Source organism: Paraburkholderia gardini, assembly GCF_907164575.1.
Lineage (GTDB): Bacteria > Pseudomonadota > Gammaproteobacteria > Burkholderiales > Burkholderiaceae > Paraburkholderia > Paraburkholderia gardini.
Map to the genome: position 1 here is coordinate 1 of NZ_CAJQYY010000028.1, position 56354 is coordinate 56354.

The 56354-nt window shown below is 64.3% G+C and carries 53 protein-coding genes and 1 pseudogene (1 of these 54 running past the window's edge); 30 read left to right on the forward strand and 24 right to left on the reverse strand.

Features of this window, described 5'->3' with window-relative positions; all coding sequences use genetic code 11:
- Nucleotides 1–357 (reverse strand): annotated as a pseudogene (locus LPA34_RS21175) (hypothetical protein); the annotation flags it as partial.
- Nucleotides 358–478: 121 nt separating this feature from the next.
- On the opposite strand from LPA34_RS21175, the gene purT reads away from it, so the two are divergent.
- From purT to LPA34_RS21205, 6 genes are all read left to right on the forward strand, one after another.
- The gene (gene purT / locus LPA34_RS21180) at nucleotides 479–1693 is read left to right on the forward strand and encodes a formate-dependent phosphoribosylglycinamide formyltransferase (RefSeq protein WP_228981862.1); all 1215 of its coding nucleotides are present in this window, start codon (nucleotides 479–481) and stop codon (nucleotides 1691–1693) included.
- A gap of 165 nt (nucleotides 1694–1858) precedes the next feature.
- The gene (locus LPA34_RS27005; protein WP_324251765.1) at nucleotides 1859–2026 is read left to right on the forward strand and encodes a DUF6726 family protein; all 168 of its coding nucleotides are present in this window, start codon (nucleotides 1859–1861) and stop codon (nucleotides 2024–2026) included.
- A 101-nt stretch (nucleotides 2027–2127) separates the two neighbouring features.
- Nucleotides 2128–2448, forward strand: a complete 321-nt coding sequence (locus LPA34_RS21190; protein WP_228982081.1) for an MliC family protein — start codon at nucleotides 2128–2130, stop codon at nucleotides 2446–2448.
- A 269-nt stretch (nucleotides 2449–2717) separates the two neighbouring features.
- Complete coding sequence (locus LPA34_RS21195; protein ID WP_228981863.1) at nucleotides 2718–4370, forward strand: acetolactate synthase large subunit; 1653 nt, start codon at nucleotides 2718–2720, stop codon at nucleotides 4368–4370.
- Between the two features lie 49 nt (nucleotides 4371–4419).
- Nucleotides 4420–5856 carry an aldehyde dehydrogenase family protein gene (locus LPA34_RS21200; RefSeq protein ID WP_228981877.1) on the forward strand — a complete coding sequence of 479 codons (1437 nt, stop codon included), beginning with the start codon at nucleotides 4420–4422 and terminating at the stop codon, nucleotides 5854–5856.
- A gap of 367 nt (nucleotides 5857–6223) precedes the next feature.
- Nucleotides 6224–7678 carry a DEAD/DEAH box helicase gene (locus LPA34_RS21205; RefSeq protein WP_228981879.1) on the forward strand — a complete coding sequence of 485 codons (1455 nt, stop codon included), beginning with the start codon at nucleotides 6224–6226 and terminating at the stop codon, nucleotides 7676–7678.
- Nucleotides 7679–7802: 124 nt separating this feature from the next.
- On the opposite strand, the gene gluQRS is transcribed toward LPA34_RS21205, so the two are convergent.
- Both gluQRS and LPA34_RS21215 read right to left on the reverse strand, forming a co-directional pair.
- Entirely contained in the window at nucleotides 7803–8750 is a 948-nt protein-coding gene (gene gluQRS, locus LPA34_RS21210; RefSeq protein WP_228981881.1) for a tRNA glutamyl-Q(34) synthetase GluQRS, read from the reverse strand.
- Nucleotides 8751–8758: 8 nt separating this feature from the next.
- Nucleotides 8759–9622: a sulfurtransferase gene (locus LPA34_RS21215; protein ID WP_228981883.1), complete on the reverse strand. Its 864-nt coding sequence runs from the start codon at nucleotides 9620–9622 to the stop codon at nucleotides 8759–8761.
- A gap of 323 nt (nucleotides 9623–9945) precedes the next feature.
- On the opposite strand from LPA34_RS21215, the gene dnaE reads away from it, so the two are divergent.
- Nucleotides 9946–13515: a DNA polymerase III subunit alpha gene (dnaE, locus tag LPA34_RS21220; protein ID WP_228981886.1), complete on the forward strand. Its 3570-nt coding sequence runs from the start codon at nucleotides 9946–9948 to the stop codon at nucleotides 13513–13515.
- Complete coding sequence (locus LPA34_RS21225; RefSeq protein WP_267478876.1) at nucleotides 13515–14648, forward strand: glycosyltransferase family 4 protein; 1134 nt, start codon at nucleotides 13515–13517, stop codon at nucleotides 14646–14648. Before dnaE ends, LPA34_RS21225 begins: the two co-directional genes overlap by 1 nt.
- Before the next feature lie 12 nt (nucleotides 14649–14660).
- Here the strand turns inward: LPA34_RS21225 and LPA34_RS21230 are convergent, their stop codons facing one another.
- Together LPA34_RS21230 and LPA34_RS21235 are read right to left on the reverse strand one after the other, a co-directional pair.
- Entirely contained in the window at nucleotides 14661–15425 is a 765-nt protein-coding gene (locus LPA34_RS21230) for a glycosyltransferase family 2 protein (protein ID WP_228981892.1), read from the reverse strand.
- A 107-nt stretch (nucleotides 15426–15532) separates the two neighbouring features.
- The gene (locus LPA34_RS21235) at nucleotides 15533–16528 is read right to left on the reverse strand and encodes a glycosyltransferase family 2 protein (protein ID WP_228981895.1); all 996 of its coding nucleotides are present in this window, start codon (nucleotides 16526–16528) and stop codon (nucleotides 15533–15535) included.
- Between the two features lie 148 nt (nucleotides 16529–16676).
- Between LPA34_RS21235 and LPA34_RS21240 the strand changes: the two genes are divergently transcribed.
- Together LPA34_RS21240 and msbA are read left to right on the forward strand one after the other, a co-directional pair.
- A complete protein-coding gene (locus LPA34_RS21240; protein WP_228981897.1) occupies nucleotides 16677–17957 on the forward strand; it encodes an O-antigen ligase family protein in 1281 nt (426 codons plus the stop codon).
- A gap of 72 nt (nucleotides 17958–18029) precedes the next feature.
- Nucleotides 18030–19814 carry a lipid A export permease/ATP-binding protein MsbA gene (msbA, locus tag LPA34_RS21245; protein WP_228981899.1) on the forward strand — a complete coding sequence of 595 codons (1785 nt, stop codon included), beginning with the start codon at nucleotides 18030–18032 and terminating at the stop codon, nucleotides 19812–19814.
- Between the two features lie 114 nt (nucleotides 19815–19928).
- Here the strand turns inward: msbA and LPA34_RS21250 are convergent, their stop codons facing one another.
- The 11 genes from LPA34_RS21250 to LPA34_RS21300 all read right to left on the reverse strand — a co-directional run bounded on the left by LPA34_RS21250 (nucleotide 19929) and on the right by LPA34_RS21300 (nucleotide 28526).
- The gene (locus LPA34_RS21250) at nucleotides 19929–20243 is read right to left on the reverse strand and encodes a hypothetical protein (protein WP_228981901.1); all 315 of its coding nucleotides are present in this window, start codon (nucleotides 20241–20243) and stop codon (nucleotides 19929–19931) included.
- A gap of 79 nt (nucleotides 20244–20322) precedes the next feature.
- Nucleotides 20323–20493 (reverse strand): hypothetical protein, encoded by a 171-nt coding sequence (locus tag LPA34_RS21255; protein ID WP_228981903.1) that lies wholly within the window; start codon nucleotides 20491–20493, stop codon nucleotides 20323–20325.
- A gap of 161 nt (nucleotides 20494–20654) precedes the next feature.
- Complete coding sequence (locus tag LPA34_RS21260; RefSeq protein ID WP_228981905.1) at nucleotides 20655–20939, reverse strand: hypothetical protein; 285 nt, start codon at nucleotides 20937–20939, stop codon at nucleotides 20655–20657.
- A 302-nt stretch (nucleotides 20940–21241) separates the two neighbouring features.
- Nucleotides 21242–22711 (reverse strand): ribonuclease G, encoded by a 1470-nt coding sequence (rng, locus tag LPA34_RS21265; RefSeq protein ID WP_228981907.1) that lies wholly within the window; start codon nucleotides 22709–22711, stop codon nucleotides 21242–21244.
- A 9-nt stretch (nucleotides 22712–22720) separates the two neighbouring features.
- A complete protein-coding gene (locus LPA34_RS21270; RefSeq protein ID WP_228981911.1) occupies nucleotides 22721–23350 on the reverse strand; it encodes a Maf family protein in 630 nt (209 codons plus the stop codon).
- 116 nt (nucleotides 23351–23466) lie between these two features.
- Nucleotides 23467–23937 carry a 23S rRNA (pseudouridine(1915)-N(3))-methyltransferase RlmH gene (rlmH, locus tag LPA34_RS21275; RefSeq protein WP_228981914.1) on the reverse strand — a complete coding sequence of 157 codons (471 nt, stop codon included), beginning with the start codon at nucleotides 23935–23937 and terminating at the stop codon, nucleotides 23467–23469.
- Between the two features lie 19 nt (nucleotides 23938–23956).
- A complete protein-coding gene (gene rsfS, locus LPA34_RS21280) occupies nucleotides 23957–24409 on the reverse strand; it encodes a ribosome silencing factor (protein WP_228981916.1) in 453 nt (150 codons plus the stop codon).
- 3 nt (nucleotides 24410–24412) lie between these two features.
- Nucleotides 24413–25126, reverse strand: coding sequence for a nicotinate-nucleotide adenylyltransferase (locus LPA34_RS21285; RefSeq protein WP_228981918.1), 714 nt, complete (start codon nucleotides 25124–25126; stop codon nucleotides 24413–24415).
- 49 nt (nucleotides 25127–25175) lie between these two features.
- Nucleotides 25176–26099, reverse strand: coding sequence for an oxygen-dependent coproporphyrinogen oxidase (gene hemF, locus LPA34_RS21290; protein WP_228981920.1), 924 nt, complete (start codon nucleotides 26097–26099; stop codon nucleotides 25176–25178).
- A 159-nt stretch (nucleotides 26100–26258) separates the two neighbouring features.
- The gene (gene purD, locus LPA34_RS21295) at nucleotides 26259–27533 is read right to left on the reverse strand and encodes a phosphoribosylamine--glycine ligase (RefSeq protein WP_228981921.1); all 1275 of its coding nucleotides are present in this window, start codon (nucleotides 27531–27533) and stop codon (nucleotides 26259–26261) included.
- 264 nt (nucleotides 27534–27797) lie between these two features.
- A complete protein-coding gene (locus LPA34_RS21300; protein WP_228981922.1) occupies nucleotides 27798–28526 on the reverse strand; it encodes a YebC/PmpR family DNA-binding transcriptional regulator in 729 nt (242 codons plus the stop codon).
- A gap of 534 nt (nucleotides 28527–29060) precedes the next feature.
- Here LPA34_RS21300 and LPA34_RS21310 point away from each other — a divergent pair.
- On the forward strand, nucleotides 29061–29483 hold the full coding sequence (locus tag LPA34_RS21310) for a type II toxin-antitoxin system HicB family antitoxin (protein WP_228981929.1): 423 nt from the start codon (nucleotides 29061–29063) through the stop codon (nucleotides 29481–29483).
- An 18-nt stretch (nucleotides 29484–29501) separates the two neighbouring features.
- On the opposite strand, the gene upp is transcribed toward LPA34_RS21310, so the two are convergent.
- The gene (gene upp, locus LPA34_RS21315) at nucleotides 29502–30152 is read right to left on the reverse strand and encodes a uracil phosphoribosyltransferase (RefSeq protein WP_228981931.1); all 651 of its coding nucleotides are present in this window, start codon (nucleotides 30150–30152) and stop codon (nucleotides 29502–29504) included.
- Between the two features lie 294 nt (nucleotides 30153–30446).
- On the opposite strand from upp, the gene LPA34_RS21320 reads away from it, so the two are divergent.
- The 15 genes from LPA34_RS21320 (at nucleotide 30447) to LPA34_RS21390 (ending at nucleotide 46639) form a co-directional block, all read left to right on the forward strand.
- Nucleotides 30447–31226, forward strand: coding sequence for an SDR family oxidoreductase (locus LPA34_RS21320; RefSeq protein ID WP_228981933.1), 780 nt, complete (start codon nucleotides 30447–30449; stop codon nucleotides 31224–31226).
- 80 nt (nucleotides 31227–31306) lie between these two features.
- Entirely contained in the window at nucleotides 31307–31696 is a 390-nt protein-coding gene (locus LPA34_RS21325) for a methylglyoxal synthase (protein ID WP_228981935.1), read from the forward strand.
- A 53-nt stretch (nucleotides 31697–31749) separates the two neighbouring features.
- The gene (locus LPA34_RS21330; RefSeq protein ID WP_228981937.1) at nucleotides 31750–32724 is read left to right on the forward strand and encodes a quinone oxidoreductase family protein; all 975 of its coding nucleotides are present in this window, start codon (nucleotides 31750–31752) and stop codon (nucleotides 32722–32724) included.
- A gap of 181 nt (nucleotides 32725–32905) precedes the next feature.
- Nucleotides 32906–33019, forward strand: a complete 114-nt coding sequence (locus LPA34_RS21335) for a potassium ABC transporter ATPase (RefSeq protein ID WP_228981939.1) — start codon at nucleotides 32906–32908, stop codon at nucleotides 33017–33019.
- Nucleotides 33016–33108, forward strand: a complete 93-nt coding sequence (gene kdpF, locus LPA34_RS21340) for a K(+)-transporting ATPase subunit F (protein WP_228981944.1) — start codon at nucleotides 33016–33018, stop codon at nucleotides 33106–33108. Before LPA34_RS21335 ends, kdpF begins: the two co-directional genes overlap by 4 nt.
- Complete coding sequence (gene kdpA / locus LPA34_RS21345; RefSeq protein ID WP_228981946.1) at nucleotides 33105–34910, forward strand: potassium-transporting ATPase subunit KdpA; 1806 nt, start codon at nucleotides 33105–33107, stop codon at nucleotides 34908–34910. The genes kdpF and kdpA overlap by 4 nt, the downstream gene beginning before the upstream one ends.
- A 33-nt stretch (nucleotides 34911–34943) precedes the next feature.
- A complete protein-coding gene (gene kdpB, locus LPA34_RS21350; protein WP_228981949.1) occupies nucleotides 34944–37055 on the forward strand; it encodes a potassium-transporting ATPase subunit KdpB in 2112 nt (703 codons plus the stop codon).
- 39 nt (nucleotides 37056–37094) lie between these two features.
- Nucleotides 37095–37673, forward strand: coding sequence for a potassium-transporting ATPase subunit KdpC (kdpC, locus tag LPA34_RS21355; RefSeq protein ID WP_228981950.1), 579 nt, complete (start codon nucleotides 37095–37097; stop codon nucleotides 37671–37673).
- 167 nt (nucleotides 37674–37840) lie between these two features.
- Complete coding sequence (locus LPA34_RS21360) at nucleotides 37841–40666, forward strand: DUF4118 domain-containing protein (RefSeq protein WP_228981952.1); 2826 nt, start codon at nucleotides 37841–37843, stop codon at nucleotides 40664–40666.
- On the forward strand, nucleotides 40659–41357 hold the full coding sequence (gene kdpE, locus LPA34_RS21365; RefSeq protein WP_228981953.1) for a two-component system response regulator KdpE: 699 nt from the start codon (nucleotides 40659–40661) through the stop codon (nucleotides 41355–41357). The genes LPA34_RS21360 and kdpE overlap by 8 nt, the downstream gene beginning before the upstream one ends.
- Nucleotides 41358–41486: 129 nt before the next feature.
- Nucleotides 41487–41807: a quaternary ammonium compound efflux SMR transporter SugE gene (sugE, locus tag LPA34_RS21370; RefSeq protein WP_228981954.1), complete on the forward strand. Its 321-nt coding sequence runs from the start codon at nucleotides 41487–41489 to the stop codon at nucleotides 41805–41807.
- Between the two features lie 287 nt (nucleotides 41808–42094).
- Nucleotides 42095–42706, forward strand: a complete 612-nt coding sequence (locus tag LPA34_RS21375) for a DUF4126 domain-containing protein (RefSeq protein WP_228981956.1) — start codon at nucleotides 42095–42097, stop codon at nucleotides 42704–42706.
- Nucleotides 42707–42798: 92 nt separating this feature from the next.
- Nucleotides 42799–45288, forward strand: a complete 2490-nt coding sequence (locus LPA34_RS21380) for an ABC transporter permease (protein ID WP_407672552.1) — start codon at nucleotides 42799–42801, stop codon at nucleotides 45286–45288.
- Between the two features lie 37 nt (nucleotides 45289–45325).
- Nucleotides 45326–45736: a group II truncated hemoglobin gene (locus tag LPA34_RS21385; protein WP_228981960.1), complete on the forward strand. Its 411-nt coding sequence runs from the start codon at nucleotides 45326–45328 to the stop codon at nucleotides 45734–45736.
- A 171-nt stretch (nucleotides 45737–45907) separates the two neighbouring features.
- On the forward strand, nucleotides 45908–46639 hold the full coding sequence (locus tag LPA34_RS21390; protein WP_228981962.1) for an alanyl-tRNA editing protein: 732 nt from the start codon (nucleotides 45908–45910) through the stop codon (nucleotides 46637–46639).
- A gap of 56 nt (nucleotides 46640–46695) precedes the next feature.
- Here LPA34_RS21390 and LPA34_RS21395 read toward each other — a convergent pair whose 3' ends face one another.
- From LPA34_RS21395 to LPA34_RS21425, 7 genes are all read right to left on the reverse strand, one after another.
- Nucleotides 46696–47442 carry an SDR family oxidoreductase gene (locus tag LPA34_RS21395; RefSeq protein WP_228981964.1) on the reverse strand — a complete coding sequence of 249 codons (747 nt, stop codon included), beginning with the start codon at nucleotides 47440–47442 and terminating at the stop codon, nucleotides 46696–46698.
- A gap of 45 nt (nucleotides 47443–47487) precedes the next feature.
- Nucleotides 47488–48072, reverse strand: a complete 585-nt coding sequence (locus LPA34_RS21400) for an LOG family protein (protein ID WP_228981966.1) — start codon at nucleotides 48070–48072, stop codon at nucleotides 47488–47490.
- A 2-nt stretch (nucleotides 48073–48074) separates the two neighbouring features.
- Nucleotides 48075–48800 carry a TetR/AcrR family transcriptional regulator gene (locus LPA34_RS21405; protein ID WP_228981968.1) on the reverse strand — a complete coding sequence of 242 codons (726 nt, stop codon included), beginning with the start codon at nucleotides 48798–48800 and terminating at the stop codon, nucleotides 48075–48077.
- A 178-nt stretch (nucleotides 48801–48978) separates the two neighbouring features.
- Nucleotides 48979–49626: a diacylglycerol kinase gene (locus LPA34_RS21410; protein WP_228981969.1), complete on the reverse strand. Its 648-nt coding sequence runs from the start codon at nucleotides 49624–49626 to the stop codon at nucleotides 48979–48981.
- The gene (locus tag LPA34_RS21415; protein ID WP_228981973.1) at nucleotides 49623–50654 is read right to left on the reverse strand and encodes a glycosyltransferase family 4 protein; all 1032 of its coding nucleotides are present in this window, start codon (nucleotides 50652–50654) and stop codon (nucleotides 49623–49625) included. Before LPA34_RS21415 ends, LPA34_RS21410 begins: the two co-directional genes overlap by 4 nt.
- 69 nt (nucleotides 50655–50723) lie before the next feature.
- The gene (locus LPA34_RS21420; RefSeq protein WP_228981975.1) at nucleotides 50724–51668 is read right to left on the reverse strand and encodes a UDP-2,3-diacylglucosamine diphosphatase; all 945 of its coding nucleotides are present in this window, start codon (nucleotides 51666–51668) and stop codon (nucleotides 50724–50726) included.
- Between the two features lie 78 nt (nucleotides 51669–51746).
- On the reverse strand, nucleotides 51747–51956 hold the full coding sequence (locus LPA34_RS21425) for a hypothetical protein (RefSeq protein WP_228981977.1): 210 nt from the start codon (nucleotides 51954–51956) through the stop codon (nucleotides 51747–51749).
- 16 nt (nucleotides 51957–51972) lie between these two features.
- Between LPA34_RS21425 and LPA34_RS21430 the strand changes: the two genes are divergently transcribed.
- The 4 genes from LPA34_RS21430 to LPA34_RS21445 all read left to right on the forward strand — a co-directional run.
- Nucleotides 51973–53019, forward strand: a complete 1047-nt coding sequence (locus LPA34_RS21430; protein ID WP_228981979.1) for a LacI family DNA-binding transcriptional regulator — start codon at nucleotides 51973–51975, stop codon at nucleotides 53017–53019.
- A gap of 109 nt (nucleotides 53020–53128) precedes the next feature.
- Nucleotides 53129–54085 carry a substrate-binding domain-containing protein gene (locus LPA34_RS21435; RefSeq protein ID WP_228981981.1) on the forward strand — a complete coding sequence of 319 codons (957 nt, stop codon included), beginning with the start codon at nucleotides 53129–53131 and terminating at the stop codon, nucleotides 54083–54085.
- Nucleotides 54086–54188: 103 nt separating this feature from the next.
- Nucleotides 54189–55772 carry a sugar ABC transporter ATP-binding protein gene (locus tag LPA34_RS21440; protein ID WP_228981985.1) on the forward strand — a complete coding sequence of 528 codons (1584 nt, stop codon included), beginning with the start codon at nucleotides 54189–54191 and terminating at the stop codon, nucleotides 55770–55772.
- A 19-nt stretch (nucleotides 55773–55791) separates the two neighbouring features.
- Nucleotides 55792–56354, forward strand: partial view of an ABC transporter permease gene (locus LPA34_RS21445; protein ID WP_228981988.1) — the start only. 790 nt of this gene lie beyond the right edge of the window; 563 of the gene's 1353 nt are visible here — the first part of the coding sequence; the start codon lies at nucleotides 55792–55794; its stop codon lies off the right edge, out of view.

Consider the following 56354-nt stretch of genomic DNA (forward strand, 5'->3'; position numbering starts at 1 on the left):
TCGGGGGCGGGTGCGGGGCCCGGGGGTGGCGCGGGGCGCCAGGGGGCCAACGGCGCCGTCCGCCTGCTTCCAGCTGGTCAGCTCCCACGTGGTGTCGTCGAGCAGCTGGGTGGCGGCCGGATTGAACGGATCGGGCGCTTCGGCGGAGGCGTCGGTATGCACGGGAAGCGAGCAGGCGGTGACAAGGCCGGTGAGGCAGAGGGCGGCCAGTGGCGCGCGCCACGGCGAACCGGACGCGGCGCGGGCGATGGCGCCGAAAACACGGAGACCGCGAAGGCCACGAAAGGAAGCACGAACGCGGGCATGCAGCGGGGCGACGGAAAGCGCGGGATGTCGCGTGAAGGACCGGAGGGCCATGACGTCGTTCCTCTTCAAAACTGACGAAGGCGTAAGGGTAACGCACTCGGCAGGCCGCGCGCGAGCGCATGTTAACATCGCTCGTTCTCTTTTCATCCACCGATTTCTCTCTGGAGACCTCATGCAGATCGGTCAACGGATCGGCACACCGCTGTCGACATCCGCAACGCGCGTCATGCTGCTCGGCGCAGGCGAACTGGGCAAGGAAGTGATCATCGCGCTGCAGCGCCTGGGCGTCGAAGTGATCGCCGTCGACCGTTACGCCGATGCGCCCGGACATCAGGTCGCGCACCGCGCGCACGTGATCGACATGACGGACGGCGCCGCGTTGCGCGCGCTCGTCGAGCAGGAAAAACCGCATCTGATCGTGCCGGAAATCGAGGCCATCGCCACCGATGCGCTCGCCACGATCGAAACCGACGGCCTCGCCGTCGTGATTCCGACCGCGCGTGCAACGCAACTGACCATGAACCGCGAAGGCATCCGTCGTCTCGCCGCTGAAGAACTCGGCCTTGCCACCTCGCCCTATGCCTTCGCCGATTCGCTCGACGAACTGAAGGCGGGCATCGCCAAGGTCGGTTACCCGTGCGTCGTGAAGCCGGTGATGTCGTCGTCGGGCAAGGGACAGTCGGTGCTCAGAAGCGACGCCGACGTCGAACCGGCCTGGCAGTATGCGCAGGCGGGCGGCCGGGTGAAGGGCGGGCGCGTGATCGTCGAGGGCTTCATCAACTTCGATTACGAGATCACGTTGCTGACCGTGCGCGCGACCGATCCGGCGACGAGCGAAACCAGCACGTACTTCTGCGATCCGATCGGCCACGTGCAGGTGGCGGGCGACTACGTCGAATCGTGGCAGCCGCAGCCGATGAGCCCGGTCGCGCTGCGGCGCTCGCGCGAAATCGCGCACGAAGTGACGACGGCGCTGGGCGGGCGCGGCCTCTTCGGCGTGGAACTTTTTGTCGCTGGCGACGACGTATGGTTTTCGGAAGTGAGTCCGCGTCCGCACGACACGGGTCTCGTCACGCTGTGCTCGCAACGCTTTTCCGAGTTCGAACTGCACGCGCGTGCGATTCTCGGTTTGCCGGTGGATACGTCGCTGCGGGAGCCGGGCGCGTCGGCGGTGATTTACGGCGGCCTCGAGGAAACGGGCATCGCGTTCGAAGGCGTCGCAGAAGCGCTGACCGTGCCGAACGCGGATCTGCGTCTGTTCGGCAAGCCGGAGAGTTTCACGAAGCGCCGCATGGGCGTGGCGCTCGCGACCGGCGCCACGACCGACGAAGCGCGTGTGCGCGCAAAGCAGGCCGCGGCGGCCGTGCGGCCGGTGTCGGCGAAATAGTTGCACATACGGCGCGGACGCCCGCGCCAGCAGGTGAATCGGGAGAGACCGGTAATGAAGCGCTCGACTCTGTTGCATGCCGCGAAGGCCGATGGTCACGCGGCGCGTCGAACGGATGACGTGGCGGGTGCGGACATCGACTTTCATCCGCGGCGAGGGCGAGGCATGCTGATGCGCTCGTGCGTGCTGATGGCGCTGTGCGCGGGGCTCACCGGCTGCGGCCTCGCCGCTGCGCCGTGCCGGATCGCATCGGCGGGCCTGAAGATCGTGCCGGTGGTCGGTCACGTCGCCGCCGCGCCCACCGACGCATGCGCCGACGTGATCGATCCATGACGCGCGCATGCGGCACCGTGGATCGCAATCTGGCATCTGACCTGAGGCATTCGATGAAAACAGGATTCGTGGTTGCGTCGGCGATATCCGGCGCGATCGTCATGTGCAATGCCGCGTCGGCTGAACCGTTTCGTCTCCCGGACACCCAGGCGAAGAGCCGTCATACGAGTCAATACACCTGCGCGACCGGCAGGATCCTGCAGGTCACGTACTGGAACGCTGTCAACGGCCAGAGCTTCGCGCTGGTGCCTGTCAAGGGGCAACAGATGTTGTTCGTCAACACCCTGTCCGCCTCGGGCGTGAAGTACCAGGCGGGCAGCTATACATGGTGGACCAGGGGGCCGCGCGCCGAACTCTACGACGCAACGAACGGCGAGAATGCGCCGCCCATCCTGTCCGACTGCGTGACGATCGTCCGCTAGTGCTGGCGTCGTTTCGTCCGCCTGGCCGCGCTTCGCGCTGCCTTGCTGCATCCATTTCGCGCGGATCCTTCCAGCGTCATCGTTTCATTCTGGATGGCGCTACCCGCCCGCGCGCATCTTTCGTCCGCCGGGAGTAAGCTGTCTGACTCGCGCCCGAACCTGCTGCCGGTCTTCACGGCGCGTGACATCGTTTTCGGCCTGAACCGTCCGTTCCGGATCACATCGCGCAGGCCGTGTGCCCGCGCCCGTTCGTCAAGCGAGACTCTCAAATGAAAGCTTCGGATCTGTTCGTCAAGTCGCTGGAAGCTGAAGGTGTCGAGTACGTGTTCGGCATCCCCGGCGAGGAAAACCTCGATCTCCTCGAATCGCTGCGTCGCTCGAAAATCCGTCTGATCCTCACGCGCCACGAGCAGGCTGCTGGCTTCATGGCGGCGACCTATGGGCGCCTCACCGGCCGCACCGGCGTCTGTCTCGCGACGCTCGGCCCGGGCGCGACCAACTTCGTGACGGCGGCGGCCTACGCGCAGCTGGGCGGCATGCCGATGCTGATGGTCACCGGACAGAAGCCGATCAAGTCGAGCAAGCAGGGCCATTTCCAGATCGTCGACGTCGTGCGGATGATGGAGCCGCTCACCAAGTACACGCGGCAGATCGTGTCGATCGCGAATATTCCGGCGTCGGTGCGCGAGGCGTTCCGTCAGGCCGAGGAAGAGCGGCCAGGCGCCACGCATCTGGAGTTGCCCGAGGACGTCGCGCACGAAGAGGGCGACGGCAAGCCGATTCCAAAGAGTTTCAGCCGCCGGCCCGTCGCCGAGGAAAAGGCGGTCGCGCGTGCGGTCGAGGCGATCACGAAGGCGCAGCATCCGTTGCTGATGATCGGCGCCGGCGGCAACCGCAAGACCACGACGAAGATGCTGCGTGAATTCGTCGACCAGATCGGCATTCCGTTCTTCACGACGCAGATGGGCAAGGGCGTGATCGACGAATCGCATCCAATGTGGCTCGGCAACGCGACGCTCTCCGACGGCGACTTCGTCCACCGTGCGATCGATCACGCCGACTGCATCATCAACGTCGGCCACGATGTGATCGAGAAGCCGCCCTTCTTCATGCGCAGCGGCGAAGCCGGCGAGAAGACCGTGATTCACGTGAATTTTCTCGGTGCCGAGGTCGATACCGTGTATTTCCCGCAGATCGAAGTGGTGGGCGATATCGCGAACGCCGTGTGGCAACTGAAGGAAAGCCTGAAGTCGCGTCAGGAGCACTGGGACTTCACGCGCTTCAAGGAGATCAAGCAACATTTCGAGGCGCATCTCGTGAAAGGGCAGCTCGACGACCGCTTTCCGATGTATCCGGTGCGCATCGTCAACGACGTGTACGAGACCACGCCTGTCGACGGCATCGTGTGTCTGGATAACGGCATGTACAAGATCTGGTTCGCGCGCTACTACCGTGCGCACGAACCGAATTCGCTGCTGCTCGACAACGCGCTCGCCTCGATGGGCGCGGGGCTGCCGTCCGCCATCGCGACGAAAATCGTGCATCCGGACCGCAAGGTAATGGCCGTGTGCGGCGACGGCGGCTTCATGATGAACTCGCAGGAGCTCGAAACAGCGGTGCGGCTCAAGCTCGATCTCGTGATCCTGATCCTGCGCGACGACGCGTTCGGCATGATCCGCTGGAAGCAGGAGAACATGAACTTCCCCGATTACGGCATGACGCTGCGCAACCCCGATTTCGTCGACTACGCGAAGAGTTACGGCGCGCAGGGGCACCGGATCGAGGCCGCGTCCGAATTCGCGCCGCTCCTGCGCGAATGCTTCGCGACGCCGGGCGTGCACGTGGTCGATCTGCCGATCGACTACTCGGATAACGAACGCGTGCTCAATCGCGAGATCAAACGGCTGAGCGCGCAGATTTGAGACTGCTGCGGGCGCATTGCACACTGCATCGTTGAAGGGAGAACGCGACATGTTGAAGAAGTCCTACCCGTACTACCTCGCGAACGAACCGGTCGCGGCGAACACGGATCTCGAAGTCACCGACAAGTTCAGCGGCGAAGTGGCGACGCGCGTCGCGCTCGCCGACGCGAAAGCCATCGACAAGGCGATCGGCGCCGCCGTCGACGTGATGCCCGCGATGCGCGACTTTCCGCCGTTCAAGCGTCAGGCCGTGCTCGAGCATTGCGTGGCCCGCTTTCGCGAGCGCTACGACGAACTGGCGATGGCGCTGTGCATCGAAGCGGGCAAGCCGATCAACGATGCGCGCGGCGAGGTGACGCGCCTGATCGACACGTTCAAGGTGGCGGCGGAAGAGTCGGTGCGCATCGACGGCGAGATCATCAATCTCGAGATTTCGCCGCGCGCGAAGGGTTATCACGGCTACACGAAGCGCGTGCCGATCGGGCCGTGCTCGTTCATCTCGCCGTTCAATTTCCCGCTCAACCTGGCGGCGCACAAGGTCGCACCCGGGCTCGCCGCGGGCGTGCCGTTCGTGCTGAAACCGGCGAGCCGCACGCCGGTCGGCGCGCTCATCATCGGCGAGGTTCTCGCGGAAACCGATCTGCCGAAGGGCGCGTTCTCGATCCTGCCCGCGCATCGCGACGGCGCCGATCTCTTCACCACTGACGAGCGCTTCAGGCTGCTGTCGTTCACCGGCTCGCCGGCGGTCGGCTGGGACCTGAAGAAGAAGGCCGGCAAGAAAAAGGTGATCCTGGAACTGGGTGGCAACGCGGCGGCGATCGTCGACGGCGACCAGCGCGACAAGCTCGATTACGTCGTCGACCGTCTCGCGTTCGGCGCGTTCTACCAGTCGGGGCAGAGCTGCATCGGCGTGCAGCGCATCCTGATTCATACGGATATCTACGACGCCCTGCGCGAAAAACTGATCGCGAAAACGAAGTCGCTGAAAATGGGCGACCCGAAGGACGAAAAGACGTTCGTCGGCCCGATGATCTCGGAATCGGAGTCGAACCGGCTGGCCGGCTGGATGGAAGCGGCGGTGCTGGCGGGCGCGAAGATCGTCGCGGGCGGCAAGGTGGACGGCGCGATGTTCGAAGCCACGCTGCTCGAAAACGTGCATCGCGATCAGGATCTGTACCGCAAGGAAGCGTTCGGGCCGGTCGCGATTCTGGAGCGCTTCGAGCAGTTCGACGACGCGCTCGCGACCGTCAACGACAGCGACTTCGGCCTGCAGGCGGGCGTTTTCACCGATTCGCTCGCGCATGCGCATCGCGCGTGGGACACGCTCGACGTGGGCGGCGTCGTGATCAACGACGTGCCGTCGTTTCGCGTCGACAACATGCCGTACGGGGGCGTCAAGGATTCGGGCCTCGGGCGCGAGGGCATCCGCTACGCGATCGAGGACATGACCGAAATCCGCCTCATGGTGATGCGCGAGACGTGGTGAGCGGGTGGTTCTTCTGGCCGGTTCTGCCCGCGCCTTCGCGACGATGCGCGGGCGTCACGCAACTGTCGTCTGAACGCGGTACGCTCGACGCGCCGGGATCTGTCCCCGGCGCCGGGCGAGATCGGTGCCATGCCTGTCGGGCGGGGCAGAGCAGAAAGGCGGCAGGTGCGCCATGAGTGTTTTTGCTGAAGTGCTACAATACCGCCCTTTCCGGCGGATGTTTCCGTCGGCCGGAGCCGGCCGCATTCTTTCTCCTGTTTCTTCGGGTCCCGTGCGGCATGCCGTGGCTCCGCCTTCATCCTGATGTCCTCTGCGGCTTTGCCCGCTGCCACGCTTAGCCGCAGGCGCATTTTTAGCGAAAGCCACCATGTCCGACACAGACGTCACGCCCAGTACCGATACACCGACCTTCGACCAGTTCGGCCTTCACGCCGATATCCTGAAGGCCATCACGGACTCGGGCTACACGACGCCGACGCCGATCCAGGCGCAAGCCATTCCAGTTGTACTCGCGGGCCGCGACGTGATGGGCGCCGCGCAGACGGGAACCGGCAAGACCGCGAGCTTCTCGCTGCCGATCATCCAGCGTCTGTTGCCGCAGGCCAGCACGAGCGCCTCGCCCGCACGCCATCCGGTGCGCGCGCTGATTCTCACGCCGACGCGCGAACTCGCCGACCAGGTTGCCGCGAACGTGCATGCGTACGCGAAGCACACGTCGCTGCGCAGCGCGGTGGTGTTCGGTGGCGTCGACATGAACCCGCAGTCGGCCGAATTGCGGCGCGGCGTGGAAATCCTGATCGCGACGCCGGGGCGCCTGCTCGACCACGTCCAGCAAAAGACGGCCAACCTCGGCCAGGTCCAGATGCTCGTGCTCGACGAAGCCGACCGCATGCTCGACATGGGCTTCCTGCCCGACCTGCAACGCATCCTGAACCTGCTGCCGAAGGAGCGCCAGACGCTGCTGTTCTCGGCCACGTTCTCCGGCGAAATCAAGAAGCTGGCCGCGACGTATCTGCGCAATCCGCAGACGATCGAAGTCGCGCGCAGCAATTCGACGGCGACGAATGTGACGCAGGTCGTTTACGAAGTGGCGGAAGGCGACAAGACCGGCGCGGTGGTGAAGCTGATCCGCGATCGCGGCCTGAAGCAGGTGCTCGTGTTCTGTAACAGCAAGATCGGGGCGAGCCGTCTTGCGCGCTCGCTCGAACGCGATGGCGTGGTGGCGACCGCGATTCACGGCGACCGCACGCAGAACGAGCGGATGCAGGCGCTCGAGGCGTTCAAGCGCGGTGAAATCGAAGCGCTGGTGGCCACCGACGTGGCCGCGCGCGGTCTCGACATCGTGGAACTGCCGGCCGTGATCAACTTCGATCTGCCGTGGAATCCGGAAGATTACGTTCACCGTATCGGCCGTACTGGCCGCGCGGGCGCCTCGGGCGACGCCCTGTCGCTGTGCAGCCCGAACGAGCGCAAGCAACTGGCCGATATCGAGAAGCTGATCAAGCGTCCGCTCGAAGTACAGCCTCTGCACGTCGACGTGCCCGTGCGTCATCATCATGAAGAGCGCGGCGCCCGTCGCGAGCGCGACGAACGTCCGGCGCGTCGCCGCACGACAGGCGGTTCGGGTACGTTCGACCGTCCGCATCATCATCGCCACGCGGCGGCGCCCGTCGACGATTTCTTCCTCAAACCCTACGAACCGTCGCCCTCCACGAAGAATCCGGAAGAGCCCGCGTCTTCGCCGCAAAAGCCCGCTTCGCGGCAACCGCTTGCTGCGTTGCTCGGCGGTTTCGGCATGCCGCGCAAGACCACATCGACCTGAATCGTTCGGCTCGATCATTGATCTTCGAGCCGGCGTTCGTGGTTTTCCTGTCTGGCTGAACCTGAACGCGCACCGCACCCATGCATGGGTCACGCGCCGCGATGTTCGGGATGTTGTCGCCCGTTCAGGTTTGTTCGCGCGTTTCGAGCTGCGCAAGGCGCTCGGACCATGCCCTGGTGGCATTCCTGTAGAACGTGCCCAGCGATTCGCTTCGCACGTTGTTTCCCATATCGAGACCGAGATGCGCCGCTGCTGCGTGTAGCGCGGCCAGCGGATTGTCCGTGTCGAGCGCGATCGCGCCGGTCTGCTTGCTCAGCTTTTCGCCCAGTTCGTTCGTGACGACCGGAACATGCAGGTACGAGGGCGTCGCGGCGCCCATGCAACGTTGCAGGTAGATCTGGCGCGCGGTCGAATCCAGCAGGTCCGCGCCGCGCACGACGTGGGTGATGCCCGCATCCGCATCGTCCGTGACCACGGCCAGTTGATAGGCCCACTGGCCGTCCGCCCGTTTCAGCACGAAATCACCGACTTCCGTCGCCAGGTTCTGGGTTTGCAGACCTTGCCAGGCATCGTTGAAGGTGATGATGGCCGCATCGCCATCCGGCACCCTCAGGCGCCACGCGCGGGCCGGCTTGCCGTGCAGGCCGTCGCGGCATGTGCCGGGATACGCGAGCGTTGTGTGCCGCGCATGCGCGTGAAGCAGCGAATCCGCGATTTCCCTGCGCGTGCAGCCACACGGATAGACGAAGCCGCCATCTTCGAGCTGCGCGAACACCTGCTGGTAGCGTTCGGACCGCTCGCTTTGCCACACCGGTGGTTCATCCGCGTGCATGCCGAAGCGGGCGAGGGTAGCGAGGATATCCTGCGCGGCGCCAGGGACGGTACGCGGCGCGTCGACATCCTCGATTCTGACGAGCCACGTGCCACCATGCGCACGGGCGTCGAGCCAGCTGGCGAGCGCGCTCACGAGCGAGCCGAAATGCAGCGGGCCGGTGGGTGACGGGGCGAAGCGCCCCCGGCAGGCAGGGGGCGCCCCGGTGCCAGTTGCAGGGGCCTCGGCGGGCGCCGTCATTTGCGTGACTACGCAGCCTGTGCGCGATTCCTTTCGGGATGGCATTCAGGACAGGTTTTCCCGGGCGTGTACAGCGGTGACTTCTGCGCTTCCGCGCTGACGACCGCGCGGCAACCGAAGCACTGCGCCGTTGCAGTCGGTTCAAGTTGTGGATTGAGGGCCGTGCGGTAGTCGAATACGAAGCACTCGCCATGGTAGTGCGCGCCGCCGACTTCCTCGAAATACTTCAGGATGCCGCCTTCGAGCTGATAGACGTTATCGATTCCGACTTCCTTCATGTGGATCGCGGCCTTCTCGCAGCGAATTCCGCCTGTGCAGAACGACACGACGGTCTTGCCTTCGAGATCCGCGCGGTTCTGTTCGATGACTTCCGGGAATTCGCTGAACTTCGTGATGCGGTAATCGAGCGCGTTATCGAACGTGCCGACGTCGACTTCGAACGCGTTGCGCGTGTCCAGCATCACGACCGGGCGGCCCGCGTCGTCATGACCGCGGTCGAGCCACGTTTTAAGCGTGGGTGCATCGACGAACGGCGCACGGCCGAGTTCCGGGCGGATGGCCGGTTTCTTCATCGTGATGATCTCGCGCTTGAGCTTGACCAGCATGCGGCGAAACGGCTGCTTTTCAGAAACGCTTTCCTTGAACTGCAGGCCCGCGAACCGGCCTTCGAACAGCGGATCGCGACGAAGATAGGCGATGAAGTCGCGCGCGGCTTCCGGCGTGCCGGCCACGAACAGGTTGATGCCTTCAGGCGCGAGCAGGATCGTGCCGCGCAGGCCGAGCGCATTGCAGCGGTCGGTGACGAGAGGGCGCCACGCGACGATGTCGTCCAGCGTCGCGAATTGATAGGCAGCGAGATTAACGATACTCATGATGGTCCAGCAGTAATGGGTGGCCGCTGGCGCTGAACGCGCATTCGCAGCGTAATTCGTACGATGCGGCCGATGCACGCCATGCGGCCACGGCAGGAAGTCTTGAATCCGTATTATCCCTCATCCCGCGATCGCGCCGGCAAGCTGGCCGGATGGCCAGTGATCGAACGCAACTTGCCGGGCTCGCGCCCGCCAAACCGGATACCGGAGACTTCGCCGCGAGGCGTCAAGACCCGCGTGGCGGCGCGCGTGCCGTCGTCACCCCTGGCCGGATGGCTGACGCGCCGGTTTTCGGCTCAAATGTTCGGGAGGGTGGAGTTACAATGTCGCCCATGTCAGATCCCCGCTTCGTTCATCTTCGCGTCCACTCCGAATTCTCGATTGCCGACGGCATCGTGCGCCTTGACGACATCGTCAAGGCCGCTGCCAGCGACGGTCAGGGCGCGCTCGCACTTACCGATCTCGGCAACGCGTTCGGTCTCGTTCGTTTCTACAAGGAAGCGCGTGGCAAAGGGGTCAAACCCATTGCCGGTTGCGACGTCTGGATCACGAATCCCGACGACCGAGACAAGCCTTCGCGGCTGCTGCTCCTCGTCAGGAACCGGCGGGGTTATCTGAACCTCTGCGAACTGCTTTCCAGGGCGTGGCTGACGAACCAGTATCGCGGTCGTGCCGAAGTCGAAGTCAGCTGGCTCGAATCGGGTCTGGGCGAAGGGCTGCTCGCGATCTCGGGCGCGCAGCAGGGCGACATCGGTCTTGCCCTCGCCGCGGGCAACGAGGAAGCCGCGAAGCGCAATGCGCAACGTTGGGCGAAACTGTTTCCGGGCGGCTTCTATATCGAGTTGCAGCGCTGCGGCCAGCCGGGTGGCGAAGCGTACGTGCAGCAGGCCGTCGCCATCGCGGCGGCGCTGAAACTGCCGGTCGTCGCCACGCATCCGTTGCAGTTCATGACGCCGGACGACTTTACCGCGCATGAGGCGCGTGTCTGTATTTCCGAAGGCGACATACTTGCCAATCCGCGCCGCCAGAAGCGCTTTACGACTGACCAGTATTTCCGTACGCAGGATGAGATGGCCGCGCTGTTCGCGGACATTCCGTCGGCGCTTGCGAATACCATCGAAATCGCGAAACGCTGCAATCTGACGCTCGAACTCGGCAAGCCGAAGCTACCCTTGTTCCCGACGCCTGATGGCATGTCGCTCGACGACTATCTCGTCCAGCTGTCCAAAGAAGGCCTCGAAAAGCGGCTCGAACAGCTGTATCCGGAACTCGCCGAACGCGAAGCCCAGCGCGACACGTATTTCCAGCGCCTCGAATTCGAGTGCGGCACGATCATCAAGATGGGCTTTCCGGGCTACTTCCTGATCGTTGCCGACTTCATCAACTGGGCGAAAAACAATGGCGTGCCGGTCGGCCCGGGGCGGGGCTCGGGCGCGGGGTCGCTGGTCGCGTACGCACTGGGCGTCACCGACCTCGATCCGCTGCGCTACAACCTGCTGTTCGAACGTTTCCTGAATCCGGAACGGGTATCGATGCCTGACTTCGATATCGACTTCTGTCAGGAAGGGCGCGACCGTGTCATCCAGTACGTGAAGCAGAAGTATGGCGCGGATGCGGTTTCGCAGATCGCGACCTTCGGCACGATGGCCGCGAAGGCCGCGGTGCGCGACATCGGCCGCGTGCTGGATCTGGGCTACATGTTCACGGACGGCATCGCCAAGCTGATTCCGTTCAAGCCTGGCAAGCACGTCACGATCGCCGACGCGATGAAGGAAGAGCCGCTTTTGCAGGAGCGCTTCGATAACGAAGACGAAGTGCGCCAGCTGCTCGAACTCGCGCAACGTGTGGAAGGCCTCACGCGTAACGTCGGCATGCACGCAGGCGGCGTGCTGATCGCACCTGGCAAGCTGACCGATTTCTGTCCGTTGTACACGCAGGGGGACGAGAGCGGCGTCGTGAGTCAGTACGACAAGGACGACGTCGAAGCCGTCGGCCTCGTGAAGTTCGACTTTCTGGGTCTCACCACGCTGACGATCCTCGACTGGGCCGAACGCTACATCCGCCGTCTCGACCCTTCGAAGCAGGACTGGTCGCTTGCGCAGGTGCCGCTCGACGACCCCGCGTCGTTCTCGATCCTGAAGAAGGCGAATACGGTTGCGGTGTTCCAGCTGGAAAGCCGCGGCATGCAGGGCATGCTGAAGGACGCGCAGCCTGACCGCTTCGAAGACATCATCGCGCTTGTGGCGCTGTACCGTCCGGGCCCGATGGACCTGATCCCGAGCTTCTGCGCGCGCAAGCACGGGCGCGAAGTCGTCGAGTATCCGGACCCGCGGGTCGAACCTGTTCTGAAAGAGACCTACGGCATCATGGTCTACCAGGAGCAGGTGATGCAGATGGCGCAGATCATCGGCGGCTATTCGCTGGGCGGCGCCGACCTGTTGCGTCGTGCGATGGGCAAGAAGAAGGCCGAGGAAATGGCCGAGCACCGCGCGTTGTTCCGCGAAGGTGCGGCGAAGAACGGCCTGACGGGTGAAAAGGCCGATGAAATCTTCGACTTGATGGAGAAATTCGCGGGCTACGGCTTCAACAAGTCGCACGCGGCGGCCTACGCGCTGCTCGCGTACTACACGGCGTGGCTGAAGGCGCATCATCCGGCGGAATTCATGGCGGCGAATATGTCGCTCGCCATGGACGACACCGACAAGGTCAAGATCCTGTTCGAAGACTGCATCTCGAACGGCATGAAGGTCTTGCCGCCGGATATCAACCAGTCGGCGTATCGGTTCGAACCGGTCGCCGAAGCCGACGGCAAGCGTTCGAAGACAATCCGCTATGGCCTGGGCGCGATCAAGGGCAGCGGTCAGAACGCGATCGAAGAAATCCTTCGTGCGCGTGATGACGGGCCGTTCATCGATATCTTCGATTTCTGCAACCGTATCGACCGTCGCATGGTGAACCGCCGCACGGTCGAGGCGCTGATACGCGCGGGTGCGTTCGATCTGCTGCATGACAACCGCGCGCAGCTGATCGCCTCGGTGTCGCTCGCCATGGAAGCGGCCGACCAGGCGAGCGCCAACGCGATGCAGGCGGGCCTCTTCGACATGGGCGACGAGCCTTCGCAAGGTCATGAACTTGTCGATGAGCCGGCGTGGGCGGAAAAGAAAAAGCTCCAGGAAGAAAAGGCTGCGCTCGGGTTTTATCTCTCGGGCCACCTGTTCGATGCGTACAAGGGCGAAGTGCGCCGCTTCGTGCGCCAGAAGATCGGCGAACTGAAGGAAGGGCGCGACAAGCTGGTGGCCGGCGTGATCGCGTCGATGCGCACGCAGATGACCCAGCGCGGCAAGATGCTGATCGCGCTGCTGGATGACGGCACGGGCCAGTGCGAAGTGACGGTATTCAACGAAACGTTTGAGGCGCACAAGCAGCTCTTCAAGGAAGACGAACTGCTGGTGGTGCAAGGGCAGGCGCGCAACGACGCGTTTACGGGCGGCATCCGCTTCACGGTCGACACCGTGATGGACCTCGAACGCGCGCGTAGCCGTTATGCGCAGGCGGTGAAAGTCGAAATGAACGGGAATGCGGACGCGATCGCGCTGCGTCGCGTGCTGGAAGCCTATTGCGCCGGCCCCGACGAGGCAGCGAAGGCCGCGCCGGTCGCCACACGCGGTGGCGGTGGTGGGCGTGGTGGTAATGGAGGCGGTGGCTATGGCGGCGACCGGCAGCGTACGCCTGTCCATATACCCAACGGCCTCGCCGTGCAGGTCGTCTATCGCAGCGAGCACGCGGAAGGCGAAGTGCGTCTGGGCGACGCCTGGCGCGTCAAGCCGACGGACGAACTCATCGCTGCGTTGCGCGGCGAGTTCGCGGGTAGTTCGATTGAGATTGTGTATTGATGGCGTCCGCCACGTCCGGCGTCGAACGCCATATCCACGGGCGGGATGTCCGTGATGGCGCGTCTGGCAGGGTCGGGCTGTCGTGCAACGCGTTTCGTCACAGCGGCGGCCTTGAACGGTATGCGATGGATCTCGTGCGCGGACTGAGCGCCGAAGGCGTCGAGCCGGTCGTATTCGCCCGCCGGTTCGACCACTCGCTGCCTGAATTCAGACTTGTCGAACCGCATCGGATTGCCGTGAACTGGCTTCCAGGCAAACTTCGCGATTACTACTTCTCGTGGAATCTGCGCCGCGCCAGGCGGGTAGAGAACGTCAACGTGCTGATCGGTTGCAATCGTGTGGATTCGTCGGAGATCGCGATTTGCGGTGGTACGCATCGCGGCTATCTTCGTGCATCTGGACGTCCGCTGAAGGCATTCGACCGTGCACAGATCGCCCTCGAGCAGAGGCAGTACGACCAGGCACAATTTGTCGTCGCGCATTCAAGATTGATGCGAGATGAACTGATCGAGCTTTACGGCGTAGCCGACCAGAAAATCCGTCTGCTGTATCCGCCGGTAGACACGCAACGCTTTACGCCGGTCGATCAGGCAACCCGCGCTGACCTGCGCCGGCGGTTTGGCTTTTCCGATGACGAAGTGGTACTGCTGTTTCCGTCCAGCAGCCACATGCGAAAAGGGCTGCCGCTGATCGAAGCCGCGTTGCACGAGACCAGCCTGCCCATCGTTGTCGCCGTGGCCGGGCGCGCACCGGAACGTACATCGTCGCGCATCCGGTTTATCGGTTACACAAAGAATATCGAGGACTGGTATCGGGCTGCCGACTACTCGATCCTCGCATCGAATTACGAACCGTTCGGTCTCGTCGGCGTCGAATCGGCGTTGTGTGGAACGCCGATCATCCTGTCTTCGAATGTCGGTTGCAGCGAGGTGTTGTCGGGCGACGCGAGCATCGTGTTCCTGCCGGGGGACCTCGACGGTTTGCGGCAGGCACTTGCGCAGGCCGTCGAAATGGCTGCCAGCGCGCACCGCATACCGCCGGGCCGGGCGTCGATCGGCTACGACCCGGGCGTCGCGCCTCACGTCGATGCGTTGCTCGATCTGGTCGCGCAGGTTCGGGTGCGGTCGCGCTGAAGTCCTGAAACTTCACGCGCCGTCACGTCGGCGATTCATCGTGTCCAGTTTCAGAAACCGGTAATAGACAGTCTCCGCATTGAAAACCGCGATCATGAAGCCCGCTCGACCATCCAGAAAGCCACGTCGCAGCACGTAAGTCCGCACGAAAGCCCACGCGCCGCGCGCGAGCGCCTTGCCGAAGCTGGCGCGTTGACCCGCCGTGTGGCGTTGTCTGGCGCCGGCGTCCGAATAGGCATCGAGCTTTCGCAGAACTGTTCCAAAATCCTCGTAAGAGTAGTGCAGCAGCTTGCCTTCCAGTCGCGCGGCCGCTGGTTCGAACACCAGCCGCTCGTGTACCAGGTCGTCGGAGAAGCGGGCGGCGTTGCGCCGGAAGAGACGCGGAATCCAGTCCGGATACCAGCCGCTGTGATGAACCCACTGTCCGCAGAAACTGGACAGCCGGTCGACGGCGTAAACATCGGCGGAAGGCGACCGGATCGCCGCGACGATCGACGCCCTGAGTTCCGGTGACACGATTTCGTCGGCATCGATAGACAGAATCCAGTCCGTCGAAAGCGCTGCCACCGCGCGATTCTTTTGCGGCCCGAAACCTGGCCAGTCAGTCGCGACGATCACGCGCGCATGATGGGCGCGGGCGATGGACGCCGTGTCATCCGTGCTGCCGCCATCCACGACGACGATATCATCGGCAAACGACAGCGCTTCGAGACATTGCGCGAGCCGTCCCGCTGCATTGTGCGTAATCAGGGCAACGCCGAGGGTGTTTTCCGCCATGGAGTCGGTGGGTGATCGTCAGGTAGCCAGATGAAGGAGAGTGCCGTCGCGAGTATAGCGGGCACGTCGAACGACGCGGACATTGTCGCGGCCAGCTCGCGTGGCGGCTAGCGGAGCAGATGCCATTTCACGAAGAAAAACGGCTTGTAAAGCGAGGGGCAGGTTGCATACATGAACATGCGCAGACGGAACCCGATCGACACGTCGCGACTGCGCAGCACGAGCGTGAGCCGCGTGAAAAGCGACGGGGTGTCGAAGACGCCGCTCGTATAACGTTCGCGCGCGGACTTGCGCGCGAGAAGCGTGCGCATGGCATCGCCCGAGCCGGCAAGTTCGGCGTCGTGGATCAACTGGCGTGTTTCGCCGAGCCCGTTGCGGTTCGCAAGCCTGATGCGGGCCACGTACGCTTCGGGCGACTTCCACTTGCGCTTGCGCGACAGTCCACCGCGGCGATACTGGACGAGCGGCTTGCGCAGCGTGAGGGCGCCGCCCGAAACAATCGCGCGAAACGTCATGATCTGGTCTTCACCGTAGATACCGGGTTCCATCCCGCCGAATACGTCGAAGAGGCGCCGCGACCACGTATGTGCCGCACCGACTACATGTGGACGGCGGCTTGCCCAGTCGTCGAAAGTTTTGTAAGAACCGAGATCGGTCACTTCGAGTACGTCGTGGACCTGACCTTCGACGTCGAGATCGCGGAGATCGGTGGCGATCAGGTCGGGCCGGCGGTCATGGGCTATCCACAGGTCGACCACGGCCTGGCATCGTTCGGGCAGCGAGATGTCGTCGCCCGCGGCGACAAACAGCAGCTGGCCGGTGCTGGCCCCGGCCAGCAGGCTCAGATGCGCGCTGATCCCGAGATTCGACGGATTGCGCCGCAGATGCACCGTGTGAGGGCCGGAATAGGCATCGATGCAGCGCCGGGCCACGTCGAAGGTGCGGTCCGTCGAGGCGTCGTCGGAGATGATGATTTCGAGCGGGGAGTACGTCTGGCTGAGCGCGCCTTCAATCGCCGCGGCGATCGTCTCTTCCTGGTTGTACGCGATCAGCAGAAAGCTCGCGCGCGGTGCGGGAAGTCCATCAGGTACGACTTTGACCATTGTAAAAATCTGAAAACTGGACGTTTGCGGAGCATAGCATTTCCGCTCCGGCCCCCGGTGCAAACTCGGAGAACCGCGGATCGGGACGCTATAATGCACCCACTTTTCTCAATAAAGATCCCGTTTTCTATGGCCCCTTCGTTGCGCTATGACAGCTAGCAGAATCATTTCCGTCGTCGCCGCTGTGCTGTTGTTTCTTGCGCCCGCAACCATGCTGACTTATCGGGGCGGAACCTCATTCTGCTTTGTGCTCCTCGTGCTCATCGGCATCGGCAAACTTGTCGCGATGCGGGGCGAGAGGGCGTACGTCGCCCCTGTGCAGCAATACCGGTTCTTTGCCTGGAGTATGGTCGCCTTCGCGATCGCGCTTCCATTGCAGCAGCTCGTTGAGCATTACTATCTTCCGCAGCAGTTCGACGCGATGTCCCGCTTCATCCTGAGCCTGCCGGTCTTCCTGCTGCTGTGCACGGTCTCGACGAGAAGCCTCGTCATGATCGGCTGGGGATGTGCCGCGGGTGCGCTGGGCGCGGGCGGCTGGGCGATCATCAGCGGCCTGCACACGACCTGGAGCGACACGCATCGCCTCGGCAACTATTTTACGAACCCGATTCCATTCGGAAACACGGCGCTGCTGCTCGGGTTCCTCGCGTTGCTGTCGATTCGCTGGGACACCTCGTATCGCCGGACGGCGATTGTCGTCAAGGCCGTCGCACTGCTGGCTGGATGCTACGCGTCGTATCTGTCTGGCACGCGAGGCGGCTGGCTCGCGCTGCCGCTGCTGGTGTGGCTGAGCGCGGCGAATTTCGGCTGGACCCGCCGTCGCATGCGTGTGCTCGCGATCTTCAGCGTGCTCGTCGTATGCGCCGCCGCGTTGTTGTCGACGCATGTGGTGCGGCAGCGGATGACCGACACGTCAACCGATTTTGCGAGGCTCGAACAGGGTGACGCCGATTCGTCGATTGGCCAGCGTCTGCAGTTGTGGCGCGCGTCAACGGTGCTTTTCGAACAGAATCCGGTATTCGGTGTGGGAAAGGGGCATTTCAAGCGCTCGCTGCAGGTGCTTGCCAATGCGGGACAGGCGTCGCAGACCATCGTGAACGACCGGGCTCACAGCGAGTTCTTTTCCACCATCGCGGAACTGGGCGTGATCGGCGTGGTGTGCCTTCTTCTCGTGTATTTCGGGCCGATGCTGTATTTTCTGAGGAACCGCAGATCGGCCGACAGCGTGGTCTCGACCGCCGCCTACTGCGGCCTTGCGACGACGGGTTCGGTCATCATTTTCGGTTTCAGCATCGACGTCTTTTCGCTGGTCATGAACGTGTCGCTAATTGCGTTACTGTGGGCGACCATGCTGGCCATCATCTATCGCGGTACGCGCGTCGAGGGAGTGCCGGCGCCGCAACCGGCGGAGATCGCCGCTGGCCGGTAACCGTGTAAATAGCACCGGTACGGTCGCGATCCGCCCCCACTCGCGAGCTCACAGGTAACAGAAGGGAAATTCTTGGAAACGCAGAACACACTACGGAAAACGGTAGGCGGCACTGAGCGGACCTCGTCGGCGGCAGTTTTGAGGCGCCTCTGGCCGTTTATCAAGCCGCTGATCGGGGCCGTGGTGCTCGCGGTCGCGACGATGGGCATTGTCGCGGCGACGGAAGCTGGCATTCCAGCGCTGCTGAAGCCGCTGCTCGACCACGGGTTCGGCGAGCACGGCAGTAACAGCGCGAAGTGGTTTGTCCCCGCTGCCGTCATCGGCCTCGCGCTCGTGCGCGGTCTCGCGCAATACGGGTCGGGCTATCTGCTTGCCTATGTATCGAACCGCATCCTGCTGCAGTTGCGGCTCGAAATGTTCGAACGCATGATTCACACGAGCGCTTCGTTTTTCCAGCGGGAAACAGCGAGCACGGTGATCAACGCGATCGTGTTCGAGGTCAACCAGATCCTGAACGTGCTGATGGGGGTCATGGTCACGCTGGTGCGCGACTCGCTGACGGTAATCTTCCTGCTGGGCTATCTGTTTTATCTGAACTGGCGTCTCACGTTGATCGTCGCGGTGATCCTGCCTGGTATCGGCTGGCTCGTCAGCAAGATCAACCGGCGTCTGCGACGGCTCAATCGCGAGCATCAGACGCTGACGAACGAACTGTCGTACATCGTCGAAGAAACGGTCGGCGGCTACAAGGTCGTCAAGGTGCATAACGGCGAGTCGTACGAAATCGACCGTTTCACGGCCATGAGCACACGCCTGAAAGGCTACGCGATGCGTATGTCCATTTCCGGCGGCCTCGCGCAGCCGCTCACGCAGTTTCTCGCGTCGATCGCACTCGCGATCGTGATCACGATCGCGGTGCTCCAGTCGGCGAGCGACCAGACGACGGTGGGCGGTTTCGTCGCGTTCGTCACCTCGATGTTGCTGGTCATTTCGCCGCTCAAACACCTGATCGACGTCAATCAACCGTTGCAGCGTGGCATGACCGCGGCAGAGCTGATCTTCGGCCTGATCGACGAGCCCGCCGAGCCGCAAGGCGGCGAGCGCAAGCTGAGCAACGCGCGCGGCGAAATCGAGTTCCGCGACGTGTCGTTCACCTACGGCGAAGTGGATCGTCCAACGCTGGACAACATCTCGTTCAAGGTCCGGCCAGGCGAAATGGTTGCGCTTGCAGGGCCGTCCGGCGGCGGCAAGACGACGCTCGTGAACCTGTTGCCGCGCTTCTTCGACCCGACGGGCGGCGCCATTCTGGTCGATGGTGTCCCGATTCCGGAATACGACCTCCACGATCTGCGCAGCCAGATGGCGATGGTCAGCCAGGAGGTCGTCCTGTTTAACGATACGATCGCGGCCAACGTGGCCTACGGTCTCGAGCCGGACCGCGCTCGCGTCGAAGCGGCGTTGCGTGCGGCGAATCTGATGGATGCGGTTTCGGTAATGCCTGCCGGGATGGATACGCTCGTCGGCGGCAATGGCATGCGGCTGTCGGGCGGTCAACGGCAGCGCCTCGCGATCGCGCGCGCAATCTACAAGAATGCCCCAATCCTGATTCTCGACGAAGCGACCTCCGCGCTCGATTCGGAATCGGAGCGTCATGTTCAGGCCGCGCTCGAGACGCTGATGAAGGGACGCACGACCCTTGTCATCGCTCACCGGCTGTCGACGATCGAACGCGCCGACCGGATTCTCGTACTCGAAGCCGGACAGATCGCGGAGCAGGGCAGCCACGAAGAATTGCTCACGAAGGGCGGTCTCTACGCGCATCTGCACCGCATCCAGTATCAGCAGCAGACAGCCTGAGCGGCCTGTTCAGGTCGGTTCAAGCCGCCATGGATGGCGGAACGGCGAGCCGGGCCGTGACGTCGCACACACGCCCGGCCGCAAAAACCTGCCGGGCACGCGCGAAGCGTGCCGTCACACCCCACCCGTCACCAGCGGCAACACCGACAGATCCGGATGCGTACCGTCGACGATACTGCGTCCCACGTGAATCGCCTCGGATAGCGCGTCCTGACTGGTCGCGAACGTTTCTTCCCCATCCGCGTGAAAGGGCACCGCGTGTCCTGGAATAACCGGATCGGCGCCCGGATGGCACACGTAGCCAACGTACGTATACGGTCCAGGCGGCCGGTGCGGCTCGCTTTCGTGCGGGTCTTTCGCAAATGGCGCCGCGTGAATCTCGAAGCCCTCGTACTCGACGACCTGCCAGGGTCCGTGTTCGTCGGACATATTCGTCTCCATTTGGGCCGCCGTTCGCGACGTGATGCGACGCGAGCCTTGCTGCTCTGATCCGGCCCGCGCCGCCGCGTCAATGCCGGTGGCGCATGCGATCCCACAGCCTGTGCGCGTCGAGCCAGGCGGGTGCGTGACGCACGTCGTGAAGCCCCCGATGTTCGCGCCGGTAGCGCGACGCACCCAGCAATACGGCGACGATAACCGCCACCAGTCCGACTATGATGCTGACCATCGATTCGGCCATGGCAGCCTCCGTCCAGAACACCCTCATACTGGAATTCTAGGTGATCCGCAGGGAAACGGACGACGCCCAGGCTACACCGGTCCTCGCCGCGCGATGAATTACGGCTTGATCACGCCCGGTTGCGTCAACAGGGTCGGGTTGTCTTCGAGACGCCAGCCTTGCTAGCTTTGACTGACGAGTTCGCCCGGAGTCTCGCGGTGCCTGGACAGGTCCATCGCTGCATCCGCGCATTGGGGAACGCCGGAGCGGACGAACTCTTCCAGCTGCAGCAGCAGGCTGTCGATCGAGCAGAGCTGGGTTCTGGAAAGATGTTCGGCGTCGAGCAGCCGATAGAGGCGCTGTCGCCAGTAGGCAGGCGGCAGAATCGGTCCGCCGAGGTCTCCATGCAACGATGGCCGCATCACGCGTGTGATATGCGCGATGTCCTGATCGATCAAGGTCATCATGTGTTGCCCCCGTGATGCTTCATTTATGCCGGTCAGTGACCTGGTTTTCTTTTATGTCTGAAGATTACTGTAGAACGGATTTCGCATTCTGCCAACTATCTCAATAAAAAACAGTACGGGATCACCCGGGCGCCGATGCACGAGGCATGCGGCACGATGGCAAACGGAGGGAGACTTGCAGGCGATGCAGGGCAATCTGCTTTGCCCAATTGGCACGATCGTGGCCAGACTGGCAAGCCGCGAGTGAACAGCAACCAGTCAAAGGGACTGCGCATGAAAACACGCGGCCCCTTCGGAGGCGATTACATCAGAACGATATCGTACTGTTCCTGACTCAGATTCGACTCCACCTGCAACGACACCGGCTTGCCGATAAAGTCGATCAGCATCGCCAGATGTTGCGATTCTTCTTCGAGAAAGAGATCGATCACCTGCTGCGAAGCGACGACGCGAAACTCGCGCGGATTGAACTGACGCGATTCGCGCAGAATCTCGCGCAGTACGTCGTAGCAGACTGTGCGCGGCGTCTTGACCTGGCCCTTGCCGAGACACACCGGGCACGGCTCGCACAGCACATGCGCGAGCGATTCGCGCGTGCGCTTGCGCGTCATTTCCACGAGGCCGAGCTGCGAGAAACCGTTCACGGTCACCCGTGTGCGATCGCGCGAGAGCGCCTTCTTCAGTTCGCCGAGCACCTGGTCACGATGCTCGAGGTTTTCCATGTCGATGAAGTCGATGATGATCACGCCACCCAGGTTGCGCAGACGCAGTTGCCGCGCGATCGTGTGCGCCGCTTCGAGGTTCGTCTTGAAGATCGTATCGTCGAAATTGCGCGCACCGACGTAGCCACCGGTGTTCACGTCGATGGTCGTCATCGCTTCGGTCTGGTCGATCACCAGATAGCCGCCCGATTTCAGATCGACGCGCCGTGACAGCGCACGCTGGATTTCCGTCTCGATGTTGTACAGATCGAAGAGCGGCCGCTCGCCGGTGTAGTGATGCAGCTTCGGCGATACCGCCGGCGTGAATTCGGCCGCGAACTCGGCAAGCATCTGGAACGTTTCGCGTGAATCGACCTGGATGCGCGATGTCTCATCGTTGACGAAGTCGCGCAGCACCCGTTGCGCGAGATTCAGGTCCTGATACAGCAGGCTCGTGGACGGCATGCGCTGACCTTGCGAGACGATCGTCGTCCATGTCTTGCGCAGGTACGCGACGTCGGCGGCGAGTTCTTCGCTGGTCGAATCTTCGGCGATGGTGCGCACGATGTAGCCGCCTTTCTCGTCGACGGGCAGCACGGCGGTGAGCCGCGCGCGGATCGCTTCGCGCTCGGCTTCGCTTTCGATTTTCTGCGAGATGCCGATATGCGGTTCCTGCGGCAGATAGACGAGCGTGCGGCCCGCGATGCTGACCTGCGTCGAAAGCCGCGCGCCCTTCGTGCCGATCGGATCCTTCACGACCTGCACCATCAGCGACTGGCCTTCGAACACGATCTTCTCGATCGGTTGATGCGGCGCCTGATGCTGCGGTTCGCCCGCAATGCGCGGATGCCAGATGTCGGCCACGTGAAGAAACGCCGCACGTTCGAGCCCGATATCGATGAAGGCGGACTGCATGCCCGGCAGCACGCGGACGACCTTGCCGAGATACACGTTGCCGACGCGGCCACGCGAGAGCGTGCGCTCGACATGAAGCTCCTGCACAGCGCCCTGCTGGACGAGCGCGACGCGCGTTTCCTGGGGCGTGACGTTAATCAGGATTTCTTCATTCATGGTCTTGTTCTAGAAGTCGATGCGCGCTGCGCGCAGGAGGGCAGCGGTTTCAAAAAGCGGCAAACCCATGATACCTGAATAGGACCCGTCGATATGCTCGATAAACTCCGCCGCGCGGCCCTGCACGCCGTAAGCGCCAGCCTTGCCGAGCGGCTCGCCGGTGGCGACGTAGCGCCGCAGCGCAGCGGCTTCGACGGCCGTGAAGCGCACGCGTGAAGTCGACAGCACGGCGGGCAGCAGCGTGCCGTCCGCGGCCACCACGGCGACGGCCGTCAGCACTTCGTGATCGCGTCCGGCAAGACGTGTGAGCATCGCAACGGCATCGTCGGCGCCGGCGGGTTTGCCGAGAATCGCGTCGTCGATGGTGACGGTTGTGTCCGCAACCAGAATCGGCGCGTTCGCATGACCGCTCGCGGCAAGCCGCGCGCGTGCCGCTCCGGCTTTCGCGACACACACACGCATCACGTAATGATGCGCGCGCTCGCCGGGCAGTTCGGCTTCGAGCGCTTCGGCGTCTTCATCGGGGCGAGGCAGCAACAGTTCGAAATGCACGCCAAGTTGCTGAAGCAGCTCCTGACGGCGCGGACTTTGCGAGGCGAGATAGACGAAGGGATAAGACGCAGCGGACGACGAAGTCATGAACGGATCTCGTGAAAGCGAATCGCTTGTGGCGCATACCGCGCGACCGGAGCGAAGCGGGATCGTCACATTGTGGGATCGAAATCGGGATCGTCGGCTTGTCGGTCGCCCGGCGCTCACGCGCGGTGATAGGGGTGATTCTGCGTGATGGTCCACGCGCGGTAAAGCTGTTCGGCGAGCAGCACGCGAACCATCGCATGCGGCAGCGTGAGGCTCGAGACGCGCAGCATCATGTCGGCGCGCGCCTTCAGTTCCGGATCGAGCCCGTCCGCGCCGCCGATCAGAAACGCGACGTCGCGCCCATCCTGCTGCCAGCCGGGCAGGGCCTCCGCCAGCTGCATCGTGGTCCAGTCGCGGCCGCGTTCGTCGAGTGCGACGATGCGCGCGTTCTTCGGCAACGCGGCTTCGATTTTCACGCGCTCGGCGGCCATCACGCTCCCGGCCGGACGGCCAGACGAGCGCTGCTCCGGCTTGATCTCGCGTAACTCGATGCGCAGCTCGGGTGGCATGCGCTTCGTGTACTCGTCGAAGCCGGTCGCGATCCAGTCGGGCATCTTGTGGCCGACGGCCAGGATATGCAGCTTCACCGCAGGCTCCTGCCAGCGCTCAGCGACGACGTGCCGGGGCCTTGCGTGCGGGCTTTGCCGCCGGCGCTTCGTCTTCTTCCTCGTCGTCGAGCGGTTCGCTTGCGCTCGCGCCGCCGAACGGATTCGGCGTCGACAGCTTGATGCGCACCGGCTTGTCGCCCCAGATTTCCTCGAGGTTGTAGTACTGGCGCAGCGCCGGTTGCAGGATGTGCACGACCGCGTCGCCGCAATCGACCAGCACCCATTCGCCGATATCCTCGCCTTCGGTGCTGATCACGTCGCCGCCATTTTCCTTGACCTTCTCACGCACGCTGGAGGCGAGCGATTTGGTCTGCCGGTTCGATGTGCCGCTCGCGACGATCACGCGGTCGAACAGCGAGGTCAGATGGCTGGTGTTGAACACCTTGATGTTTTGCGCTTTCACGTCTTCGAGGGCGTCGACGATCACGCGTTGCAGTTTGCGAATATCCATTGTTTACCGATGGTACAGATGATGTTGAAGAATATAGTCCCACACGGCTTCAGGCACATGGCTCACGGCGATGTCCTGGGTGTTGCCGCCCGCGTGGTGCTGGAGCCGCTCGCGCAGGTGCGAGCGGATGTCGGTGGCCGAAACGTCGAACGCAAGCGTCGTATCGATCAGCAGATGGCCGCAGGGGGTGCCCTGCAAAACTTCCGCGCTGGCCTTGCGCGCGGCGATCTCGTCGGCCACCACTGGCGGGATCGTCGTCAATTCAAAACCGGGCCGCGTCGCCGCGCAGATATGCGCGTAGTCGAAGAGCCGTTTCCAGTCATGCCACGTGTCGAGGTGCACGAGCTGGTCGGCGCCGACCAGCAGTGACAGCGATACGTTCGCGCCTTCCCGCTCGCGCCAGCGTTGCAGCGTGCGGACGGTGTAGGTCGGGCCTGCGTGCTCGACCTCGTCGGTCGCGACGCTTGTCTTCACGCCCGGCAGCACGAGCGAGCGAGCCGCCGCACGCGTCATCGCCAGCCGGTGTTTCGCCGCCGACACGCCCGCTTTCTGCCACGGCTGGCCGGCGGGCAGGAGCACGAGTTCCGTCAGACGCAGCACGTCGGCGAAACGCCGCGCGAGCGCGAGGTGGCCGTCGTGGATAGGATCGAACGTGCCGCCGAGCAGACCGATCCGGCGAGGCAGCGCGACAGGATGAGCGTTCGGATTCAGGTGCAAGTCCTTTCGTGACGATGTGTTCAGGCCGGATGGCGGGCGCAGGCCCGCCTCAAACCCACTCGCGCGGCACGAGAAAATCGGAATACAGGCGCGCTTCCGGCGTGCCGGGTTCGGGCTGCCAGTTATAGCGCCAGTTCACCACGGGCGGCATCGACATCAGGATGGATTCCGTGCGTCCGCCGCTTTGCAGCCCAAACAGTGTGCCACGGTCGAAGACCAGGTTGAACTCGACATAACGGCCACGCCGATACGCCTGGAAATCGCGCTCGGCCTGGCCATACGGCTCTGCGCGGCGTTTTTCGACGATCGGCAGATACGCGTTCAGCAACGCATCGCCGACGCTTTTCACCATCTCGAACGAACGCTCGAAGCCCAGTTCGGCGAAATCGTCGAAGAAAATCCCGCCAATGCCGCGCGGCTCGTTGCGATGCTTGAGGAAGAAATACTCGTCGCACCATTGCTTGAAGCGCGGGTACAGGTCCGCGCCGTAAGGCTGGAGCGAATCGCGGCAGGCCGTATGAAAGTGCCGCGCGTCTTCCTCGTAACCATAGCAGGGCGTCAGATCCATGCCGCCGCCGAACCAGAACACGGGCGCCTCGCCCGCCTTCGTCGCGATCAGCATACGCACATTCATGTGGACTGTCGGACAATACGGATTGTGCGGATGCAGCACGAGCGACACGCCCATCGCTTCAAAACCACGTCCGGCAAGCTGCGGCCGCGCCGCGCTGGCCGAGCCGGGCAGCGCATCGCCGGCGACGTCCGAAAAGCCGATGCCCGCGCGCTCGAAGAAGTTGCCGCCTTCGAGAATGCGCGTGACGCCGCCGCCGCGCAGCTTTTCGCCGGGCGCGCGCTGCCATGCGTCGGTCGCAAAGGGCTTGCCGTCGAAGGCGCCGAGCGTGTCGGCGATGTGCGTCTGCAGGCTTTCGAGCCACACGCGGACGGCCTGTACGTCACAGGTTGAATCGGTCATGGGTGCTGGTCGGCGGCCAGAAACGTCAGGCCGCGGGTTCATGAGTGGGCGGTGATGGGACGGGCAGGGGCGCCCGCGCGCTTCCGGTCACGCCGCCACGCCGCGGGACATCCCGAAGTGTAGCGTTCCCCGCGAAGCGCGCCATGCTGCGGTGCGGCTTCAGTGCTTGCGGTTGACTGCGCGATAACCGATGTCGCGACGATACTGCATGCCGTCGAACGAGATCTGGTTGATCGTTTCGTAGGCCACCGATTGCGCGCTGCGTACCGAATCCGCCAGACCGACCACGCACAGCACGCGTCCGCCCGACGTCGTCAGCTTGCCGTCTTTCAGCGTCGTGCCGGCGTGGAACGTCACGGAATCGGCGGATTCAGCGGGGATGTCGCTGATGCGGTCGCCCTTGTGCGGCGTATCGGGATAGTTGTGCGCGGCCAGCACGACGCCCAGCGCCGTGCGGCGATCCCATTCCAGTTCGACCGTATCGAGCGTGCCCGCGATCGCCTGCTCGACGACCTTCGAGAAATCGCCCTTCAGGCGCGCCATGATCGGCTGCGTTTCCGGGTCGCCCATGCGGCAGTTGAATTCGAGGGTCTTCGGATTGCCCTGCGCGTCGATCATCAGGCCGGCGTACAGGAAACCGGTGAACCGGATGCCTTCTTTTTCCATGCCGCGCACGGTGGGCAGGATGATCTCGCGCATGACGCGCGCATGCAGTTGCGGCGTGACGATCGGCGCCGGCGAATAGGCGCCCATGCCGCCCGTGTTCGGACCCTGATCGTCGTCCAGCAGACGCTTGTGATCCTGGCTCGACGCCAGCGGCAGCACGTGCTTGCCGTCGACCATCACGATGAAGCTCGCTTCCTCGCCTTCCAGGAATTCCTCGATCACGACGCGCGCGCCGGCGTCGCCCAGCTTGTTGTCGGACAGCATCATGTCGACGGCGGTATGCGCTTCCTCAAGCGTGGTCGCGACCACGACGCCCTTGCCGGCGGCGAGGCCATCGGCCTTGATGACGATCGGCGCGCCCTTCGAATCCAGATACGCGTGCGCGGCGGCGACATCGGCGAACGTTTCGTATTCGGCGGTCGGGATCGCGTGGCGCTTCATGAAGGCCTTCGCGAAATCTTTCGAGCTTTCGAGTTGTGCCGCTTCCCTCGACGGCCCGAAAATCTTCAGACCACGCGAGCGGAACAGATTGACGATGCCGGCGGCGAGCGGCGTTTCCGGCCCGACCAGCGTGAAGGCGATCTGTTCTTTCTCGACGAAATCAGCAAGCTCGTTCAGGTCGGTGATATCGACGTTGCGCAGACGCTCGTCCTGCGCGGTGCCGCCGTTGCCTGGAGCCACGTAGACAAGCTGAACGCGCGGCGACTGCGCGAGCTTCCATGCGAGCGCGTGTTCGCGACCGCCGGACCCGACGACGAGTAACTTCATGTGATTCCCCGAAGACTAAAAAACAATGACGGCTGATACGCACGCATCAGCCGTGGTTTGCCGCAACAACTGCACCCTGCGCTGCAACTTCGCCGATCGACCCCACGAGGCGCGACCACCGCGCTGCCGGCCGTCGCCGCACGACCTGTGCGACGCGCGTGGCGCATCGCATCGCATCGCCGCCGCCGTCTCGCCCGCCGCGGCGCACAGGGCGCACAACCGGTGGTGGCCGCGCAGAAGGCACCCGGCCGTGCCGCGCACCGGTTATTCGTCGGCGATGGCGGCGTTTGTATAGACTTCCTGCACGTCGTCCAGGTTTTCCAGGGCGTCGAGCAGTTTCTGCATTTTTGCTGCGTCGTCGCCGGTGAATTCGACTTCCGTTTGCGGCTTCATCGTGACTTCCGCTACTTCTGCCTTGAAGCCGGCAGCTTCGAGCGCAGCCTTCACCTTCGGGAAATCGTTCGCCGGGCAGACCACTTCGATGCTGCCGTCGTCGTTCGTGACGACGTCGTCCGCGCCGGCTTCGAGCGCGGCTTCCATCAGCGTGTCTTCCGGCGTGCCGGGCGCGAACAGGAACTGGCCGACGTGATCGAACATGAACGACACCGAGCCGTCCGTGCCCATGTTGCCGCCGAACTTCGAGAACGCGTGGCGCACTTCCGCGACCGTACGCGTGCGGTTGTCGGTCATCGTGTCGACGATGATCGCCGCGCCGCCGATGCCGTAGCCTTCGTAGCGGATTTCCTCGTAGGTCGCGCCGTCAACGCCGCCCACGCCGCGCTGGATCGCGCGGTTGATGTTGTCCTTCGGCATGTTGGCGTCGTACGCCTTGTCGACGGCGAGCCGCAGACGCGGGTTCGTGTCGGCGTCGCCCCCGCCCATGCGGGCCGCGACCTGAATTTCCTTGATCAGCCGCGTCCAGACTTTGCCGCGTTTGGCATCGGTCGCCGCTTTCTTATGCTTGATGTTGGCCCATTTCGAATGACCCGCCATTACTTTCTCCGTCGCATGCGCCAGTGAGGTGCACGCATTAATCCGATTGTCGATGCGTTTTCGTTGCCTGATCACACGCGCGTACAGACGCGTCAGGCGCGCCTCGCAGCGTGGAGGCCGGTTTGCGCCGCGTGATGAGCGGATTCGAATTTTATCATGCCGGCGTGGGGCGGCAGGGGGTCAGGGCGGGGAAATGCGGCGGGTTTGATGCAGGCGGAAGCAGTGATTGCAAATATAAACATTTTTGCTTATATTTGTCACGGTGTTCACGGACACAGGGGGGAAGGTGAAACAACGCGAGTTCAAACGCTGGCTCGCTGACCGTGGGGCAACTTTCGAACAGGGCACAAAGCATTTGAAGGTATATCTGAACAGTCGGCAGACCACGATGCCACGGCATCCCGCTCATGAGATTTCTGAGCCGCTTCGAAAGGCCATTCTGGAGCAGTTGAACTGTAAATAAGGCCAGGCCCCGCAAGGGGCTTGCTGATGACCCGTGCTGACTGCCCGGGAACATGACACACGGAGAGTTACATGTTTCGTTATCCCGCCCACATCGAAAGGGACGAGGCCGGCTTCACCGTTTCGTTCCGTGATATTCCGGAAGCGCTAACGTCGGGCGCGACGCTCGACGAAGCGCGGGAAATGGCCGTCGACGCGCTGGCCACGGCGATGGATTTTTATTTCGAGGACAAGCGCCCGGTGCCTGCGCCTTCAAAACCCCGGCGCGGAGAAGCGCTGATCGAGCTGCCGGCAAGTCTGGCCGCGAAGGTCCTGTTGCTGAACGAAATGCTCATGCAAAAGGTTTCACCGGCCGAACTGGCGAGACGCCTTCATACCCGGCCGCAGGAAATCCAGCGTGTCATCGATATCGGTCACGTGACGAAGATCGACACGATCGCCTCGGCATTCGCGGCGCTGGGCAAGCGCCTCGAGCTTTCCGTAGTGCCGGCCTGACGCCGCCACTCCGCCCCGTCAGTTCTTGGTGCCGAACAGACGGTCGCCGGCGTCGCCCAGACCGGGCACGATATACGCGTGCTCGTTCAGGTGCGAATCGAGCGAAGCGACGTACAGCTTCACGTCCGGATGCGCGTCCTGGAACACCTGGACGCCTTCGGGCGCGGCCACCAGCGCGAGGAACATGATGTTTTCGCCCGGCACGTCGCGGCGCTTGAGCACGTCGACGGCGTGCGCCGCCGAATAGCCGGTCGCGACCATCGGATCGCACAGGATGAAGATCCGGTCTTCCAGGTCCGGCAGGCGCACGAGGTATTCCACCGGCCGGTGATCGTCGGCGCGATACACGCCGATGTGGCCGACACGCGCCGACGGAATCAGCTCCAGCAGGCCGTCCGACATCCCGATGCCCGCGCGCAGCACCGGCACGATCGCGAGCTTCTTGCCCGCGATCACCGGTGCGTCGATGTCGACGAGCGGCGTCGAGACCGGACGGGTGGTCATCGGCAGGTTGCGGGTGATTTCGTAGCCCATCAGCAGCGTGATTTCGCGCAGCAGTTCGCGGAACGTGCGCGTGGACGTGTCCCGGTCGCGCATGTGCGACAGCTTGTGCTGGATCAGCGGGTGATCGAGGATGAAAAGATTGGGGAAACGGCTGTCCTGTGTCATGGCGTATGCGCGGGCGGCGGCAAGAGGGATCGGCTGGCGCGTCGCCTTGCGCCGGAAACCGGCCGGCAGCGCGCGCCACGGCTGCAAGTTTACCGAAAGTGCCGCAGGAAGATACCGGAGATTGCAAGGCAGGCACCGGCAGCACGCCGTCGATTCTTCTAGAATCGGGGCATCAGCGCCGCCGCAAGGTCGCCGCATGGTCGCCACGGGGCCGCAAGGCAGGCCGGCCCGGCCGTTATTGAGCTTTCGATACTGAAGCCTCGACACTGACACACTGACAGAAAGGATACGGAAATGGATCTGGGCATCGCAGGACGGACCGCGCTGGTGTGCGCGGCAAGCAAGGGCCTCGGACGGGGTTGCGCCGAAGCGCTCGCCGCCGAAGGTGTGAACGTCGTCATCGTCGCGCGCACGGCGCAGACGCTCGAGGCCACCGCCGCCGCGATCCGCGCGGCGAGCGGCGTCGACGTGAAAACCGTCGCCTGCGACATCACCACGCCCGAAGGGCGCGCGGCCGCGCTTGCCGCGTGTCCGCAGCCGGACATTCTCATCAACAACGCGGGCGGCCCGCCGCCGGGCGACTTTCGCCAGTTCACACACGACGACTGGATCCGCGCGCTCGAAGCCAACATGCTGACGCCGATCGAACTGATGCGCGCGACGATCGACGGCATGATCGGCCGCGGGTTCGGCCGCATCGTCAACATCACGAGTTCGGCGGTCAAGGCACCGATCGACGTGCTCGGTCTTTCGAATGGCGCGCGCTCGGGGCTGACGGGTTTCGTCGCGGGTCTCGCGCGCAAGGTTGCGCCGCAGGGCGTGACGATCAATAACCTGCTGCCGGGCATGTTCGACACCGACCGCATCGCCGCCACGATGGCGGCGCAGGCGAAAGCGCAGGACATCTCGATCGAGGAGTCGCGCAAGCGCCGGATGGCGTCGATTCCGGCAGGCCGTTTCGGCACGCCCGACGAGTTCGGCCGCGCCTGCGCGTTCCTGTGCAGCACGCATGCGGGTTACATTACCGGCCAGAACTGGCTGATCGACGGAGGATCGTATCCAGGCACGTTCTGATATCCGTCGTCGCGGGTCACGTTTGATCGCCGCTTGATCGCATTACCCAACCATAACAGCACACTCAGGAGTATGGCTTCATGACCACCCGCGTCGCGCTCATCGCGCACGATCACAAGAAGGACGACATCGTCCAGCTCTCCGGCGAATACGTCGACACGCTCGCGCGCTGCGAACTCCTCGCGACGGGCACGACCGGTTCGCGGATCGCCGCGGCGCACGGGCTGACGGTCGAGCGGATGCTGTCGGGGCCGCACGGCGGCGACCTGCAGATCGGCGCGCAGCTCGCGGAAGGCCGGGTCGACATGGTGATCTTCCTGCGCGATCCGATGACGCCGCAGCCGCACGAACCGGACATCAACGCGCTCGTTCGTGCCTGCGACGTGCACAACATTCCGTGCGCGACGAACATTTCGACCGCGCGGATGATTCTCGACGTGCTGACGCTGCGTCTCACGCAGAAGGTCTGACGCGGGCTCTGACACACTGATCTTTCCAGCCAGTCGCAACATCAGGAGACACCATGACGAAAGCGATCCGATTCGACAGGACAGGCGGCCCGGAAGTAATGAAATGGGTCGACGTCGACGTGGGCAAGCCGGGTGACGGCGAAATCCGCATCCGTCAGCATGCGGTCGGCCTCAACTACATCGATGTGTATTTTCGCACCGGCCTGTATCCGCTGCCGCTGCCGGGCGGGCTCGGCATGGAAGCCGCCGGCGAAGTGACGGAAGTCGGCGCGGGCGTAACGGGCGTGAAGGTGGGCGAGCGCGTCGCCTATGTGGCACGCCCGCCGGGCGCGTACGCGCAGGAGCGCGTGCTGCCGGCCGCGCAGGTCGTGAAGCTGCCTGACGCGATCAGCTATGAAGACGCCGCATCGGTGATGCTGCAGGGACTCACCGCGCAATATCTGCTGCGGCGCACGTACCCGGTGAAAGCCGGCGACACGATCCTGATCCAGGCGGCGGCGGGCGGTGTCGGCCTGCTCGCGTGCCAGTGGGCGAAAGCACTCGGCGCGACGGTGATCGGCACGGTCGGTTCGGACGAGAAAGCCGAAATCGCGAAGGCCCACGGTTGCGATCACGCGATCGTCTACACGCGCGAGAACTTCACGAAGCGGGTGCGCGAAATCACGAATGGCGCGGGTGTCCCGGTTGTTTACGATTCGATCGGCAAGGACACGTTTACCGCGTCGCTCGACTGTCTCGCGCCGCTTGGCATGTTCGTGAGCTTCGGCAACGCGTCGGGTCCGCTGCCGCCGATCGACTCGTCCGAATTCGCCGGACGCGGTTCGCTCTTCTTCACGCGGCCGACGCTCTTCACGTATATGGGCAAACGCGCCGACTACGAGGCGATGGCCGCCGAACTCTTCGACGTCATCGCGACAGGCAAGGTGAAGACGAGCGTGAACCAGCGTTACGCGTTGTCGGACGTGGGCAACGCGCACGCGGATCTGGAAGGCCGTCGCACGACAGGCTCGACGGTGCTGCTGCCCTGACGTGAGCGGCGCGACGTAACGCAGCAAGAGAAACGCAACGACAAGGGCCGTGCCCGGGAAACCGGGCACGGCCCTTGTCGTTTACGCGTTTTTTATACAGCGGCCTGAAGCTTTGACCCGTCCTTTACGCGCATCGGCATATCCTGGCAGGCATCCAAAGTCCATACAGGGAGAACGCTAAATGGATGTGCTGTACATCGGGGGCCTGGTGCTGTTTTCGGCGCTGACCTTTGCATTGATCGCCGGCTGCGAAAAGTTGATGCAGTTGCGCCGTGGCCAGGGAGCGCGCTCATGACCTGGATCCTGTGGCTCTCGGGCTCGGCAACGGCGTTGCTGTTTGGCTATCTCGTCTATGCGCTGTTGCGCGCGGAGGACATTGAATGAACCCGAACAATGTCCTTCAAAGCGGGCTCTTCCTGATCGTCCTGCTCGCGGCGGCGGTGCCCGTCGCGCGCCATATCACGAAGGTGATGGACGGCACCTCGCGCGCCGTGCGCCTCGGCGCGCCGCTCGAACGGCTGCTGTATCGCGTCGCGGGCGTCGATCCGTCGAAGGAAATGGGCTGGAAGCACTACGCGATCGCGACGATCGCGTTCAACACGTTCGGCGTCGCCTTCCTGTATCTGTTGCTGCGCGTGCAGGGCTGGTTGCCGGGCAATCCGCAACAGTTCGGCGCGATGACCGTCGACGGCGCGTTCAACACGGCCGTCAGCTTCGTCACGAACACGAACTGGCAGGACTATTCGCCGGAACAGACGGTCGGCTATCTTGCGCAGATGCTCGGCTTCACGGTGCAGAACTTCCTGTCGGCGGCAACGGGCATCGTCGTCGTGATCGCGCTGATTCGCGGTTTCGCACGCCATACGGCGCAGACCATCGGCAACTTCTGGGTCGATCTCACGCGCGTGACGATGTATGTGCTCGTGCCGATGTCGGTGGTGATCGCCGCGCTGATGATGAGCCAGGGCGTGATCCAGAACTTCAAGGCGTATCAGGACGTCCCGACGCTGCAAACCACCACCTACGCCGCGCCGAAACTCGACGCGCAGGGCAACCCGGTGAAGGACGCGAAGGGCAATGCGGTCACGGTCGATACGCCGGTGAAGACGCAGACCATCGCAATGGGTCCGGTGGCTTCGCAGGAAGCGATCAAGATGCTCGGCACGAACGGTGGCGGCTTCTTTAATGGCAACTCGGCGCATCCGTATGAAAACCCGACGCCGTTCTCGAACTTCCTGCAGATCTTCTCGATCCTGATCATTCCGGCCGCGCTGTGTCTCGTGTTCGGGCAGATGATCGCCGACCGCAGGCAGGGCATCGCGGTGCTCGCCGTGATGACGATTGCGTTCGCCGTCTGCGTGGCGGGCGAAACCGGCGCGGAGCAGAGCGGCAATCCGGCGCTCACGGCATTGCACGTCGACCAGTCGGCGAACGCGCTGCAGCCGGGCGGCAACATGGAAGGCAAGGAGACGCGCTTCGGCATCGCGCAGTCGGGCATCTTCACTGTCGCGACGACCGCGGCGTCGTGCGGCGCGGTCGACACCATGCACGATTCGCTGACACCGCTCGGCGGGCTGATTCCGATGCTCCTGATCCAGCTCGGCGAAGTGATCTTCGGCGGCGTCGGCTCGGGTCTTTACGGGATGCTCGTGTTCGCGCTGCTCGCCGTGTTCGTCGCGGGCCTGATGATCGGCCGCACGCCGGAATACGTCGGCAAGAAAGTCGAGGCGTACGAGATGAAGATGGTGTCGATCGTCGTGCTGCTGACGCCGCTGCTGGTGCTCGTCGGCACGTCGATTGCCGTGCTCGCCGACGCGGGCAGGGCAGGTATCGCGAACCCCGGCGCGCACGGTTTCTCCGAAATCCTCTATGCGTTCAGTTCCGCTGCGAACAACAACGGCAGCGCCTTCGCCGGCCTCACCGTGAGCACGCCGTTCTACAACTGGCTTCTTGGTGTCGCGATGTGGTTCGGCCGCTTCGGCTCGATCGTGCCGGTGCTGGCGATCGCGGGCTCGCTCGCCGCGAAAAAGCGCATCGCCGTCACGGGCGGCACGCTACCGACGCACGGCCCGCTCTTCGTCGTGCTGCTGCTGGGGACGGTGCTGCTGGTCGGCGCGCTGACGTACGTGCCCGCCCTTGCACTCGGGCCCGGTGTCGAACATCTGATGATGATCGTCGGCCATTGATGTGGCATTTCACTGGAACTCGGACAAAAGAAAATGACTGACCATTCTGCAACCCGGTCCATGTTCGACCCGGCGCTGGTGCGCCCGGCGATCGCGGACTCCTTCAGAAAACTCACGCCGCGTACGCAGTTTCGCAACCCGGTGATGTTCTGTGTGTACGTCGGCAGCATCCTGACGACGATCCTCTGGGTCGCCGCGCTGGCCGGCCAGGCCGAAGCGCCCGCGGGTTTCATTCTCGCGGTCACGCTGTGGCTATGGTTCACGGTGCTGTTCGCGAACTTCGCGGAGGCGCTTGCCGAAGGCCGTTCGAAGGCCCAGGCCGCGTCGCTGCGCAGCGCGAAGAAAGACGTGATGGCGAAGAAGCTCAACGAGCCGCATCCGAAGTCGCCGATCCGCATCATGACCGCTACCGACCTGCGCCGCGGCGACGTCGTGCTCGTCGAAACCGGTGACGTGATTCCGGCCGACGGCGAAGTAATCGAAGGCGTCGCGTCGGTCGATGAATCGGCCATCACCGGCGAATCCGCGCCGGTGATCCGCGAGTCGGGCGGCGACTTTTCGTCGGTGACGGGCGGCACGCGTGTGCTGTCGGACTGGATCGTCGTGAAGGTGACGGCCAATCCGGGCGAGGCGTTTCTCGACCGCATGATCGCGATGGTCGAAGGCGCGAAGCGTCAGAAGACGCCGAACGAAATCGCGCTGACGATCCTGCTCGTCGCGCTGACGATCGTGATGCTGCTCGCTACCGCGACGCTTCTGCCGTTCTCGATATTCGCCGTCGAGGCGGCGAAAGCGGGCCACGTCGTGACGATCACGGCGCTCGTCGCGCTGCTCGTGTGCCTGATTCCGACGACGATCGGCGGCCTGCTGTCCGCCATCGGCGTGGCCGGCATGAGCCGCATGATGCAGGCGAACGTGATCGCCACATCGGGCCGCGCGGTGGAAGCCGCGGGCGACGTCGACGTGCTGCTGCTCGACAAGACCGGCACGATCACGCTCGGCAACCGTCAGGCTTCGCTTTTCGTGCCCGCGCCCGGTGTCAGCGAGGAAATGCTGGCGGATGCGGCGCAGCTATCGTCGCTCGCCGACGAAACACCGGAAGGCCGCAGCATCGTGGTGCTCGCGAAGCAGCGCTTCAACATCCGTCAACGCGATATGGCGACGCTGCATCCGGTGTTCCTCGCCTTCAGCGCGCACACGCGGATGAGCGGCGTCGACCTGTCCCCCCAGGGACCTTCCTCCGGGGCGTCCCCCCGGGAGATCCGCAAGGGCGCCGCCGATGCCGTGAAGCATTACGTCGAAGCGCACGGCGGTCGCTATCCGCAGGAAATCAGCAATGCGGTTGCCGAAGTCGCGCGGCGCGGCAGCACGCCGCTCGTGGTGGCGGAACAACTGGACGGCGCGGCGCGTGTGCTCGGTGTGATCGAACTGAAGGACGTCGTGAAGGGCGGCATCAAGGAGCGCTTTGCCGAACTGCGCAGGATGGGCATCAAGACCGTGATGGTGACGGGCGACAACCGGCTGACCGCGGCGGCGATCGCAGCGGAAGCCGGTGTCGACGATTTCCTCGCCGAAGCCACGCCCGAAGCGAAGCTCTCGACGATCCGCGCGCATCAGGCCGAGGGCCGTCTCGTCGCGATGACCGGCGACGGCACGAACGACGCCCCGGCGCTCGCCCAGGCCGACGTCGCCGTGGCGATGAACACCGGCACGCAGGCGGCGAAGGAAGCCGGCAACATGGTCGACCTCGATTCGAATCCGACCAAGCTGATCGAGATCGTCGAGATCGGCAAGCAGATGCTGATGACGCGCGGCTCGCTCACGACGTTCTCGATTGCCAACGACGTCGCCAAGTACTTCGCGATCATTCCGGCCGCGTTCGCCACGACCTACCCGGCGTTGAACGCGCTGAACGTGATGCATCTCGCGACACCGGCGTCCGCGATCATGTCGGCGGTGATTTTCAACGCGCTGATCATCGTGATGCTGATTCCGCTCGCGCTGAAGGGGGTGCGCTACCGCCCGCTCGGCGCCGCGGTGCTGCTGCGTCGCAATCTGCTGGTGTATGGCCTCGGCGGGATCATCGTGCCGTTCATCGGCATCAAGCTCATCGATATGGTGCTGGCCGCGTTCGGCTGGGTGTGATCAGGCCCGCTTCGGATCATTCAAAAGGAAACAGTCGTCATGAAATCGCTATTTCGTCCGCTCATCGTGATCTTCGCCGTGCTCAGCGCGGTGACGGGTCTCGCGTATCCCGCGGTGATGACCGCGGTGGGGCAGGCTGCCTTCCACGATCAGGCGAACGGCAGTCTCGTCGAAGTGAACGGCAAGGTGGTCGGCTCGACGCTGATCGGCCAGCAGTTCGACGCGCCGCAGTATTTCTGGGGTCGCCTGTCGGCTACCGCGCCGATGCCGTACAACGCGCAAGGCTCATCAGGCTCGAACATCGGCCCGACCAACCCGGCGCTTGTCGATGAAGTCAAAGGCCGCATCGACGCGCTGAAGGCCGCCGGCACCGACATGTCGCAGCCGGTGCCGGTCGATCTCGTGACGTCGTCGGCCAGCGGGCTCGATCCCGAGATCAGCCCGGCCGCGGCGGCGTATCAGATCGCACGCGTCGCGAAGGCGCGCGGGATGAACGCAAACGATGTGCAGGCACTGGTGGACCGTTATACGAGCGGGCGTCAGTTCGGCATCCTCGGCGAATCGCGCGTGAACGTGCTGGCGTTGAATCTCGCGCTCGACGCCGCGCATCGCGGATAGTTTTTGACGGGTGACATGCAGCAGGTGCACGTCAGGGCGGCGCTCGCGCGCCGCCTTTTGCGTTCGCACGGGCGCATCAAATTGCAGCGGATTCACTGGCGTGCGACCATGCACAGATGACCTGCCGCCCGCGCGCACGCCGCGGCGGCAACCTGGAACGACTACGCATGAACCGACCCGATCCCGATGCGCTCCTCGACCGGCTGCAGCGCGAGGAAGCCAGAAGCCAGCGTGGCAGGCTGAAGATTTTCTTCGGCGCTTCGGCGGGCGTGGGAAAAACGTATGCGATGCTGCAGGCGGCGCGCCGTCGTGCCGACGAGGGCGTCGACGTGGTCGTCGGCATTGCGGAAACGCACGGGCGCACCGAAACCGCCGCGGTGCTCGACGGCCTCGATGTGCTGCCGCTTGCGCAGATTGAATATCGCGGCCGCAAGCTCGGCGAATTCGATCTCGACGCCGCGCTCGCGCGCAAGCCGCAACTGATCCTCGTCGACGAGCTCGCGCATTCGAACGTCCCCGGCGCGCGACATCTGAAGCGCTGGCAGGACGTCCACGAACTGCTCGACGCCGGCATCGAGGTCTATACGACGGTCAACGTGCAGCACCTCGAAAGCCTCAACGACGTGGTCGGACAGATCACCGGCATTCGGGTCTGGGAGACGGTGCCCGACCGCGTGTTCGACGGCGCGGATGAAGTCACGCTCGTCGATCTGCCGGCCGAGGAGCTGCTCGACCGGATGCGCGACGGCAAGGTCTATCTGCCGCAGCAGGCCGAGCGCGCGGTGCGCAATTTCTTTCGCAAAGGCAATCTGATCGCGTTGCGCGAACTCGCGTTGCGGCGCACGGCCGACCGGGTCGATGCGCAGATGCGCGAATACCGCGCCGACCAGTCGATCCAGCGTATCTGGCAGGCGCGCGACCGTCTGCTCGTCTGCGTCGGACCCGGACCGGATGCGCCCATGCTCGTGCGTGGCGCCGCGCGCCTCGCCGCGAGTCTGCGGGCCGACTGGATCGCCGTGTATGTCGAGACGCCGAAGCTGCAACGGCTGCCCGACGCGCGGCGCGAGCGCACGCTCAACGCGCTGAAGCTCGCCGCCGAACTCGGCGCGGAAACCGCGACGCTCGCCGGCAACGATGCCGTCGCCGCGCTGATCGGCTATGCGCGGGTGCGCAACGTATCGAAGCTCGTGGCCGGTGCTTCGTCGCGTTCGGGTTTTACGCGCTGGGTTCGCCGTCCGCTGGGCGATCGCATCGCGGAGCGCGCGGGCGACCTCGATCTGACGTTGATCGGCGCGCCGCACGAAAGCGATGCCAGCGTGCGCCACGCGCCGCTGGATGCCGGCGCAAGCGCATGGCGGGACGCGCTGGGCGCGGTCCGCGAGCGACGTTCGTCGCCGTCCGCGTATGGCGGGGCACTGGCGATCTGCTCGGTCATCACGGTGGTGGCGAGCCGGCTCGAGAATCACATCGATCTGACCAATCTCGTCATGCTGTATCTGCTCGGCGTGATTTTCGCGGCGGCAAAGCTGGGGCGCGGCCCGGGCGTCGTGCTGTCGTTCATGAGCGTCGCGGCATTCGATTTCTTTTTCGTGCCGCCGCGTATGTCGCTGTCGGTGACGGATACGCAATATCTGCTGACGTTCCTCGGCATGCTGCTGACGGCGCTCGTGATCAGCCATCTGACGTCGAGCCTGCGCCACGAGGCGAGCGTCGCGCGGCGCCGCGAGCAGCGCACCGGGGCGATGTACGAAATGGCGCGCGAACTGGCTGCGGCGCTTGCGACCGAACAGATCGTCGGCATCGGTAGCCGGCATGTGAGCGACGTGTTTCGCGCGCGCGTCGCGATCCTTTTGCCCGACAGCGCCGATCAGGTCAGGCAGAAGATCGAGGAAACCGATCCGGCCGTCACGCTCGATGGTGCCGCGCTCGATATCGACGTGGGACAGTGGGTCTACGACCAGCAGAAACCGGCGGGCCACGGTACCGATACGCTGCCGGCCGCCACCGCGCTCTATCTGCCGTTAAAGGCGCCGATGCGCACGCGCGGCGTGCTCGCGGTCGTCACGCGAGACGATCGCGAGCTCGACGTGCCGGAACAGCAGCGTATGCTCGACGCCTTCGCCGCGCAGATCGCGCTCGCGCTCGAACGCGTGCATTACGTCGACATCGCGCGCGATGCGCTCGTGAACATGGAATCGGAGCGCCTGCGCAATTCATTGCTGTCGGCGATTTCGCACGACCTGCGCACGCCGCTGACGGCGATCGTCGGCTTTTCATCGATGCTTGCGCAGCAGCATGAAGCGAACGTGGAGCCGAAACCCGGCGACGATCTCGTCGACGCGATTCACGAAGAAGCGCTGCGGATGACGGGGATCGTCACGAATCTTCTCGACATGGCACGGCTTCAGGCGGGCGGCTTGCAGCTGAATCGCCAGTGGTCGCTGCTCGAGGAGACGGTGGGCGCCGCGTTGCGCGCGTGCCGCCGGGTGCTGGCGCGGCATCCGGTGCAGGTGAAGCTGCCGCTCGATCTGCCGCTGCTTCAGCTCGACGCGGTGTTGATGGAGCGGCTCTTTTCGAACCTGTTCGAAAACGCCGCGAAATACGCGCCGCTGGATACGCCGCTTGCGATCGGCGCCGAACGCATCGAAGACGACGGCAAGCCGTTCGTGCGCGTGACTGTCGACGATGCCGGCCCGGGTTTGCCTGCCGGCATGGAAACGCGCGTGTTCGAGAAATTCACGCGCGGCGAGAAGGAATCGGCGAAGCCTGGCATCGGCTTGGGGCTTGCAATCTGCCGCGCGATCGTCGACGCGCATGGCGGTACAATCGGCGCGGCCAGTCGCGTCGCATCCGACGGACGGATCGAAGGCGCGCGCTTCTGGTTCACGTTGCCGGTGGAGACCCCACCACCCGAACCCGAAGCGTCCGATTTGCTGGATTCGTTCGATGAGCCGGATGTACCCGCGCCAATTTCAAAGCCCGCCCATGAGTGACCCGAGCATTACCGTCGTGCTGATCGAAGACGAAAAACAGATCCGGCGCTTCGTGCGCACGTCACTGGAAGGCGAGGGCATGGTGGTCCACGACGCGGAGACCGGCAAGCAGGGTCTCGTCGAAGCCGCCACGCGCAAACCCGATCTGGTGATCGTCGATCTGGGCCTGCCCGACACCGACGGCCTCGACGTGATCCGCGAACTGCGCGGCTGGAGCGAACTGCCGGTCATCGTGCTGTCGGCACGCACGCAGGAAAGCGAAAAGGTCGCGGCCCTCGACGCCGGCGCGGACGATTACCTGACCAAGCCGTTCGGTGTGTCCGAACTGCTCGCGCGGATCCGCGCGCATTTGCGCCGGCGCAACCATGGCGGGGCGAGCGAAGCGCCGCAGGTCCATTTCGGCGCGATCACGGTCGATCTGGCGTTGCGCCAGGTGACCCGTGAAGGCGCGCCCGTGCATCTGACGCCGCTCGAATACCGTCTGCTCGCCACGCTCGTGCGCCACGCCGGCCGCGTGCTGACGCACCGTCAACTGCTGCGCGATGTGTGGGGCCCCTCGCACGTCGAAAGTCATCACTACCTGCGCATCTACATGGCGCATCTGCGGCAGAAACTGGAGCGCGATCCGGCCCAGCCGGAACATATCGTGACCGAAACGGGTGTCGGCTACCGGCTCGTCGGCGCCACATGATCATATGATTCCGGATATCCCGGCCCGGCGCGGCCAGATCCGTCTTGATATAATCGCGACTGTGTAAGGACGACCTTGCACGTGTTCTGTATAGCCGGGACGACCCCATCTCATCCATGGAGGTCCCTCGTGTCCTGGATTCTTCTTTTTATCGCCGGTTTGCTGGAAGTCGCATGGGCGGCCGGTCTCAAATCCTCCGAAGGTTTCACGCGTTTCTGGCCGTCGGCGTTCACGGTCGTGACGGCGCTCGGCAGTTTCATCCTGCTCGCGATGGCCATGCGCCAGTTGCCGCTCGGCACGGCTTACGCCGTCTGGACGGGCATCGGCGCGGTCGGCGCATTCATCTTCGGCATCGTGATGCTGGGCGAGGCGCTGACGGCGGCGCGGGTGGCGAGCGCGGCGCTGATCGTCGTCGGGTTGATCGGGCTGAAGCTGTCTTCGGGCCACTGAGCGCACCGGTTACAGGCGGAGCGCCCCGCCCCGCCCGTGGATGTCGCGCAACGCCGGGTGTCCTTCCCGGACGTCATTCAGCGGCCTGCGAATCAACGTGGCTATAATGAAACCAGATCCAGTCACAAAGAGCCTCGCGCGGCTGGTCTGGCGTCGCTTCGGGTCTGATCGACCGCGCTGGCGCAGCGAGATCCGTCACCGTGCCGGCCAGTGGGTTCGCCATGCACGTCGCCCGTGCGACGCGCGTGAACGACCGTCCACCAGGTGCAGCGCGTCAGGAGGCAGCCATGCTTGAATCACTTTCGCTTGCAGCAGGCCTTTCCTGGGGTAGCGGCTTGCGCCTCTATCTGACTGTGTTGCTGGCTGGCATCTTCGAACGGCTTGGCTTCATCCATCTTCCCGAAACGCTGTCCGTACTGTCGTCGCCGTGGGTCATCGGCGCCGCCGCGGTGCTGACCGTCGCTGAATTCCTCGCCGACAAGATTCCCGCGTTCGATTCCCTCTGGGACGCGATTCACACCTTCATCCGCATTCCCGCTGGTGCGATGCTTGCAGCCGGTGCGCTCGGGCACGCCGATCCGGCGCTGCTGACCGTCGCGGCGCTCGCGGGCGGCACGCTCGCCGGCACCGCGCATCTGGCGAAGGCCGGCACGCGGGCGCTGATCAATCTCTCGCCGGAACCGGTGTCGAACGTGGTCGCGTCTTCCGCGGAGGATGGGCTCGTGTTCGGCGGCCTGCTGCTCGCGCTCTTCGTGCCGTTCCTGTTCCTGCTGCTGCTGATCGGTTTCCTGATGGCGGCCGCGTGGGCGTTGCCGCGTTTGTGGCGCGGCGTGCAGGGCGGTTTTCGTGGGATGGCGAACCATATGGTGTCGCGACTCGTCAGGAGCCGGCACGATTGAGCGACTCGCAGCGTATTTCGATCAACGTTTCGGCAGGCGCAAGGCGAGCGCGCCGCTTCACGCTGTCTGATCTCATCGCGCAGGCCGCTCGCATGACGCTGCGCGACTGGCGCGCGGGCGAACTGACGATGCTGCTGCTCGCGCTGGTGCTGGCCGTAGCAGCGCTCTCGAGCGTCGGCTTTCTTGCCGACCGCCTGCATCAGGGGCTCGAGCGCGACGCGCGACAGATGATCGGCGCCGATTTCATCGTGCGCGCCGATCATCCGGTCGATCCGCAGTTCAGCCGGGAAGCCACGGCGCTGAAGCTGAACACGGCGCGCACCGCGATTTTCCCTTCGATGATCAGTTCGACGGCGGCCCAGCCGTTGTCGCGGCTCGCGGCGATCAAGGCCGTGTCGGACGCCTATCCGTTGCGCGGCGCGCTGCGCATCGCCCCCGCGCCCGATGCGCCCGACCACGCCGCCAGCGCGATTCCGCCGAAAGGCACCGTGTGGGTCGATCCGGCGCTGCTCGATGCGCTGAAGCTGCGCGTGGGCGATCCGGTGAAGGTCGGCAGCCGCACGTTCACGATTGGCGCGGTGATCACGCGTGAGCTGGACCGCGGGTTCTCGTTCGTCAACTTTTCACCGCGCCTGATGATGCGCGACGACGAACTCGCGTCGACCGGATTGATCGCTTACGGCAGCCGGGTCACGTATCGCCTGCTCGTCGCCGGTCAGGACGACGCCGTCGCGCAGTTCGCGCAGTGGTCGCATGCGCGCGTCGATGGCGGCAAGATGCGCGGCGTCGCGCTGGAATCGTTGCAGGACGGCCAGCCGCAGGTGCGCCAGACGCTCGACCGCGCGAGCCATTTCCTCACGCTTGTCTCACTGCTCACGGCGTTGCTGGCGGCCGTCGCGATCGCGATGGCCGCGCATCGCTACATGCGCCGACACCTCGACGGCTGCGCGGCGATGCGCTGCCTCGGCGTCAGCCAGAAAACGCTGCGCGCGCTCTTCACGCTCGAATTCATCGGGCTTGGCGTGATCGGCGGCGCGCTGGGCGTCCTGCTCGGTTTTGGCGGCCATCTTGCGTTGCTGTGGTGGCTCGCGAGCCTCATCGACGTCGCGTTGCCGTGGCCGTCCGCGTGGCCCGCGCTCGAAGGCGTCGCGGCCGGTCTCGTCCTGCTGCTCGGCTTCGCGCTGCCGCCGCTGTTGCCGCTCACGCGTGTGCCGCCGGTGCGCGTGCTGCGCCGCGAGTGGGGCGAGGAGGGGCGCATCGCATGGGCTGCGTACGCGCTCGGCATCGTGCTGTTCGCGGCGTTGCTGATCGTCGCGGCGGGTGAACTGAAGCTGGGCGGCATCGTCGCGGGGGGCTTCGCGGGCGGGCTGCTCGTGTTCGCGCTCGTCGCGCGGCTCGCGTTGTGGGGTGCCTCGAAGCTCGTGCGCAGCGAGCGGGTGAACGCGGGCATCGGCTGGCGGTATGCGCTGGCTTCGCTGGAACGGCGCAGCAACGCGAGCGCGTTGCAGATCACCGCGCTGGGCATCGGCCTCATGTGCCTGCTGCTGATCGCGATGACACGCAACGATCTCGTCGCCGGCTGGCGCAAATCGACGCCGCCCGATGCGCCGAACGAGTTCATCATCGACATCCAGCCCGCCCAGCGCGAAGCAGTGACGCAGTATCTGACGGCGCACGGCCTGCCGGGTGCCGAACTGTCGCCGATGGTGCGCGGCCGGCTGATCGGGATCAACGGCAAGCCGGTCAATCCCGATTCGTACAAGTCCGAGGACGCGCGGCGCCTCGTGGATCGCGAGTTCAATCTCTCGTACACGACGAGCCTGCCTGACGACAACCGCATCGAGGCCGGCACGTGGTATGGCAAAACCACTTCGCCGCAGATCTCGATCGAACAGGGGCTCGCGAAAATCCTCGACGTGAAGCCCGGTGATACGCTGCGTTTCGACGTGACCGGACTGCGGATCGACGCGCCCGTCACGAGCGTGCGCAAGCTCGACTGGGGCTCGTTCAAGGTCAACTTCTTCGTGCTGATGCCGCCGGCCGCGTTGCAGGATTTTCCCGCGACGTTCATCACGAGCTTCCATTTACCACCCGAAAAGCGCGCGACGATCGACGGCCTGATCGCCACCTTTCCGAACCTCACCGCGATCGACACCGGCCCGATTCTCGCGCAGGTGCAGCGCGTGTTGCAGCAGGTGATCGGCGCGGTGCAGTTCCTGTTCGCGTTCACGCTCGCGGCGGGCGTGCTGGTGCTGTACGCGGCGCTCGCCGGCACGCGCGACGAGCGCATGCGAGAATCCGCGCTGCTACGCGCGCTGGGTGCATCGCATACGCAAGTGCGTGCCGTTCAGGTGGCCGAATTCGTCGCGGTCGGCGCGCTCGCCGGCCTGATGGCGGCGCTGGGCGCGCAGGCCATCGGCTGGGTGCTCGCGACGCGCGTCTTCGATTTTCATCTCGAGCTCGACCCGTGGCTGCCGCCAGCCGGGATTGCCGCGGGCATCGCGTGCGCGGGCATCGGCGGCTGGCTGAGCCTGCGACGTGTGCTGGCGCGTCCGGCGCTCCAGTCGCTGCGCGACGCATGACGTTGCCTGTTTTTTCGACTTCCTTCTCTTTTCACGTATGACTGATCCGATCGACGAAGCGCCCGCGCAGACCACGGCCTTCGAACTCGTGGGCGGTGAGACGCGCGTGCGCGAACTCATCGACCGCTTTTATGACCTGATGGACCTCGAACCTGAATTCGCCGGCATCCGCGCGCTCCATCCGCCGACGCTCGAAGGCTCGCGCGACAAGTTCTTCTGGTTCCTGTGCGGCTGGCTGGGCGGCCCCGATCACTATGTCGGCCGCTTCGGACATCCGCGCCTGCGCGCGCGGCATCTGCCGTTCGCGATTGCTTCGGATGAACGCGACCAGTGGCTGCGCTGCATGGCCTCTGCGATGGAAGACATCGGTCTGCCGGAAACGCTGCGCGAACGGCTGCTGCATTCGTTCTTCGAAACCGCCGACTGGATGCGCAACCGGCCGGGTTGAGCGGACGTTCGCGCTTCCGGCATCGGCCCAGTCCGTAGCCCATCGCCCGAGGGCAAGCTGGCCTGCCGGAACGACCGGTACAGTCCGGCTGGTTGTGACGTGGCGGCTGACTTCCGGCTCGCCGGGCTGCCCGGCATAATGATTTTTTCGCGGAATAACGAAGGATTCCCCATGACGACGCGCGCGCTCTTTCGCGACGATGCCTATCTCACGCAATGCGACGCCACGATTACGGCCGTGGACGAGCAGGGTATTCATCTCGACCAGACGGTGTTCTATCCGCTCGGCGGCGGCCAGGCGGGCGACGCCGGTACGCTGGCGCTTGCCGACGGTACACGTCTTGTCATCGCGGATACGCGCAAGGCGAAATTCGAGGGTGCCACGCCCGACGACGCCGTCCACGTGCCGGCGCCCGATCAGGACGCGCTGCTGGCCCGCTTTCAGCCGGGTGTACGGGTCACGGCGGCCATCGACTGGGAGCGCCGCTACCGGCACATGCGGCTGCACACCGCGAGCCACCTGATCTGCGCGGTGCTGCCGTATCCAGTGGACGGCTGCAGCATCACGAGCGAATACGCGCGCCTCGATCTTGCGACGGTCGAGCCGATCGGGCGCGAGATGATCGAAGCGCGTCTTGCCGAACTGGTCGGCGGTGCGCACGGCGTGTCGACACAATGGATCACGGACGAAGAAATGGAGCAGCGTCCGGAACTCGTTCGCACGATGAGCGTGAAGCCGCCGATGGGGTTGGGGCGCGTGCGTCTCCTGCGCATCGAAGATGTAGATCTTCAGCCGTGCGGCGGCACGCATGTGCGCAACACGCAGGAAATCGGCGCGCTGCGTGTGGCGAAGCTGGAAAAGAAGAGTGCGCGCACGCGCCGGATCGTGCTGGAATTCGCCTGATATTCGCCCGATATACGTCGCGCAGACAGGGCGGCGGCGTTCAGCCAGCCGCCGGCTTATCGCCCGGCGCTGACGTCCAGCAACGCGCCGTTCACGTACGAAGCCGCATCGCTTAACAGCCACACGATCGCTTCGGCCACTTCGTCCGCGCTGCCCGCGCGGCCGAGCGGCGTTTGTGCGCCAAGCGCGGCGGCGCGATCCGGGCGGCCACCGCTCGCGTGAATCTCGGTATCGATGAGGCCGGGGCGCACCGCGTTCACGCGCACGCCCTGCGGGCCCAGTTCTTTCGCGAGACCGATCGTCATCGTATCGACCGCACCTTTCGAACTCGCGTAGTCGACGTATTCGTTCGGCGAACCAAGCCGCGACGCCGCCGACGACACGTTCACGATCGCACCGCCATCGCCGCCGCGATCTTTCGCCATGCGCCGGGCGGCTTCACGCGCGACCAGAAACGCGCCGAACACGTTGACGTCGAACACCCGCCTGAGCCGTTCGGCGTCCATATCCGCGAGCTGCATCGAAGGCGCGACGATACCCGCGTTGTTGACCACGGCGTCGATGCGCCCGAACGCGTGCACGAGCGAATCGAACATCGCGATGACGGCGCCTTCATCGGCGACGTCGCCAGCAATCACGCGCGCGTGGCCGCCGGCGCGGCCGACTTCGGCGGCGGTTTCACGCGCGGCCGCTTCGTTGTGCGCGTAGTTCACGCCGACCGACCAGCCGCGGACGCCCAGAAGCCGCGCGGTGGCGCGTCCGATGCCGCGGCTTGCACCAGTGATCAGAACGACTTTGGTCATGGCGAAAAGCTCAGAAAAATATCCGGCGATGGGTGAGCGAGGCGCTCAGACGGCTGCGCGGTTCTGCGCCCATTTGTCCGTGGCGGGCGGCCGGTAGCGTTGCAGCTTGCCGATCAGCGAATCGGGGTCGGCGTCGATCTGCAGAATGTCGAAGTACTTCTGCTGCATGAAACCTTCGTCGACGGTATGACGCAGCAACGACACGAGCGGATCGTAGAAGCCGTCGATGTTGAGCACGGCCACCGGTTTCTGGTGATAGCCGAGCTGCGCCCATGTGAATACCTCGAACAGCTCCTCGAGCGTGCCGGCGCCGCCTGGCATCGCGACGAACGCGTCGGACAGATCGGCCATCATCTTCTTGCGCTGATGCATGTCGGGTACGACGTGCAGTTCCGTCAGCCCGTTATGGCCGACTTCCTTGTTCACCAGCAACTCGGGAATCACGCCGATCGCGCGGCCGCCAGCGGCCATGACTTCATCGGCGATCACGCCCATCAGGCCGACCTTGCCGCCGCCGTACACGAGCGCGAGGTCCGCTTTGACCAGTGCGCGGCCGAATGCCTTCGCGGCTTCGGCGTAAAGAGGGCGGGCTCCATCCGAGGAGCCGCAATAGACACATACCGCTTTCATGCTCAACTGTCCTTCGTTTCTGTGCGCGGCGCGGCGCCGTCCCTGGGTGGAAGGTAATCGTAAAACTCGCGCCTGGGCAGTTTGCCTGAAACGAGATCGTCGAAGATCTGACGCGAGCGGCCCCGCAGATACGGCGCCATCAGCGAGATGATCTGCACGCTGACCTGATGCAGCTCGCCGCGGATCGTCTCCTGCTCGTTGTATTTGCGCGGGTTCATCACGAACTGGTACGACAGCCAGTAGGTGGCGATCACACCGATATTGGTCGCGATCACATGCAGTTCGTCGGGCGTCGCGAACATTTCGCCGTCCGTCACCAGCTGCTCGCAGAACTGGCTCGCGAAACGCACCTTGTGGCTGATGATCTGCTTGAAATGCGTTTCGAGCGTGCGGTTACGCGCGAGCAGGTCGTTCAGATCGCGATACAGGAAGCGATAGCGCCATGTGAAATCGATCATGTACTGCAGATACGACCACATTTCGTCGATGGTTGCACGGTGATCGTCGGGGAAACGCAGACGCTTTTCGATCTCCTGCTCGAACTGGCTGAAGATGCTGTTGATGATGTCGTCTTTATTGCGGAAGTGGTAGTACAGGTTGCCTGGACTGATCTCCATTTCCTCGGCGATCGTCGTGGTCGTGACGTTCGGCTCGCCGATTTCGTTGAAGAGCTTCAGCGAAAGCTCGAGAATCCGTTCGCGGGTGCGGCGGGGAGGTTTGGCTTCCATGTCGTCCGGCCCTGGTTTGGCCGGGTTGGTGCGCGGCAACATCTGTCGCGCAATCCACCCGGACGCGGTTCGTATTGTCAGAATTGATCGTCTGATTATAAACCGGACGTAAACTGACCAGGGCTACCGCGCGCCCGTGCGCCGGACGACATCCAGGCTATTCAGGTGAGTCGCCGGTTCAACGCCACGCGTCGATCCAGCGGACGACGAGCGGCGTCAGCACCAGTCCCCACGTCATCAGACACATCACGAGCGCGACCATCACGGCGGCGCTGCCGAGATCCTTCGCGCGGCGCGACAGTTCGTGGCGTTCGAGCGAGATGCGGTCGATGGCGGCTTCGACGCTCGAATTCAGCAGCTCGACGATCAGGACCAGCAACACGGAGCCGAGCAGCAGCACGCGCGCGACCGGCTCGACCGGTACGATCAGGCCGATCGGCAGCAGGATCGCCGCCAGCGTCAGCTCCTGGCGAAACGCACTTTCCTCACGGATCGCAACCTGGAAACCGGCCAGCGAATTCTTCATCGCGTGCCATGCCCGCGTGAGCCCGCGATTGCCCTTGTACGGATTGAACGGCAAGGGCGCGAGCGGATCGTCGGGACTCAGCGGTTCGCTGGGTGTGCCGGCGTGCGTATCGGTTTCGTTTGTATCCGGATGTGGATCGTCGTCGAAAGGATCGCCGCCTGCGTTTCGCGCATCGGCGGCATCGGCAGTATCGGCGACGTGAGGACGCGCCGCGTCACGCGGCGCGCGAGGCGCGTCCGTGGACGGACGCCGGACAGAAGACGTTCTCGCCTGCATGGTGGACTGTGCGCGCCGCGTCATGCGGCGGCGCTTTCCTCGCTGAACGACGGGCGCGGCAGCGGCTTCAGGTGCGCGGCGAACTGCTCCGATGCCGCACCCCACGAAAAACGTTCCGCCCACGCGCGCGCATGGTTGCGATCGATCTTCAGCGCTTCGAGACACGCCTCGCGCAGGTCTTCGTTCATCGCGCCCGCGCCGCCGTCGCCGAGCACGTCGATCGGGCCGGTCACCGGGTACGCCGCGACCGGCGTGCCGCACGCGAGCGCTTCGAGCAGCACGAGACCGAACGTGTCGGTACGGCTCGGGAAGACGAATACGTCGGCGGCGGCGTAGACCTTCGCGAGTTCGGCCTGCGTCAGCACGCCGAGATAGTTCGCCGTCGGATAGCGCGACTTCAGTTCCGCGAGCGCGGGGCCTTCGCCCGCGACCCATTTCGAGCCCGGCAGATCGAGCTTCAGAAACGCCTCGACGTTTTTCTCGACCGCCACGCGCCCGACATACAGAAAGATCGGCCGCGCGCTGTTGAGCACCTTCGAGTCCATCTGGTGAAAGATGTCGAGATCGACGCCACGCGTCCACAGCACGACGTTCGTGAAGCCGAATTTCTCGAGGTCGGTTTTTACCACGGGCGTCGGCGCCATCACGGCGAGCGACGGCTTGTGGAACCAGTGCAGGAACCTGTACGTGGCGGCGAGCGGCATGCCGAAGCGGGCCTGCACGTACTCGGGAAAACGCGTGTGATACGCGGTCGTGAACGGCAGCTTGTGCTGGATCGCATACGCGCGCGCCGCGAGACCGAGCGGACCTTCGGTGGCGATATGCAGCGCGTCGGGCGCGAATTCGCCGATACGTCGACGCAGACGCTTTTTCGGCAGCAGCGACAGGCGGATCTCGGGATACGTCGGGCACGGGATCGTGTGGAATTCGAGCGGCGTCAGCAGGTCGACGCGATGACCGAGCGCGGTCAGCTCGCGCGTCGTGTTCTTCAGCGTGCGAACAACGCCGTTGACCTGCGGTTCCCATGCATCGGTGACGATCATGATCTTCATCGTTGTGACCCAGGTAAGGTGAAAAGGTAACGCGTGTCCAGCGGGTGTTGACGTGATGTGACAGGGGCTTTAAGCGGCGGTCGCCCGGGCCTTTTGCGCGCTCGCTTCCGGCGAGCGCATGACGGTCCAGTAAATCACCTTGAGTTCGCCTTCGAACGTCTCGACGAGCGCCGACAGACTCTCGACCCAGTCGCCGTCGTTGCAATACAGCACGCCGTCGATGTCGCGAATCTCGGCCTTGTGGATGTGCCCGCAGACCACGCCATCGCAGCCGCGGCGGCGCGCTTCGTCGGTCATCACGCGTTCGAACGACGAGATGAAGTTCACCGCGTTTTTCACCTGATGCTTCAGGTATTGCGACAGCGACCAGTACTGGAAGCCGAGCCGGCTGCGGATCCGGTTGAACCAGCGGTTGAGCAGCAGGATCAGCGTGTAAGCCGAATCGCCGAGATAGGCGAGCCACTTCGCGTGCTGGATCACGCCGTCGAACAGATCGCCGTGCGTGATCCACAGGCGCTTGCCGGCAAGCGTCGTGTGAAATGCCTCGCCGCGCACGTGGATGTCGCCGAACGCGAGGTCGCAGAACTGGCGCGCGCCTTCGTCGTGATTGCCGGGCACGTAGACGACCTGGGTGCCCTTTCTCGCCTTGCGCAGGATCTTCTGCACAACGTCGTTGTGCGCCTGCGGCCAGTACCAGCCTTTCTTCAACTGCCAGCCGTCGATGATGTCGCCGACGAGATACAGGTATTCCGATTCGTTGTGCCGCAGAAAATCCAGCAGGTACGGCGCCTGACAGCCGTTCGAACCCAGGTGGATATCCGAGAGCCAGATCGCGCGGTAGCGATGCGTCGCGTCGTGGTCGTCTTCGTGATGGCCCGTGCCCGTCATCGGTATCGACGGTGGCGGGGACAGGGGAATGGCATTGGCGGGAAGGGCGCCCGGTCCGAAAGCGACGGGGTCGACGCCGGGGCCGGTCTGGCGAAAGAGAGAAGTCGCGGACGTCTGGTTGTCCATGGCTCACGCGTCGGGTTGCGGTACGTGCATTCGGCCATCGGCGTGTGTCGGTGCCGTGACAGTCACGAGAAGTTCTTATTACGGCGATACGTGCTCGTGTGTGTATTCACGCGCGTATTCATGAATCCGCCGCTGGCTTTGCAGGCGCGCCGCTCCGGTTGTGCATTGCAGCGATAACGGACCGCGTCGGGAAAGCCCCAGGTGGGCTTGCCTTGAAGTCATGTAATCGATTGCATATCCTCTGAAACGTTTCAATTCCCGTTTTTCCAGCAGGTTGACGGAATCCATGGGTGAGGCCAACAGGTTGCTTCCAACACTGCGCGACGTTGCCAATGCGGCCGAAGTTTCGGTCGGCACGGCATCGAAGGTGCTGTCCGGCGCGCCCGGCGTTTCCGCGGCGCGGGCGCAACGCGTGTGGGACGCGGCACGCCGGCTGGGTTATCGCCGCAACGGCATCGCCGCCGACCTGCGTCGCGGCCGGCCGAGTTCGATCGGTTTCGTGCTGCCGGACCTCACGAACCAGTTCTTCGTCGATATCGCGCGCGCGCTCGAAAACCACGCGCTCGAACACGGCTACCAGCTGATCATGGCGCACGCCGACGAAGACCCGGCGCGCGAAATGGAGCGCATCCGCTTTGTGATGTCGCGCCAGGTGGCGGGCATGATCATCATTCCGTGCCGCGGCTATGAACACGCGATCAAGGAAGCCCGCGAGTGCAACGTGCCGCTCGTGATGGCCGATCGCGTCGACGACACGTTTCCGGCGAATACCGTGACGACCGACAGCCACGGTGCGTCGCTCGACGGTACCGCTCATCTGGTCGCGCTGGGTCACAGGCGCATCGCGTTTCTCGTCAACACGCTCGATCTGGTGAATTCGAAGGAACGTGCGGACGGCTATATCGACGCGATGCGCCGCGCGGGGCTCGACAGCTTCATTCAGGTCGTCGAGTGCGGGATGACGGCCGCTGAAATCCACGCATCGACGCTCGACGTGCTGAGCGCGCCCGTGCGTCCAACGGCGCTCTTCGCCGCCGGCAATGTGACGACGCTCGGCGCATTGCGCGCGCTTCGGGACGCGAATCTGCGTCTGCCGGAAGACATTTCGCTGCTCTCGTTCGACGACGCGCCGTGGATGTCGGTGTTGCGCCCGTATCTGAGTTCGATCCGCCAGCCGGTCGAAGCGATCGGACACGCGATCTGGCAGCTGATGCTGAAGCTTCTGAACGGCGAGCGGGGCGAGCCCGCGCATCTGACATTCAAGGCTGAACTGCTGGTGCGCGAGAGCACCGCGCGTGTGCCGGAAGACGTGCCCACGTTGCATCACCAGCAGGCGACGGCGAGGCGCTGAAAGCGCACTGGAACGTTTCATTTTTTACGCAGCAGGGCACAGGGACGAGAGAGAAGGAGAGGGGCACACAACCGCGCATCACGTAATGCGCAAATTATGGAGACAGTCGATGAACCGCAACCGTCGCTTGATCACTGGCGCACTTGTCACGGCACCGTTTGCCGGGCTCGTGATGAAGGCTGGATACGTGCAGGCCCAGGGCAAGAAATATCGCTTCGGGTTTTCGCAGGTGACCACGGTCGAACCGTGGCGCGTCCAGTTCAACAAGGACATGAAAGCCGAAGCCGCGAAACATCCGAACGTCGAACTCGTGATCGCCGACGCCAACGATCGCACCGACAAGCAGAACGCCGACATGGAGAACTTCATCGCACAGAAGATGGACGTGATCTTCATCTCGCCGAAGGAGTCGGCCGGGCTCACGGGCGTGGTCGAAAAAGCGTACAAGGCGGGCATCCCGGTGTTCGTGCTCGACCGGACCGTGAACGGCGATGCGTACACGCAGTTCGTCGGCGGCGACAACACGCTGATCGGCAAGGGCATCGGCGAATTCATCGTCAAGACGACGGGCGGTCCGGGCGCGGCGAAAGGCAATATCGTCGAAGTGTGGGGCGGTTTTGGCGCGCAGGCTTCGCACGACCGGCACGACGGCGCGATGGCATTCATCGGCAAGGAGAAGGGGCTGAAGACCGTCGGCCAGCGCGTGGACTGCGACTGGAAGCAGGACAAGGCGTACGACTATATGAAGACGGTGCTGCGCGTGAATCCGCAGGTCGACGTGGTGTTCGCGCACAACGATCCGATGGCGTACGGCGCGTATCTCGCCGCGAAGGACGCGGGCGTCGAGAAGAAGATCAGGTTCGTCGGCGCGGACGGCTTGCCGAACGAAGGCGCCGTGTGGGTCGAGAAGGGCATTCTGACGGCGACGTTCGTGTACCCGACGCCGGGTGCCGAGGGCCTGCGTCAGGCGCTCAGGATGCTTGCCGGCGAGAAGATTCCGAAGAAGGTGATCCTGCCGACGCAGGGCATTTTCGCGGACAACGCGAAGCAGTTCGTGGCCGGCTGAGGTTGATGCAGGCACAAGCCGTGCGTGCCGCGGTCCTCGCATGATCGGACTGCGCACGCTTCGCAACGCTGACCCGACTCAACCGACGAGGCGAACGGCTTTCATGATGCAACACGCAGCAGGCGGTCACACCACGCGCGAAGCGCAACGCTCCACGCCGCCACTTTCGCACGAAGGTGCGGCGGTGCCGCTCGTCGCGGCATCACGCATTTCGATTGCGTTCAGCGGCAGCGCGGCGCTCACCGACATCGACTTCGATATCGCTGCGGGCGAGGTGCATGCGCTCGTCGGCGAAAACGGCGCGGGCAAGTCGAGCCTGATGAAGATTCTCGGCGGCCTGTATCTGCCGGACGCGGGCACGATCGCCGTCGCGGGCACACCCGTCGCGTTCAGAACCAGCGCCGATGCGATGGACGCCGGCATCGCGATCATTCATCAGGAACTGAATCTGGTCGACAGTCTTTCTGTCGTCGACAACCTTTTTCTCGGCAAGGAAATCACCACGCGCTTCGGTTTTCCCAACCATGCCGCGATGCGTGCGAAAGCGCGTGAAGTGCTGGCGCAACTCGGCTTCAGGCCCGCGCCTGATGCGCTCGTGGGGCCGCTGCGCATCGGCGAAAAGCAGCTGATCGAAATCGCGAAGGCGCTGCTCGCCGACGCGCGCGTGCTGATCATGGACGAGCCGACGTCCGCGCTCTCCGACACCGAAACGCAGGCGCTGTCCGTTCTCGTGCGCGAACTGCGCGAGCGCGGCATGGGCATCGTCCTGATCAGCCATCGTCTGCAGGAGGTCTTCGATCTTGCCGATCGCGTCACCGTGCTGCGCGACGGCCGGCATATCGCGACGCTGCCGATCGGCCGCGTCGAATCCGCCGAACAGCTCGTCTCGATGATGATCGGCAAGAACTTCGTCACGCCGCATCGCGAGGCGGGCGAACTGCGCGCCGCCGCCGACACGATGATCGCCGTGCGCGATCTGACGCTGCACGGCGATCATCGTCCGGTTGTCGATCACGTGTCGTTCGAGGTGCGGCAGGGCGAAGTGTTCGGTCTGTCGGGACTGCTCGGCGCGGGCAAGACGGAGATTCTGGAAACGCTCTTCGGCGTGTCGTCGTATCGCGTGGAAGGCGCAATCGAAATCGGCCCTTCGCGGCGTGCGTTCACGACGCCCGCGGCCGCAGTCGAAGCCGGCGTCGCGTTTGTCACCGAAGACCGCAAGAAAGACGGCCTCTTGCCCGAGCATTCGGTGGAAGCGAACTTCGTGCTGCCGAGCCTTGCGCGTGTCGACGGCTTTCCGTTCTACCGGCGCCGTGCGATCGCACGGCGCGTGACAGCACAGGCGAAGGCGTCGAACGTGAAATGCGGCGGCGTCGCGCAGACCGTCACGACGCTCTCGGGCGGCAACCAGCAGAAGCTCATCATCGGCAAATGGCTGATGACGCAGCCCGATATCCTGCTGCTCGACGAGCCCACGCGCGGCGTCGACGTGGCCGCCAAATCGGAAATCTACAGCCAGATCCTGCAGGCGGCGCGCGCCGGCCTGACGGTCGTCGTCGCGAGCTCGGAGATCGACGAGCTGATGCTGATGTGCGACCGCATTCTCGTGCTGTGTGAAGGACGCGCGGCCGGCGTGCTGGAGCGCGAGGCGTTTTCCGCCGGACAGCTCGTGAAGCTGGCCTCGCCTTGATCGACCGGAGACAGAGAACATGCTGAAAGCGAATGAACCGGCCCATAAGTCGACCCATGAGCCGGCCCTCGATACGCTGCCCGACCCGCGGCAACGACGCCTGCGGGCGTGGCTGACGAACGTCAAATACTACCTGGGGCTGATCGTACTGATCGCGCTCGGTGCGCTGACCTCGCCGCATGCCGCGGACGGCAGCAATATCTTTCTGTCGGCGGCGAATTTCTCGGACGTGTTCCGTCAGGTCGCGAACGTCGGTGTGATGTCGGTCGGCATGACGCTCGTGATCATCACCGCCGGGATCGATCTGTCGGTCGGCTCGGTGATGGGCTTCGGCAGCGTGCTGACCGCGATCCTGCTGACGACGCCCGGCTCGAACACCGCGTCATGGACGGCGCTCGGGCTCGACGCGGTGAGCATCTTCATCATCGTCTGCGGGGTGGGCGGTTTGCTGGCGCGGCGCAAGCGTGCGAAAGGCGCTTCGGGTGTTCATGTGCGGCGCCACGGCCCGCGTATGGCGGTTGGGTTCGTCTGCGCGCTGCTTGCGTGTGCGTACGCATGGCATCAGTTGCCGGTCAAGGTTTC

What these genes read in the sequence shown, in the direction of transcription:
- purT (WP_228981862.1), top strand. Translation starts at nt 479, where the DNA reads ATGCAGATCGGTCAACGGATCGGCACACCGCTGTCGACATCCGCAACG.
- LPA34_RS27005 (WP_324251765.1), top strand. Translation starts at nt 1,859, where the DNA reads ATGCTGATGCGCTCGTGCGTGCTGATGGCGCTGTGCGCGGGGCTCACC.
- LPA34_RS21190 (WP_228982081.1), top strand. Translation starts at nt 2,128, where the DNA reads ATGTGCAATGCCGCGTCGGCTGAACCGTTTCGTCTCCCGGACACCCAG.
- LPA34_RS21195 (WP_228981863.1), top strand. Translation starts at nt 2,718, where the DNA reads ATGAAAGCTTCGGATCTGTTCGTCAAGTCGCTGGAAGCTGAAGGTGTC.
- LPA34_RS21200 (WP_228981877.1), top strand. Translation starts at nt 4,420, where the DNA reads ATGTTGAAGAAGTCCTACCCGTACTACCTCGCGAACGAACCGGTCGCG.
- LPA34_RS21205 (WP_228981879.1), top strand. Translation starts at nt 6,224, where the DNA reads ATGTCCGACACAGACGTCACGCCCAGTACCGATACACCGACCTTCGAC.
- gluQRS (WP_228981881.1), bottom strand. Translation starts at nt 8,750, where the DNA reads ATGACGGCGCCCGCCGAGGCCCCTGCAACTGGCACCGGGGCGCCCCCT.
- LPA34_RS21215 (WP_228981883.1), bottom strand. Translation starts at nt 9,622, where the DNA reads ATGAGTATCGTTAATCTCGCTGCCTATCAATTCGCGACGCTGGACGAC.
- dnaE (WP_228981886.1), top strand. Translation starts at nt 9,946, where the DNA reads ATGTCGCCCATGTCAGATCCCCGCTTCGTTCATCTTCGCGTCCACTCC.
- LPA34_RS21225 (WP_267478876.1), top strand. Translation starts at nt 13,515, where the DNA reads ATGGCGTCCGCCACGTCCGGCGTCGAACGCCATATCCACGGGCGGGAT.
- LPA34_RS21230 (WP_228981892.1), bottom strand. Translation starts at nt 15,425, where the DNA reads ATGGCGGAAAACACCCTCGGCGTTGCCCTGATTACGCACAATGCAGCG.
- LPA34_RS21235 (WP_228981895.1), bottom strand. Translation starts at nt 16,528, where the DNA reads ATGGTCAAAGTCGTACCTGATGGACTTCCCGCACCGCGCGCGAGCTTT.
- LPA34_RS21240 (WP_228981897.1), top strand. Translation starts at nt 16,677, where the DNA reads ATGACAGCTAGCAGAATCATTTCCGTCGTCGCCGCTGTGCTGTTGTTT.
- LPA34_RS21250 (WP_228981901.1), bottom strand. Translation starts at nt 20,243, where the DNA reads ATGTCCGACGAACACGGACCCTGGCAGGTCGTCGAGTACGAGGGCTTC.
- LPA34_RS21255 (WP_228981903.1), bottom strand. Translation starts at nt 20,493, where the DNA reads ATGGCCGAATCGATGGTCAGCATCATAGTCGGACTGGTGGCGGTTATC.
- LPA34_RS21260 (WP_228981905.1), bottom strand. Translation starts at nt 20,939, where the DNA reads ATGATGACCTTGATCGATCAGGACATCGCGCATATCACACGCGTGATG.
- rng (WP_228981907.1), bottom strand. Translation starts at nt 22,711, where the DNA reads ATGAATGAAGAAATCCTGATTAACGTCACGCCCCAGGAAACGCGCGTC.
- LPA34_RS21270 (WP_228981911.1), bottom strand. Translation starts at nt 23,350, where the DNA reads ATGACTTCGTCGTCCGCTGCGTCTTATCCCTTCGTCTATCTCGCCTCG.
- rsfS (WP_228981916.1), bottom strand. Translation starts at nt 24,409, where the DNA reads ATGGATATTCGCAAACTGCAACGCGTGATCGTCGACGCCCTCGAAGAC.
- hemF (WP_228981920.1), bottom strand. Translation starts at nt 26,099, where the DNA reads ATGACCGATTCAACCTGTGACGTACAGGCCGTCCGCGTGTGGCTCGAA.
- purD (WP_228981921.1), bottom strand. Translation starts at nt 27,533, where the DNA reads ATGAAGTTACTCGTCGTCGGGTCCGGCGGTCGCGAACACGCGCTCGCA.
- LPA34_RS21300 (WP_228981922.1), bottom strand. Translation starts at nt 28,526, where the DNA reads ATGGCGGGTCATTCGAAATGGGCCAACATCAAGCATAAGAAAGCGGCG.
- LPA34_RS21310 (WP_228981929.1), top strand. Translation starts at nt 29,061, where the DNA reads ATGTTTCGTTATCCCGCCCACATCGAAAGGGACGAGGCCGGCTTCACC.
- upp (WP_228981931.1), bottom strand. Translation starts at nt 30,152, where the DNA reads ATGACACAGGACAGCCGTTTCCCCAATCTTTTCATCCTCGATCACCCG.
- LPA34_RS21320 (WP_228981933.1), top strand. Translation starts at nt 30,447, where the DNA reads ATGGATCTGGGCATCGCAGGACGGACCGCGCTGGTGTGCGCGGCAAGC.
- LPA34_RS21325 (WP_228981935.1), top strand. Translation starts at nt 31,307, where the DNA reads ATGACCACCCGCGTCGCGCTCATCGCGCACGATCACAAGAAGGACGAC.
- LPA34_RS21330 (WP_228981937.1), top strand. Translation starts at nt 31,750, where the DNA reads ATGACGAAAGCGATCCGATTCGACAGGACAGGCGGCCCGGAAGTAATG.
- LPA34_RS21335 (WP_228981939.1), top strand. Translation starts at nt 32,906, where the DNA reads ATGGATGTGCTGTACATCGGGGGCCTGGTGCTGTTTTCGGCGCTGACC.
- kdpF (WP_228981944.1), top strand. Translation starts at nt 33,016, where the DNA reads ATGACCTGGATCCTGTGGCTCTCGGGCTCGGCAACGGCGTTGCTGTTT.
- kdpA (WP_228981946.1), top strand. Translation starts at nt 33,105, where the DNA reads ATGAACCCGAACAATGTCCTTCAAAGCGGGCTCTTCCTGATCGTCCTG.
- kdpB (WP_228981949.1), top strand. Translation starts at nt 34,944, where the DNA reads ATGACTGACCATTCTGCAACCCGGTCCATGTTCGACCCGGCGCTGGTG.
- kdpC (WP_228981950.1), top strand. Translation starts at nt 37,095, where the DNA reads ATGAAATCGCTATTTCGTCCGCTCATCGTGATCTTCGCCGTGCTCAGC.
- LPA34_RS21360 (WP_228981952.1), top strand. Translation starts at nt 37,841, where the DNA reads ATGAACCGACCCGATCCCGATGCGCTCCTCGACCGGCTGCAGCGCGAG.
- kdpE (WP_228981953.1), top strand. Translation starts at nt 40,659, where the DNA reads ATGAGTGACCCGAGCATTACCGTCGTGCTGATCGAAGACGAAAAACAG.
- LPA34_RS21375 (WP_228981956.1), top strand. Translation starts at nt 42,095, where the DNA reads ATGCTTGAATCACTTTCGCTTGCAGCAGGCCTTTCCTGGGGTAGCGGC.
- LPA34_RS21380 (WP_407672552.1), top strand. Translation starts at nt 42,799, where the DNA reads ATGACGCTGCGCGACTGGCGCGCGGGCGAACTGACGATGCTGCTGCTC.
- LPA34_RS21385 (WP_228981960.1), top strand. Translation starts at nt 45,326, where the DNA reads ATGACTGATCCGATCGACGAAGCGCCCGCGCAGACCACGGCCTTCGAA.
- LPA34_RS21390 (WP_228981962.1), top strand. Translation starts at nt 45,908, where the DNA reads ATGACGACGCGCGCGCTCTTTCGCGACGATGCCTATCTCACGCAATGC.
- LPA34_RS21395 (WP_228981964.1), bottom strand. Translation starts at nt 47,442, where the DNA reads ATGACCAAAGTCGTTCTGATCACTGGTGCAAGCCGCGGCATCGGACGC.
- LPA34_RS21400 (WP_228981966.1), bottom strand. Translation starts at nt 48,072, where the DNA reads ATGAAAGCGGTATGTGTCTATTGCGGCTCCTCGGATGGAGCCCGCCCT.
- LPA34_RS21405 (WP_228981968.1), bottom strand. Translation starts at nt 48,800, where the DNA reads ATGGAAGCCAAACCTCCCCGCCGCACCCGCGAACGGATTCTCGAGCTT.
- LPA34_RS21410 (WP_228981969.1), bottom strand. Translation starts at nt 49,626, where the DNA reads ATGACGCGGCGCGCACAGTCCACCATGCAGGCGAGAACGTCTTCTGTC.
- LPA34_RS21415 (WP_228981973.1), bottom strand. Translation starts at nt 50,654, where the DNA reads ATGAAGATCATGATCGTCACCGATGCATGGGAACCGCAGGTCAACGGC.
- LPA34_RS21420 (WP_228981975.1), bottom strand. Translation starts at nt 51,668, where the DNA reads ATGGACAACCAGACGTCCGCGACTTCTCTCTTTCGCCAGACCGGCCCC.
- LPA34_RS21425 (WP_228981977.1), bottom strand. Translation starts at nt 51,956, where the DNA reads ATGGATTCCGTCAACCTGCTGGAAAAACGGGAATTGAAACGTTTCAGA.
- LPA34_RS21435 (WP_228981981.1), top strand. Translation starts at nt 53,129, where the DNA reads ATGAACCGCAACCGTCGCTTGATCACTGGCGCACTTGTCACGGCACCG.
- LPA34_RS21440 (WP_228981985.1), top strand. Translation starts at nt 54,189, where the DNA reads ATGATGCAACACGCAGCAGGCGGTCACACCACGCGCGAAGCGCAACGC.